The 57,671-nt window shown below is 45.5% G+C and carries 49 protein-coding genes, 6 tRNA genes and 3 rRNA genes (1 of these 58 cut by a window edge); 26 read left to right on the top strand and 32 right to left on the bottom strand.

The features are described 5' to 3' along the window. Nucleotides 1-73: 73 nt before the first annotated feature. The 6 genes from QUF61_RS04340 to QUF61_RS04365 form a co-directional block, all read right to left on the bottom strand. Nucleotides 74-1,093 carry a hypothetical protein gene (locus QUF61_RS04340; protein WP_289680668.1) on the bottom strand — a complete coding sequence of 340 codons (1,020 nt, stop codon included), beginning with the start codon at nt 1,091-1,093 and terminating at the stop codon, nt 74-76. Between the two features lie 161 nt (nt 1,094-1,254). Next, the gene (locus tag QUF61_RS04345) at nt 1,255-1,542 is read right to left on the bottom strand and encodes a helix-turn-helix domain-containing protein (RefSeq protein ID WP_103919132.1); all 288 of its coding nucleotides are present in this window, start codon (nt 1,540-1,542) and stop codon (nt 1,255-1,257) included. After that, nucleotides 1,523-1,876: a type II toxin-antitoxin system RelE/ParE family toxin gene (locus QUF61_RS04350; RefSeq protein ID WP_289680670.1), complete on the bottom strand. Its 354-nt coding sequence runs from the start codon at nt 1,874-1,876 to the stop codon at nt 1,523-1,525. Before QUF61_RS04350 ends, QUF61_RS04345 begins: the two co-directional genes overlap by 20 nt. A 287-nt stretch (nt 1,877-2,163) precedes the next feature. Further along, nucleotides 2,164-3,423, bottom strand: coding sequence for a class I SAM-dependent methyltransferase (locus QUF61_RS04355; protein ID WP_289680672.1), 1,260 nt, complete (start codon nt 3,421-3,423; stop codon nt 2,164-2,166). Continuing rightward, on the bottom strand, nt 3,423-4,208 hold the full coding sequence (locus QUF61_RS04360; RefSeq protein WP_289680674.1) for a hypothetical protein: 786 nt from the start codon (nt 4,206-4,208) through the stop codon (nt 3,423-3,425). The genes QUF61_RS04355 and QUF61_RS04360 overlap by 1 nt, the downstream gene beginning before the upstream one ends. A 322-nt stretch (nt 4,209-4,530) precedes the next feature. Next, a tRNA-Ile gene (locus QUF61_RS04365) sits at nt 4,531-4,607 on the bottom strand. Between the two features lie 42 nt (nt 4,608-4,649). Between QUF61_RS04365 and purB the strand changes: the two genes are divergently transcribed. The 3 genes from purB to argS all read left to right on the top strand — a co-directional run bounded on the left by purB (nt 4,650) and on the right by argS (nt 8,433). Beyond that, nucleotides 4,650-6,023, top strand: a complete 1,374-nt coding sequence (gene purB, locus QUF61_RS04370) for an adenylosuccinate lyase (RefSeq protein ID WP_103920090.1) — start codon at nt 4,650-4,652, stop codon at nt 6,021-6,023. Between the two features lie 180 nt (nt 6,024-6,203). Continuing rightward, complete coding sequence (locus tag QUF61_RS04375; protein ID WP_289680676.1) at nt 6,204-6,665, top strand: DUF29 domain-containing protein; 462 nt, start codon at nt 6,204-6,206, stop codon at nt 6,663-6,665. 13 nt (nt 6,666-6,678) lie between these two features. Then, on the top strand, nt 6,679-8,433 hold the full coding sequence (gene argS / locus QUF61_RS04380) for an arginine--tRNA ligase (RefSeq protein ID WP_289680677.1): 1,755 nt from the start codon (nt 6,679-6,681) through the stop codon (nt 8,431-8,433). Between the two features lie 49 nt (nt 8,434-8,482). Here the strand turns inward: argS and QUF61_RS04385 are convergent, their stop codons facing one another. From QUF61_RS04385 to QUF61_RS04410, 6 genes are all read right to left on the bottom strand, one after another. Further along, complete coding sequence (locus tag QUF61_RS04385; RefSeq protein WP_289680679.1) at nt 8,483-10,138, bottom strand: hypothetical protein; 1,656 nt, start codon at nt 10,136-10,138, stop codon at nt 8,483-8,485. Between the two features lie 9 nt (nt 10,139-10,147). After that, entirely contained in the window at nt 10,148-11,350 is a 1,203-nt protein-coding gene (locus QUF61_RS04390; protein WP_286019396.1) for a type II secretion system F family protein, read from the bottom strand. Nucleotides 11,351-11,411: 61 nt separating this feature from the next. Beyond that, nucleotides 11,412-12,071, bottom strand: a complete 660-nt coding sequence (gene ftsE, locus QUF61_RS04395; protein WP_103920576.1) for a cell division ATP-binding protein FtsE — start codon at nt 12,069-12,071, stop codon at nt 11,412-11,414. A gap of 10 nt (nt 12,072-12,081) precedes the next feature. Then, entirely contained in the window at nt 12,082-14,142 is a 2,061-nt protein-coding gene (locus QUF61_RS04400; protein WP_289680682.1) for a TonB-dependent receptor plug domain-containing protein, read from the bottom strand. Between the two features lie 27 nt (nt 14,143-14,169). Continuing rightward, nucleotides 14,170-16,656, bottom strand: coding sequence for a PAS domain S-box protein (locus QUF61_RS04405; protein ID WP_289680684.1), 2,487 nt, complete (start codon nt 16,654-16,656; stop codon nt 14,170-14,172). A 21-nt stretch (nt 16,657-16,677) separates the two neighbouring features. Further along, the gene (locus QUF61_RS04410; RefSeq protein WP_103920573.1) at nt 16,678-17,535 is read right to left on the bottom strand and encodes a PhnD/SsuA/transferrin family substrate-binding protein; all 858 of its coding nucleotides are present in this window, start codon (nt 17,533-17,535) and stop codon (nt 16,678-16,680) included. Nucleotides 17,536-17,666: 131 nt separating this feature from the next. Here QUF61_RS04410 and QUF61_RS04415 point away from each other — a divergent pair, with 131 nt between their 5' ends. Continuing rightward, on the top strand, nt 17,667-18,182 hold the full coding sequence (locus QUF61_RS04415) for a chorismate--pyruvate lyase family protein (protein WP_177428485.1): 516 nt from the start codon (nt 17,667-17,669) through the stop codon (nt 18,180-18,182). Between the two features lie 18 nt (nt 18,183-18,200). Here the strand turns inward: QUF61_RS04415 and QUF61_RS04420 are convergent, their stop codons facing one another. Then, on the bottom strand, nt 18,201-20,051 hold the full coding sequence (locus QUF61_RS04420) for a M61 family metallopeptidase (RefSeq protein WP_289680687.1): 1,851 nt from the start codon (nt 20,049-20,051) through the stop codon (nt 18,201-18,203). 249 nt (nt 20,052-20,300) lie between these two features. Here QUF61_RS04420 and rdgB point away from each other — a divergent pair, with 249 nt between their 5' ends. The 4 genes from rdgB to QUF61_RS04440 all read left to right on the top strand — a co-directional run bounded on the left by rdgB (nt 20,301) and on the right by QUF61_RS04440 (nt 23,629). Beyond that, on the top strand, nt 20,301-20,909 hold the full coding sequence (rdgB, locus tag QUF61_RS04425; protein ID WP_289680690.1) for an RdgB/HAM1 family non-canonical purine NTP pyrophosphatase: 609 nt from the start codon (nt 20,301-20,303) through the stop codon (nt 20,907-20,909). Continuing rightward, nucleotides 20,910-22,154 carry a molybdopterin molybdotransferase MoeA gene (gene moeA, locus QUF61_RS04430; RefSeq protein WP_103920571.1) on the top strand — a complete coding sequence of 415 codons (1,245 nt, stop codon included), beginning with the start codon at nt 20,910-20,912 and terminating at the stop codon, nt 22,152-22,154. It abuts the gene before it with no gap. Between the two features lie 80 nt (nt 22,155-22,234). Beyond that, the gene (locus tag QUF61_RS04435) at nt 22,235-22,990 is read left to right on the top strand and encodes a 4'-phosphopantetheinyl transferase family protein (RefSeq protein ID WP_289680693.1); all 756 of its coding nucleotides are present in this window, start codon (nt 22,235-22,237) and stop codon (nt 22,988-22,990) included. 72 nt (nt 22,991-23,062) lie between these two features. Further along, nucleotides 23,063-23,629 (top strand): Uma2 family endonuclease, encoded by a 567-nt coding sequence (locus QUF61_RS04440; RefSeq protein WP_103920569.1) that lies wholly within the window; start codon nt 23,063-23,065, stop codon nt 23,627-23,629. Nucleotides 23,630-23,643: 14 nt separating this feature from the next. On the opposite strand, the gene QUF61_RS04445 is transcribed toward QUF61_RS04440, so the two are convergent. Further along, entirely contained in the window at nt 23,644-25,374 is a 1,731-nt protein-coding gene (locus QUF61_RS04445) for a hypothetical protein (RefSeq protein WP_289680696.1), read from the bottom strand. Nucleotides 25,375-25,544: 170 nt separating this feature from the next. Between QUF61_RS04445 and ygfZ the strand changes: the two genes are divergently transcribed. The 5 genes from ygfZ to QUF61_RS04470 all read left to right on the top strand — a co-directional run bounded on the left by ygfZ (nt 25,545) and on the right by QUF61_RS04470 (nt 31,972). Then, nucleotides 25,545-26,576 carry a CAF17-like 4Fe-4S cluster assembly/insertion protein YgfZ gene (gene ygfZ / locus QUF61_RS04450; RefSeq protein WP_103921273.1) on the top strand — a complete coding sequence of 344 codons (1,032 nt, stop codon included), beginning with the start codon at nt 25,545-25,547 and terminating at the stop codon, nt 26,574-26,576. A 63-nt stretch (nt 26,577-26,639) separates the two neighbouring features. Beyond that, nucleotides 26,640-27,020: a succinate dehydrogenase, cytochrome b556 subunit gene (sdhC, locus tag QUF61_RS04455; protein WP_289680698.1), complete on the top strand. Its 381-nt coding sequence runs from the start codon at nt 26,640-26,642 to the stop codon at nt 27,018-27,020. Between the two features lie 98 nt (nt 27,021-27,118). Continuing rightward, a complete protein-coding gene (rluB, locus tag QUF61_RS04460; protein WP_103921271.1) occupies nt 27,119-27,952 on the top strand; it encodes a 23S rRNA pseudouridine(2605) synthase RluB in 834 nt (277 codons plus the stop codon). A 47-nt stretch (nt 27,953-27,999) separates the two neighbouring features. After that, the gene (locus tag QUF61_RS04465) at nt 28,000-31,461 is read left to right on the top strand and encodes an Hpt domain-containing protein (protein WP_289680700.1); all 3,462 of its coding nucleotides are present in this window, start codon (nt 28,000-28,002) and stop codon (nt 31,459-31,461) included. 58 nt (nt 31,462-31,519) lie between these two features. Beyond that, nucleotides 31,520-31,972 carry a chemotaxis protein CheW gene (locus tag QUF61_RS04470; RefSeq protein WP_103921269.1) on the top strand — a complete coding sequence of 151 codons (453 nt, stop codon included), beginning with the start codon at nt 31,520-31,522 and terminating at the stop codon, nt 31,970-31,972. A 16-nt stretch (nt 31,973-31,988) separates the two neighbouring features. Here QUF61_RS04470 and QUF61_RS04475 read toward each other — a convergent pair whose 3' ends face one another. Next, complete coding sequence (locus QUF61_RS04475; RefSeq protein ID WP_289680701.1) at nt 31,989-33,422, bottom strand: sensor histidine kinase; 1,434 nt, start codon at nt 33,420-33,422, stop codon at nt 31,989-31,991. Nucleotides 33,423-33,433: 11 nt separating this feature from the next. Then, nucleotides 33,434-34,153 (bottom strand): class I SAM-dependent methyltransferase, encoded by a 720-nt coding sequence (locus QUF61_RS04480; RefSeq protein ID WP_286019472.1) that lies wholly within the window; start codon nt 34,151-34,153, stop codon nt 33,434-33,436. 239 nt (nt 34,154-34,392) lie between these two features. Between QUF61_RS04480 and QUF61_RS04485 the strand changes: the two genes are divergently transcribed. Further along, nucleotides 34,393-34,680 carry a hypothetical protein gene (locus QUF61_RS04485; protein WP_289680702.1) on the top strand — a complete coding sequence of 96 codons (288 nt, stop codon included), beginning with the start codon at nt 34,393-34,395 and terminating at the stop codon, nt 34,678-34,680. A 31-nt stretch (nt 34,681-34,711) separates the two neighbouring features. Then, entirely contained in the window at nt 34,712-35,923 is a 1,212-nt protein-coding gene (locus tag QUF61_RS04490) for a type II secretion system F family protein (RefSeq protein WP_103921266.1), read from the top strand. On the opposite strand, the gene QUF61_RS04495 is transcribed toward QUF61_RS04490, so the two are convergent. After that, entirely contained in the window at nt 35,843-37,270 is a 1,428-nt protein-coding gene (locus tag QUF61_RS04495; RefSeq protein WP_289680705.1) for a GGDEF domain-containing protein, read from the bottom strand. The genes QUF61_RS04490 and QUF61_RS04495 overlap by 81 nt on opposite strands. Nucleotides 37,271-37,316: 46 nt before the next feature. Then, nucleotides 37,317-38,282 carry a thiamine-phosphate kinase gene (gene thiL, locus QUF61_RS04500; protein WP_289680706.1) on the bottom strand — a complete coding sequence of 322 codons (966 nt, stop codon included), beginning with the start codon at nt 38,280-38,282 and terminating at the stop codon, nt 37,317-37,319. A gap of 96 nt (nt 38,283-38,378) precedes the next feature. Between thiL and QUF61_RS04505 the strand changes: the two genes are divergently transcribed. From QUF61_RS04505 to QUF61_RS04520, 4 genes are all read left to right on the top strand, one after another. Continuing rightward, nucleotides 38,379-39,008: a MotA/TolQ/ExbB proton channel family protein gene (locus tag QUF61_RS04505; protein WP_103921306.1), complete on the top strand. Its 630-nt coding sequence runs from the start codon at nt 38,379-38,381 to the stop codon at nt 39,006-39,008. Further along, entirely contained in the window at nt 39,005-39,436 is a 432-nt protein-coding gene (locus tag QUF61_RS04510) for an ExbD/TolR family protein (protein WP_103921262.1), read from the top strand. The genes QUF61_RS04505 and QUF61_RS04510 overlap by 4 nt, the downstream gene beginning before the upstream one ends. Nucleotides 39,437-39,669: 233 nt before the next feature. Continuing rightward, nucleotides 39,670-39,762: transfer RNA gene (locus QUF61_RS04515), tRNA-Ser, on the top strand. A gap of 31 nt (nt 39,763-39,793) precedes the next feature. Further along, nucleotides 39,794-39,870 (top strand) — tRNA-Arg (locus tag QUF61_RS04520). A 504-nt stretch (nt 39,871-40,374) separates the two neighbouring features. On the opposite strand, the gene QUF61_RS04525 is transcribed toward QUF61_RS04520, so the two are convergent. Genes QUF61_RS04525 through QUF61_RS04545 form a run of 5 tightly spaced genes read right to left on the bottom strand, consistent with a single transcriptional unit; the run spans nt 40,375 to nt 43,679 of the window. Further along, a complete protein-coding gene (locus QUF61_RS04525) occupies nt 40,375-41,175 on the bottom strand; it encodes an efflux RND transporter periplasmic adaptor subunit (RefSeq protein WP_289680709.1) in 801 nt (266 codons plus the stop codon). Then, nucleotides 41,176-42,489, bottom strand: coding sequence for a TolC family protein (locus tag QUF61_RS04530; RefSeq protein ID WP_289680711.1), 1,314 nt, complete (start codon nt 42,487-42,489; stop codon nt 41,176-41,178). It abuts the gene before it with no gap. Continuing rightward, entirely contained in the window at nt 42,486-43,019 is a 534-nt protein-coding gene (locus QUF61_RS04535) for a thioredoxin family protein (protein ID WP_289680713.1), read from the bottom strand. The genes QUF61_RS04530 and QUF61_RS04535 overlap by 4 nt, the downstream gene beginning before the upstream one ends. Nucleotides 43,020-43,022: 3 nt before the next feature. After that, nucleotides 43,023-43,508 (bottom strand): TlpA family protein disulfide reductase, encoded by a 486-nt coding sequence (locus QUF61_RS04540; protein WP_103918463.1) that lies wholly within the window; start codon nt 43,506-43,508, stop codon nt 43,023-43,025. Then, on the bottom strand, nt 43,509-43,679 hold the full coding sequence (locus QUF61_RS04545) for a rubredoxin (protein ID WP_103921369.1): 171 nt from the start codon (nt 43,677-43,679) through the stop codon (nt 43,509-43,511). A gap of 114 nt (nt 43,680-43,793) precedes the next feature. On the opposite strand from QUF61_RS04545, the gene QUF61_RS04550 reads away from it, so the two are divergent. The 7 genes from QUF61_RS04550 (at nt 43,794) to QUF61_RS04580 (ending at nt 50,197) form a co-directional block, all read left to right on the top strand. Next, nucleotides 43,794-44,966 (top strand): hypothetical protein, encoded by a 1,173-nt coding sequence (locus tag QUF61_RS04550; RefSeq protein ID WP_289680717.1) that lies wholly within the window; start codon nt 43,794-43,796, stop codon nt 44,964-44,966. 10 nt (nt 44,967-44,976) lie between these two features. Continuing rightward, entirely contained in the window at nt 44,977-45,204 is a 228-nt protein-coding gene (locus QUF61_RS04555) for a PDDEXK family nuclease (protein ID WP_289680720.1), read from the top strand. Between the two features lie 86 nt (nt 45,205-45,290). After that, nucleotides 45,291-45,746, top strand: coding sequence for a Uma2 family endonuclease (locus QUF61_RS04560; RefSeq protein ID WP_289680727.1), 456 nt, complete (start codon nt 45,291-45,293; stop codon nt 45,744-45,746). A gap of 112 nt (nt 45,747-45,858) precedes the next feature. Next, the gene (gene purH / locus QUF61_RS04565; protein ID WP_289680721.1) at nt 45,859-47,418 is read left to right on the top strand and encodes a bifunctional phosphoribosylaminoimidazolecarboxamide formyltransferase/IMP cyclohydrolase; all 1,560 of its coding nucleotides are present in this window, start codon (nt 45,859-45,861) and stop codon (nt 47,416-47,418) included. 481 nt (nt 47,419-47,899) lie between these two features. Next, the gene (locus QUF61_RS04570) at nt 47,900-48,856 is read left to right on the top strand and encodes an AAA family ATPase (protein ID WP_103921278.1); all 957 of its coding nucleotides are present in this window, start codon (nt 47,900-47,902) and stop codon (nt 48,854-48,856) included. Nucleotides 48,857-48,867: 11 nt separating this feature from the next. Further along, nucleotides 48,868-49,776, top strand: coding sequence for a DUF58 domain-containing protein (locus QUF61_RS04575; RefSeq protein WP_103921279.1), 909 nt, complete (start codon nt 48,868-48,870; stop codon nt 49,774-49,776). A gap of 1 nt (nt 49,777) precedes the next feature. Further along, complete coding sequence (locus QUF61_RS04580; protein WP_286019473.1) at nt 49,778-50,197, top strand: DUF423 domain-containing protein; 420 nt, start codon at nt 49,778-49,780, stop codon at nt 50,195-50,197. A gap of 173 nt (nt 50,198-50,370) precedes the next feature. On the opposite strand, the gene QUF61_RS04585 is transcribed toward QUF61_RS04580, so the two are convergent. From QUF61_RS04585 to QUF61_RS04625, 9 genes are all read right to left on the bottom strand, one after another. Then, nucleotides 50,371-51,309 carry a ribose-phosphate diphosphokinase gene (locus tag QUF61_RS04585; protein WP_103921280.1) on the bottom strand — a complete coding sequence of 313 codons (939 nt, stop codon included), beginning with the start codon at nt 51,307-51,309 and terminating at the stop codon, nt 50,371-50,373. A 73-nt stretch (nt 51,310-51,382) separates the two neighbouring features. After that, nucleotides 51,383-51,457 (bottom strand) — tRNA-Gln (locus QUF61_RS04590). Between the two features lie 81 nt (nt 51,458-51,538). Continuing rightward, the gene (gene ccmI / locus QUF61_RS04595; protein WP_289680724.1) at nt 51,539-52,810 is read right to left on the bottom strand and encodes a c-type cytochrome biogenesis protein CcmI; all 1,272 of its coding nucleotides are present in this window, start codon (nt 52,808-52,810) and stop codon (nt 51,539-51,541) included. Beyond that, nucleotides 52,807-53,277 carry a cytochrome c-type biogenesis protein gene (locus tag QUF61_RS04600; protein ID WP_103921282.1) on the bottom strand — a complete coding sequence of 157 codons (471 nt, stop codon included), beginning with the start codon at nt 53,275-53,277 and terminating at the stop codon, nt 52,807-52,809. The genes ccmI and QUF61_RS04600 overlap by 4 nt, the downstream gene beginning before the upstream one ends. Nucleotides 53,278-53,438: 161 nt before the next feature. Next, a 5S ribosomal RNA gene (gene rrf, locus QUF61_RS04605) occupies nt 53,439-53,553 on the bottom strand. A gap of 147 nt (nt 53,554-53,700) precedes the next feature. Then, nucleotides 53,701-56,580, bottom strand: a 23S ribosomal RNA gene (locus QUF61_RS04610). Between the two features lie 246 nt (nt 56,581-56,826). Next, nucleotides 56,827-56,902: transfer RNA gene (locus tag QUF61_RS04615), tRNA-Ala, on the bottom strand. 83 nt (nt 56,903-56,985) lie between these two features. Further along, nucleotides 56,986-57,062, bottom strand: a tRNA-Ile gene (locus QUF61_RS04620). Nucleotides 57,063-57,152: 90 nt separating this feature from the next. Beyond that, nucleotides 57,153-57,671, bottom strand: a 16S ribosomal RNA gene (locus tag QUF61_RS04625); it runs 1,022 nt beyond the window's last position. Together the 16S, 23S and 5S rRNA genes with 2 tRNA genes alongside form the textbook arrangement of a ribosomal RNA operon.

Consider the following 57,671-nt stretch of genomic DNA (forward strand, 5'->3'; position numbering starts at 1 on the left):
AATCAGCCACAACTTACCTCTGGCAGGTACTTTTACGCCATAAATATTGTTTAATCCAAAATGGAAATATACGTTATTGATATAACAACCGCACCGCGCTTTGCCCCTTAAACCATTTGCGCCCCTGCCTTTCAGTTTCTTCCAGCAAATGCCGCATGATACCAACAACCTTATAAAAATGATTGCCATAATGCTGTATGCCATCTATCCAGTTGTCTTGCTTGATTTCCAGACGTTGCAAAATAGGCTGAATATGCGCGGGAATAGCACCACGTTTACCCTCACGAATACAACGCCCTGTCCAATCCACCAGTTCAAAGTATTCTTCCTGGCTGATGGGCAGGCAAACATGCGCATTCTGTGTGGCTTGTGGTTTTCCAGTTTTTTTGACCTCGGCAAAAGGTAGCAGCCATTGGGGTTCTGGTTTTGAGGCTGAGTTTTTTTGCGTCTCCACTCTTGCTGCAAAGGAAGTAAATTCAGAATCTTCAGGGGTTTGGGCAATAGCAGCCCGTACTGGATTGAGGTCGACATACGCCATGCAGCTAATTAAAGCGGCATCATCCAGCAAAGCCTGGGATTTGAAACGCCCTTCCCAAAACCGTCCGCTACACTGATCTTCCTTATTCGCCTGCCGTGCAATGGGTTCATTCAAGCAACGCATAAACCAGCTTAAATCTGCCAGACGCTCACGCCATAAAGTTACTTTTTCTTCATCGGCTGCCAGACGTGCAAAATAAGCATCAACCACTTCAACATCAATTTGCTTATCATCAGAGTCTTTCAAAGCCTGCGGTGGAAACAAGGTACACCAACGCTTTACCACCTCCTCAGCATCCCAGGTCAAACTCTGTTCATAATCCACATGCAGCACCAGATGATAATGGTTACTCATAATGGCATAAGCACAAATCTCAACTGAAAACTGCTTGGCAAGCACTTCCAGCCTGTCCAGTATCCATTGCCGTCTATGCTCATAATTGCAGCCGCTTTGTGAATCAAAGCCACACAAAAAGGCACGGCGTACAGCACGACTTGTTAAGTGATAGTGTCCATTACTATATTTGCTGACTTGTTCTTTGCGGGGTGCAGGCATGGTTTTATCCCTCTGTGGATTCAGGCTTTAGGACAGGATAACAGGAATGGTATTTTTTTCAAATTTAAGTGGGTGTCTTCAAATTTTTTCATCTTCAAATTTTTTCAAATTTTTATTTTCCCCATTTTTTCTACCAAATCTGCTACAAATTTGCTACATTTTTATTCCTGCATTGCCTCAATAATCGCCTGTGGATTGTGCTTAACCACCTTGAGCAATACCCGCGCTGGGCCTCTTGGTGCGCGTAAGCCTTGCTCCCAGTGGCGCAACGTACCCAAAGAGATACCAAAAGCAGCGCAAAATTTTTGCTGTGTCATGCCGGTATTTTCTCGAATGGCCTTAACATCTATCGCTTCTGGCTTATGTTCAACAACCTTTGTTGCCTTGCCTTTTGCGTGTTCAATGGCATCCGTGAGGCCCGCTGATATTTCAGTGAATGCTTTGCCCATTTTTATGCCTCCAATAAATCACTAATTCTTTCACTGCTTTCGATAAAATATGCTTTTCTTCAGCAGAGATATTCGCCTTTTCGTTTTTACCGAAAACGGCTAGAAGATAAAGCGGCATCATGTCACTATGAAAATAATAGATAACGCGGACACCGCCACTTTTGCCTTTATCTGCCCTTGCCCATCTTAGTTTTCTGATACCTCCCGTGCCTTGGATCAGGTCGCCAGTGCTTGGATGCTCTGATAAATAAGCAATCAAGTCGTCCTTTTCCTCCCTGGAAAGTAACTTGTTAATTTTCTTCTGAAATGGCTCAGTTTCGGCAACGGTAATCATGTTTTAAGGATATACTCCATTGGAGTATTTTACAAGATATTGGTTAAATCAGGGCAGTGAGAGAGGAGAAATTAAGTCCAAATCTGCTATAAATTTGCTACATTTTTCACAGGTTGGTTGAGAGTTTTTTCATTTTGGTGTTATCAATTTACCAGCTATACATGCTATGAAGTTGTATACAAATGCCACTGCCGATAAAACAAGTAAAAATAGCAAATTTAAGTGGGTGTCTTCAAATTTGTGCCACCCTACCGCGCTGGGGCTAAAAAGGGAAGCGTCCCGGTTTATTACGGTTTATTATAAGTGGGTGTCTTCAAATTTCTTTGCCTTTTCCAAGATGCAGATACACAATACTCATACAGTTCTTTTTTACTATTTCTTTTTCTCACAATTGTGGATGTAATATTTGTATATCCCAACATCTCTAGAGATTTCTCGTATATTTTCTCTGACGCAACATGAATACCATAAAAGGTAGAATTTCCCACTATATAATCCAATCTTGCTCCATTCTCTAAAAGCAGAGGCAAGGAGGAAAAATGAAGATACATATCATAGAAATATTTATGGACATATCTAGCCATTAATTCTGAATTTTTATCGCCAGAATGCAATATTTTTTCACACGATTGCAAAAGAATTTCAGGAAGATCAATATCGGTTGGTGACCAATCTTTTAGACGGCTTGTTGCAATGCCCCATGTTCCTCCAATTGCTTTCCAATCCAGCTCACCTGCTTCACTCGCCTTATCTAGAAACTTCGTCCAGTACATATATGGCCGTAATTCCCTAATATAACTCATTCTATTTGGATATGGTGGTGAGGTTATTACATGTGCATAGCGAATATTATTAATCTGTTCTACATTGCGGGAATCAATTTTATTAACCTTCGCTTTTCCTCTTATAGTTTTTCTAGCACTAGCCAAAATATTTTCAAATATACTATTAAAGATTTCTTGTACTTGATGAACCTCAAATTTGGTAACTCCACCTTTAAATGACATTGAAACATGATTGAATGCAGCAGATGAAGTTTCAATTATAAGCCTACAAAAACTAATCCAAATTAAATTTGAATATGGATTTTCACTAGGCTCACCCACCTCTTCTACAATCTGTGTTCGAAGTGCAGCAACAATAGGCAGAGTATGACCACACCACCATCTTTCTATATTATGAAGATTTGGAGTCCAGTTATCTTTTTCTATTTTAGTTGGAAATTTTTTTAAAATTTGATTAAATATTTCTTCCAAATTATTTAGTTTATTTCCAGAAAAATCAAACAATTTAGTATTGCCAAACCATATTAAGAACGGATTTATGTCACATAAGTGTGCATTCATTCCCATTTCCGCAGCACATAGCCCGGTCGTAGCTGTGCCTGAAAATGGATCTAAAATAAATGCATCTTTAGGCGTTTCGGCAACAATTTCTTGGACTAATTTCACTGAATAGGCTGGCGTCAATCTAAGCCATCCATGACGCCCAAGTTTTGCATTGTATTTGAAAGTATAATCTGAACGTTGACCTGCTAATTTTGTCATTATTGTGGGTTTAATAGCGCTTCTAAAATAGATGTAACCTCAGCTTTAATTGTGCCTGAGTTTCTTTTGAAGAAATCAGCTAAATCATAGCCTAATACTTGCTGGCAAAAAGCAAACAACGAAGCTTCAGAATTATCACTTGGTATTCCTACTAGAATTCCACACCTGCTATTTCTATAGCGCGTTACAATATCCCCGTCGATTTGTGACGAGAATATAGAAAATACCGGCAAGTAGCCTTTTGCCCACGCTACTGATGCATTATCAATATCACCATTTTGACGTTTACTATCTTTACTTTTATATCCCTGTCGAACCTCAAATACAACGCCATTGCTTGGTTTTTGTACATCCAAACCGTTACAGTAGCTATTAACCCAGTCATTCAGCCTAGATTTTAAATCAATATTTTTTATCTCAGAAAATTCGAGGCGGCCATCAAGCGACAATTTTTTATCTTTACCAGCACTCGTTTTAGTCATATAAGACCATTCAGCCAAGGATGGGTTTTCATATCTAGCTGTATCAATGATAATTTGCCTAAACAAGCGTTCGCATCCTACCCCAACTTGACGATAAACGGATGTCATTCCTCCTGCGGCCTTGTGAGCCGCATACATTAGATCCGAATCCAAGCCTATCCAAGCATAAAATGGATCTTCACCATACAGGGTTTTAAATCCGCTTAAATCAACGCCATTTTTATCATTTGTACCCAATTTGGGTTTATATGTTTTACATTTTTTTATTGGGTCCAAGAACAATTTCAAATATTTCTTATCCATTTAAATCCTTAATTGATAGTAGGGCATTTCGAATTTGAGAGCTAACAAGTAACAGTTTCCGTAGAATACCCCAAAAAACCGCATTTACAGCGCAATCAGAGCTAGAACTCGTTTGCGTTAACTGTATACCGGCCATATGGCACGTTATACGGAAAATCAAAGAAATGGTATTAAGGAGAGGGAAAATTTTTTAAAAATTAAAAGCTGTTTTCCTGTAAAATCACCGCCAACGCAGCACAGGATAAACTGGGACTTGCTACAAACGTGCTACATTATTATTATAATTTTGGTAGCAATTAACACGTAAGTCTTTGATTAAAAATGGTGGGCCCGGTAGGACTTGAACCTACGACCAAGGGATTATGAGTCCCCTGCTCTAACCAACTGAGCTACAGGCCCGAATAGAAACCGCTATTATAACCATAAGGAATAAAAATTCAAATGGAGCTTTCATCTTTAACTGCAATTTCTCCTATTGATGGACGTTATGCCGCTAAAACGGCTGAGCTGCGATCCATTTTCAGTGAGTATGGTCTGATTCGCTACCGGGTATTGGTGGAAGTTCGTTGGTTGCAGGCATTGGCGGCACATTCTGAAATTTCTGAAGTACCCGCATTAAGCCAGGAAGCACATGATTTTCTGGAACAATTAAATAATAATTTCAGCGAGACTCAAGCGCAGCGGGTTAAAGAAATTGAGCGCACCACTAATCATGATGTCAAAGCCGTAGAATATTTTCTGAAAGAAGCCATTCAGGGGCAAAGCGAGCTTGAGAGTATTAATGAATTTTTTCATTTTGCCTGCACCTCGGAAGATATTAATAATCTGGCTTATGCGTTGATGCTGCGCGAAGCGCGGGAAAGCAGCGTGTTACCACAGATGGATAAGGTGATTGCGGCGATTGCTGAACTGGCGGCGCGTTATGCTGATATTCCCATGTTGTCACGCACCCACGGTCAGCCCGCTTCCCCAACGACGCTGGGCAAGGAAATGGCAAATGTGGTGGCGCGTTTGCAACGTCAGCGCAAGCAAGTGGAAGCAGTGCCTTTATTGGGTAAAATGAATGGTGCGGTGGGCAATTATAACGCGCATTTTTCGGCTTACCCGGATGTGGATTGGCCGCAGCTTGCCAACCAGTTTGTGGAAAATCTGGGTTTGAGCTGGAACCCTTATACCACACAGATTGAGCCACATGATTATATTGCCGAGTTGTTTGATGGCGTGGCGCGTTTTAATACGATTTTAGTTGATTTCAGCCGTGATGTTTGGGCCTATATTTCTTTGGGTTATTTCAAACAGAAGACCATTGCTGGTGAGGTGGGGTCTTCTACCATGCCGCATAAGGTTAATCCCATTGATTTTGAAAATGCAGAAGGTAACTTGGGCGTTGCCAATGCTTTGTTTGATCATCTGGCGGCGAAATTGCCGATTTCCCGCTGGCAGCGTGATCTCAGTGATTCTACGGTGTTGCGTGTGTTAGGCGTGGGCGTGGCGCATTCGCTGATTGCCTATCAGTCGGCTTTGCGCGGTATCAGTAAACTGGAAGTGAACCAGCCACGCATTGAAGCGGATTTACATAATAGCTGGGAAGTGTTGGCAGAGCCGATTCAAACTGTGATGCGCCGTTATGGCGTGCCTGAGCCTTATGAAAAATTAAAAGCTTTAACCCGTGGGCAAGGTATTGATCGGGAAAAATTACAGGCATTTCTTAGCACTTTGGAAATCCCGGAAGCGGAAAAACAGCGTTTGCTGGATTTAACGCCCTGGACTTATTTGGGGAATGCGGTGGTACAGGTGGAAAATTTACCTGGATAGATAGTAAGGTAACTCGCAGCGAATAACACCCCTCATTTCGCTGGTCTTTTCACCCGTTTTCTGCGTTATAAAAACCGTTACATAGCTCACTATGCGCCGGTTTTCATGCCTTGAAAACGGATAAAAATCCTGCGCGCTACGGGGGGTTATTTCTTGCGAGTTACCTAAGAGGAAATACCCATGACTGATCTCAGCCATTTATACGATCTCAATTATACGGAATGGGCCATGAAGAATGCGGCTTTATTAAAAGCAGGGCGTTTTTCTGAACTAGATGTTCCGCATTTGCTGGAGGAACTGGAAGACATGGGGAAAAGTGATCACCGGGAGCTTTCCAGTCGTTTAAGGGTTTTGCTGGCGCATTTACTAAAGTGGCAATTTCAGTATCAGCAGCTCTCTGAACGCTGGAAAGAATTTGATGGGCGTAGTTGGCGAAGAACGATTATCAACCAACGCACTTCGATTGCAATTTTACTGCGTAAAAAACCCGGTTTGAGTTCTTTTGTTACTGAGGCCCTAGCAGAAGCTTACCCGGAAGCAGTGGAACTGGCTACCAAGGAAACGCAACTGCCCCGTACACATTTTCCAGAAACCTGCCCTTATACGCAGACTGAAATTTTAAATGATGACTATTATCCTTAAAAGGAATTAAAGCTTGAAAGCACATCTGACCCATTTGTTTGAGCAGGCGCTGGAACAACTCAAAAAAGACGGTTTGTTCAGCGCAGACACGGACGTTTTACCTCAGATTAATCATACCCGCGATGCACGGTTTGGTGATTTTGCCTGTAATTTAGCCATGCAACTGGCAAAACCGGCGAAACAAAATCCCAGAGTTTTGGCGGAAAAAATTATTGCCGCATTGCCTGCTTCTGAACACGTTGATAAGGTAGAAATTGCAGGCCCTGGTTTTATTAATATTTTTGTGCATAAAGCCAGCCGTTTTGCGGTGATTAACCAGATTTTAGAACAAAAAGCAGACTTTGGCCGCAGTCAAATCGGACAGGGGCAATCGGTGCAGGTGGAATTTATTTCTGCTAACCCCACCGGGCCTTTGCATGTCGGGCATGGTCGTGGCGCGGCGTATGGTGCGGCTTTAGCCAGTTTGCTGCGCAGCGCGGGATTTCAGGTTTCTTGTGAGTATTATGTCAATGATGCCGGACGGCAGATGGATATTCTCGCTACCAGCGTGTGGTTGCGTTACCTGGATTTTTGCGGAGAAAGCTTTGCTTTTCCAAGCAATGGCTATCAGGGTGATTATGTGCAGGATATTGCAGCAACCTTGCATCGTGAAAATGCAGGGCTTTATCATCATGCGGCGACTGCGGTATTTGCTGATGTACCAGCCGATGCGCCTGATGGTGGCGATAAAGAGTTGCATATTGACGGCTTGATTAAAAACGCCCAGCAACTTTTAGGCGATAAGGGCTACCGTGCGGTGTTTGATCTAGCCTTAAATACGGTGCTGGCGGATATTAAACGCGATACCCAGGCATTTGGTGTGAATTTTGACCAATGGTTTTCAGAACGCAGCTTAACCGAATCCGGCATTGTTGAAAAATCAGTAAACACCTTAAAAGAGAAAGGTTTTACTTATGAGCAAAATGGCGCACTTTGGTTTCGTTCTACAGAATTTGGGGATGAAAAAGATCGGGTGCTGGTGCGTGATGATGGGCGCACGACCTATTTTGCTTCGGATGTGGCCTATCATCTGAATAAGTTAGAGCGCGGTTTTGATAAGCTGATTAATATCTGGGGCGCGGATCATCATGGTTATGTGCCGCGTGTACGCGCTGCAATGACGGCGCTGGGCGCGGAAGCTGACAAGCTTACGGTGTTATTGGTACAGTTTGCCAGCTTGTGGCGGGGCAAGGAAAAGCTGCAAATGTCTACCCGTAGTGGTGAGTTTGTTACTTTGCGGGAGTTGCGTAAAGAAGTCGGTAAGGACGCGGCACGTTTCTTTTATGTATTGCGTAAGAGCGAGCAACACATGGATTTTGATCTGGAATTGGCAAAATCTCGCAGCAATGATAACCCTGTGTATTATATTCAGTACGCACACGCGCGGGTTTCCAGTGTTTTTCGTCAATTGCAGGCGCGTAATTTAGTCTGGCTGCATGATCCCGCTGCCCTGGAGAGCCTGAATAATGAATATGAGCAGGCCTTGCTGACACGCTTGTCAAAATATGGCAATGTCGTGGAAACAGCGGCAAAAGCTTATGAGCCGCATCAGATCGCTTATTATCTGCGTGAACTGGCCAATGAGTTTCATACCTTTTATAACGCCCACCAGTTTATTGTTGAGGATGAGGACGTGCGTAATGCGCGCTTGAGTTTAATTGAAGCGGTACAGCAGGTGTTACGCAATGGTTTGGCTATTCTGGGGGTTTCCGCGCCGGATGAGATGTAAATAAGTTGAGTTCGATAGCAGTTTTTAGCCGCCTTGGCGCTGAAAACTGCTATTCTAAAGAAATAATCAACTCCAGTTCAAATACTGCTTTCCCATAATTTGCAATATTGTTTTTGCCAAAACTTTCCCGTAAGGTTTTGTCTGGATCTCTGATATTCAGTGGCATATTGTGCTCAATTACTTGTACATCACTATTCTCACGCAAACGGGTGATAAAGCTCAGCACTTGCCTATGAGCAAGTCCTCTGTCGCCATTAAAAGGAAAAATCTCACCATTTAATTGCAGGGTTTGTTTTTGTTTGACTTTAATCAAGCCTTTTTTCATTCGATTGGCAAGTAATTTTTTTTCAAAGTTACTGATATTAGAGCCTTTTTTCATTAATGGATTTAAAATATCTTCAACCTTCCATTGAATATTGATAAGTTTTAGTGTTGGGAAATCTTTTAATTGCATGCCTAGCCATTGCAGGCTGGATACTGGTGTAGAGTTTCGCTTTCTCAGTGCTTCTGCCACTTCTACTGCATTTTTGATGTGACGCGGATCATAATGCGTATCTAAAAATACTTTTTGACGATCACGCATGATTTGAAAATCCTGGGTTAACGCCACTGTTTTTTGTTCGGTGATAAGACTTTGCTGTTTGAGTGACCAGGTGTTGTAAATCGAGAATGCAGTGATGACAATAGCAACGAGAAAAATCCCGATACCAGCCAGTTGTAAACCACGGCGCATACGCAGGTGGCGAAAGAAAAAACTATCACCGGCTTGCCCATAATGGCTGACTTGTGGTTGCCAGATGATTTGACAGGCATTGAGTAGACTTAAATGATGGTAAGGCAATAGCTTTTTTAAGCCTTGCGCCCTCATAAAACTCTGAATATCCCAGAGTTGATAATGGATTTTTGTTTGCGTATGTTGATTCAGATAACTTTGCATGGCCTGCAAATGCTTTTGATCGGAAAACAACACCACATTAAGTGTTTGTTCTACCGGTAATAGGCTCTTACCGCGTAGAAAGTTTAATGTTAATTGCACCTGGCTGGCAATATGAGAGGCATACTGCTCATGGATACTGTCTGCATCCGGTGGGATATTGAGCGCGGTTAAGCGACTGCTGACCAGTTCGCCATTTTGAAAAAAACTCTGGCGCAGCGCATCGCCGCTGGTACTGAAAGGCTGTTCAATATGCCCAATAACCAGGCAATAATGGCAGGATTTTATGGATTTGAGCAAAAGCTCACCAAGCAGTGGTGCGGAATAAATACCTTGTATGGCAATTTGCCGTTTTAAGAGACATTTTACCCAAGGGCTGACTTGCTCCGGCTTTTGCAAAGCAGTGAGTAGTATTTGTTCATCAGAGCTATGTTTTAAACGTCCTGTTTTTTTTGCCTGTTTCTGAATTTTGGCAAAAGTATAAGGAAGATTAGGGTATTTCCGACGCAAACGGTTTTGCAGCAAGGTTTTCTGGTGATGACTACGTACTTTGGGAACACTGCCCAGGTCATATTCTTCCTGACTGACATCAACCAATAAGGATACAGGTGTCAACAATGGCTGGATGGGGCTGCCCAGCAGCCATTTTTTTAGTCGATCCGGGCCTTCTTCCGTTGCGGAAAAACGCTGTAGCTCAATGAGTTCGGTTTTTGTTACCTGATAAACCATCATTTGATGATCAGTCAGATAAAACACGATGCCCGTTTTCATGCCCATTCCTTACATGCTATTGGCGTTGCCAATTGCCACATCATAAATTGGCCCTAATACCGCCATGATCAATAAACCCATAATCAGACCCAGGGTTAAAATCATCATCGGTTCAATCATGGCTTGTAGCTTGCCAATGGATTCTCGAATTTCCCGATCATAAAAATAGCTGACATTTAATAAGGCTTCATCCAGTTTTCCAGTGGCTTCCCCCATTTGTATCATGCGTAAAACCAAAGGGGGAAATAATTTACTCTGGGTAAAACTGTCACTGATACTGGAGCCATCAACAATTTGTTGGCGCACTTCTTCCAGTGCGGTTTCAATAGCTAAATTACCGGCTGTTTTCTGTAAAATAATCAGACTTTCAATGACCGTGATACCTGAGCTGTACATTAAAGCAAAAAAGCTGGCAAAACGTGCAAGAATAATTTTTTGTAAAATAGGGCCGATAACCCAGACTCTTAACTTTTGTCGATCAATTAAAAAACGTCCACGCAGACTGAAATGCCCTATCAGCCAGATTGAAACCAATAATACAAAAGGGAAGAGTAGTATTAATAACCACCACTCAACAAAAAAGTCAGACAATGAGACTAAAATCTGAGTTTCCAATGGCAGTTCTCCCACCATATTGAGCATAAATTCTTTGGTTTGCGGCACTAAAAACAACATCATAAACATGACCATGCCGATAATGGTTGCGGCTGCAAAAGAAGGATACATCAGCAGCTTTTTGGTTTGCTCAACAATCTCGTCCTGCCATTTTAGTGATTCTGTCAGGTGTTGAAATACCCGGCTTAATTCACCACTTTCCTCACCAACGTGTACCAGACTGATAAATACGGTATTAAAAACAGCAGGGAAACGCTTCATTGACCAGGATAATTGCTTTCCTGCTTCAACATCTTCGATCAGTGATGCAATAATATCTCGAAAACCACTTTCCGGCAGGGAATTACGTAAGTCTTTTAAGCCCTGTAATAAAGGCACCCCGGCATTCAGCAATTGTTCCATATAAATGCAAAAAGTGATGAGCTCTTTACGGTTGATACGTTTGCCGCTGCCTTTACGCCTGCGACGCTCACTGAAGCTGATCATATCCAGCTCCATGCGCTCCAGACGGGCTTCCAGGTCTTCAGGGTTATCCGCTTCCAATTCACCGGAAACCATGCGCCCGACTTCGTTCATAGCTTTATACTTAAAATACATGGTCATTTAACCTGAGTTTGGTATTGCTATATCAAGTGCAATCGTTTCACCATCCGCATTATCACTGGTCTGCAATGAGCTTGCCTGATTCCAGCACCAAGACCCGGCGTTGCAGGCTTTTAATTAAACCCAGTGCATGTGAGGCTATCAGTACAGTGACGCCAACCTGGTTAAAATCTAAAAACAACTGCATAATTTCTCTGGATAAATCAGGATCGAGATTGCCTGTTGGCTCATCTGCCAATAATAGCGGCGGTTTATTAACCACTGCACGGGCAATGCCAACCCGCTGTTGTTGTCCACCGGATAAGGTGATCGGGTAACTGCGCTCTTTTTCCAATAAGCCAACCTTGTCCAGGGCAGCGCGTACCCGGCGACGGATGTCCTGATGGCGGTATCCGGCGATGACCAGTGGCAGGGCCACATTATCAAAAATAGTGCGATCAAATAATAAGCGGTGTTCCTGGAAAATAACCCCGATACCGCGCCGCACATAGGGGATGCCGGAATTGGGTAAACGCCCCAGATGTTGTCCATTGACCACAATCTGACCCTGACTGGCACGTTCAATCAAGGCGATAAGACGCAATAAGGTGGTTTTTCCGGCACCAGAATGCCCGGTTAAAAAGGCCATTTCTCCGCGTTTGATCTGAAAACTGACCTGATTCAGCGCTTCATAACCACCGGGGTAGCGTTTACTGACTTGGTTAAATTGAATCATGAAAAATAGGTTAAAAGTTAAATTCCAGTCCAAATAAGTAAGTACGCCCACGATTAGGCACACCGGATAAGGTAGGTAACTTGGTGGAACTTAAATACTGCTTATTAAACAGATTTTCCGTCTGCGCAACCAGGGTTACATTTTTATCAAACTGGTAACGTATTTTTGCGTGCGCCAACCAGTAATCTGACAATTCAATGATTTCTGTCAAGGTACGTTGTTCTACTGTGGCACGATAATAAGCACTGAGATTAAAGTTCCAGTCTCGCCAGTGATAATTGGCAATCGCAGAAAATGTCTGGCGGGGAAAGCGTGTCGGATTTTGTTCCATTTTTGTCAAATAGGTGTAAGTTGCCCGTAATGACCAACCATTATTCCACTGCGCTGCCATGCTGAATTCCAGACCCGTGTTAATCAATGTATCCTGAAGATTGATAAAACGCCGATCACCTAAATTATTAATCAAACGCGTATCAATTAACTGAGAATAACGGCTGTAAAAGTAATTCACTGAGGTTTGCAGGTTTTTATTATCAAACAACCAGGCCAGCTCAGTGGTTCTGACTTGTTCTGCTTCCAGTTTTGGGTTGCCTGCGTTAAATGCCGCGATCTGGCGTATGGAAGGCGCGCGAAAGGCCTCACCATACATCAGTTTGAGATAATGCTTCGGCCTGGCTTGATAAATCAATGCCAAACGTGGATTTAAGGTGCCGCCAAAATCAGAATAATAATCATAACGCACCCCTAAAGTTGTATTCAATCGTGTATTAATGCGGTATTTATCTTGTAGATAAAGCCCCAAAATCTGACGATTTGGTTTAGTTCTTGTTAAGGGTGTAAGGTTATCCTGAGCTTCATAATAAGTAACTGCTTGTCTGTTATTGCCGCGTAGTGCAGCCAAGGCTTCAGCATCGTTGTAATTACTCCAGTGCGCATCGCTTAAAGCTGAAGGCTTGCGCCATTCCAGACCCGCAAATAAAGTATGTTGTTGATACTGGTAATGCCCGTCTAACTGTATAGACCATTCGGCTTCTTTAAGCTCAATGCTGTTGAGATAAGAAACTGGTGACGGGGCTGTAGTATTCAGTGTTGCCATCGTTGCTGCATCGGCAATAACTTGATGCGCAAGCAAGGCCATACGGCTATAGCTGAAACGTGCAGTTAATTTCCCTTGTTTAGCCTTCCACAAGGCATATTGTGCATAAAATGCCGTTTGTTCACTGATGTTGCGGTTATCTTCGCCTGCATGATTGGAACTATAGAAACCACGAGTATCTCTGCGCATATGCCGCAACCCCAGTTGCAACTGCTGATGACAGAGTTTCAGGTTAAAGTCTCCGCCTTGATAGGGATCTTTAATTGTTTCCGGCGCAGCAGTTAAAGCATTTGCATAGCTTTGACCGCTGCTTTCAAAATAGCGGGCAAATACAGAAATATGACCATCTTGCCAACGCTGGCTAAGACTGCTGTGAATTTCCCGTCCACCCTCATTACCAGCGCCAACAAACAGGCGCTGATCGTTGTCGTTGGTAATAATATTGACTACCCCGGAAAAAGCACTGGTACCATATAGGGCTGAACCTGGGCCACGAATAATTTCAATTTGCTTGATATTAGAGAGGGGTAAAAAATGCAGAAAACTTAATGCACCGCCGCTTTTTTCATTATTCAGGCGTTGACCATCGATCATGAACAGTACATTGTAAGAGGCCTGTGGCGTGGTGCGTCCTCGCGCTGCCACCATATACCCCTGACCAAAAATGATTTCCCGGGAAGCGATAAAACCCGGCACAAAATTCAGCAGTTCTTCAACAGAATGTACGCCGATATTCAAGAGTTCCCGGTGGGTAAAAACGGTCACGCTGGAAGGGGCTTCCAAGACGCTCTCAGGTATTTTGGAGGCAATATCGATCTTGATATCAAATAAATCCTGTAAAGATAAATTTACCAGCTTATTGGCGCTGCTTTCATCTTTCAAGGCGCTACTGCAAACTGCCTGCGCTGATTGTACAACTGCAAACAATAATAATAAAATGCCTCCCCATGTAGGCAATAGTACTAAACTAAACATGTATTTAATTATCTCCATGATAGTTGCTTACGCTGGAAATTCTACAATAAAGTTGGCACCCTGCCCGGCAACACTTTCACAACGTACCTTGCCATGCATGGCTTCCACCATTTTTTTAACAATAAATAAACCAAGTCCCGTCGAATGTTCATTACCCGTAGGTTTGGCACTAAGGCGTACAAATTTACCAAACATTTTGTTGAGATCTTCTGCGCTAAAACCGGGTCCCTGGTCTTGAATCTCACAGCATACAAAACCATTCTTGCGGCTTAAACGCAGTGTTGTTACAGTGTCTTGTGGAGAATATTTAATGGCATTGGAAACCAGATTATCCATAACCTGCTGAAAAATCTCACCATCTAACTTAACCAGGCAATCACCCACTTGATTATCATAGCGTAATTGAATATTTTTTTGTGCAGCCCGCTGCTGATAGTCGTCTACCACTGCTTCAACTAATTCTTGTATATGATACAGCGCAGGTTCAATATTAAGCTTGCCGGATTCAATGATATTGACATCCAGTAAATTCGTAATCAGCATGAACATACGTTGAGCAGCCATACGAATTTTTCCGGCATCCTGAATAACTTCATCAGCATCCATATCTTTATAGTCTTCCTGAATTTCTTCAGCCAGACCTTTAATTGCTGACAAAGGGTTTTTTAAATCATGCGCGGCAATACCCAAAAATTCATTTTTTTCCTGATTCAAACGCAGTAATTCAAAGTTTTTTTCCTGCAACTCCATTTCCGCTTCTTTACGTTCTGTAATATCTTCTTTAACTTCCAGATATTGACTGGGTTTGCCTTCCTCATTAATGAGTGTTGAGATTGTGGCAGACTCCCAATACAAGCTGCCGTCTTTACGCTTGTTAAGAAATTCACCATTCCAGATTTCACCCCGTTTGAGTGTTTCCCAGAGATTGGCATAAAATTCAGTTGGCTGTAGACCAGACTTAAGTAATCCAGAATTTGCGCCAATGGCTTCTTCTGCGCTATAACCGCTGGTGCGTGTAAATGCAGGATTAACAAATTCGATATAGCCATCCAGATTTGTAATTGTAATCGTATTATGGCTTTGCTCAACCACTCGCGATAATTTGCGCAAGGTGCGTTCTGCGGCTTTACGTTCAGTGAGATCAGAAACAATACAGATTAAACCAATACAGTTGCCTTCATCATCTAACAAGGACGATAACCAGTGATTACCCCAGAATACGCTGCCATCTTTGCGAATAAAGCGCTTGTCCATATTCCATTGTTTATTCTGACCACTGCGAATACTTTCCAAGGCCTCTTTAGAAATTTCTATATAATCAGGGTGATTAATATCCAGACAGCGCTTAGGCTTCATTTCTTCCCATGAATAACCAAATAGCTCTAAAAACAAGGGGTTGGCCTGGATATAATAACCCTGATAATCAAGCAGACTGATACCGATAGGGGCATTATTAAAAATACCGGAAAACATAATCTGGCTTTCTCTTAAGGCGTGGCGGGATTTTTCATTACGCCACATAAACCAGACCATCAGACCCAAGATCATCGTTACTGCAAGCAGTTGTAAATGCAGTTCCTGTATAAAGGTTTTCAGTAATGGTGCAGGCCCATAAGAAATCAAATAGGCCGCTTGCTGACCACTGATATTTTTAATTGGAATTAAGGTGGCGGCATACTCTTTACCCTGGTATTTCACATCAGCGCCAAATGCTTTTTGCATCTGCATCTGCTCAGCAACTTCCGGGCGTTTGGCTAATTGTTCATTAAGCGTCTGTACCAGCAGGTCTAACGGTGTTGGCCTGCCTAAATCACTAATACCTAAATCTTCATAATAATAATCAGGATGTAATCGGCTGGGGGCATAAATACTTTGCTCAGATTTAAATGCCAGTGATAAGACTGAATCTTTTTGCAGCAATAGTGAAAATTTAGATTCCGGCACCACTTTCGAAAGTTCATCTTCAATTGCCAGAAAAGATAAACTGGTTTCGACGCTACCTAAGTGCGTATTATCATCAAATACCGGAAATACATAACGAAAGCCGGAATAAATTCGACCGCCTTCAAAGCCAAACACCGGACGGTGCTCCTGATTAACAATGCGCAAGGAGGGGCGCACATCAAACAAATTATCACCAAACAATTCAGGGCGATGAAAACGCAGATAACTGTCGCCATTAGCCAGATGGAAATGGAGTTGCTTGAGATTACGCGCGCGCAGACGTTTGTAAGTGGGATATAAACGCCGATATAAGCGTCCCCGAAAGCGTTTGCGTTTAGCATCTTTGCTTTTTGCACCCAGGCGAAACAAGGCAATCACATCGGGTTGATTGATGGTTTCGTTATACAGGGTCTCAGTGGTCAGGCGGAAACTGTTGACAACTGTGGTATAAGCGGTTTGCAGCATGGTGACATGCTGTTGCAGATACTGCTGCTGATTGGTGTGTGTGACCTTGTATAAAAAACCAACAGCCAGGCTTTCCAGTAATAAAAATATTAACAACCAGCGCATAATTTGATAACCAGACGGTAGTTAATCGTTGCCTTGCATGGGCAAGGTAATACCCGTTAGTTTCTGCCGAACTGAGGCAAAGTCTTCATCTTTAGCAGGCACTGCACCAAAACGGACATTCTTCCCCCATACCTGGGTAAGTTGTAAATGTACCGGATTTTCCAGCGGTTTCAGTTTCAGCATTGCCTGTGTAATACCTTTTAATAGGGCTTCTGATAATGTGGCGGTATTACCTGTCAGTACAAAACCCGGTAAGGGATCACTTTTAGTGATTTCTTCCAGACCCAAGTGAGCAAATTTATTGCCAATAGAGGTTTTTAAGCCGCCTAAGTCAAATTCACCACGGGTAATGCCCAGCGCAACCTCAGAATGACTCCCCGTATAACGATAGCGATTTTTTTCAATATCCGCACCCTGCTGTTTTAATAAATGGGAAACGGACAGGTAACCGCAAGTTGAATAAGGCTGGGTCAGCGCGATACGTTTGCCGCTAATCTCAGCGCTGTTACTATCTTCCAAACGTACCAGCGAACAGCTATAAGTATCTTTACCTTTTGCATTTAAAAAACGCACCAGTGGTTTGGCTTTTTGGTACTCCTGAGTCAGGATGACATAAGGCAAGGGGCCAAGAAATGCCATATCAATTTCACTGCTCTGAAATTTTTCCAGAATTTTAGTGTAATTTTCCTGATAAACAATCTGAATTTTAACATTTAATTCTTTTTCCAGATAGTCCAGCATGGGCTTGAACTGCTTGATGACCACTTTGGTATTTTCCATCGGCAAGGGTGCAAAGCGAATAACATCCTGCGCCAGCGCAGATGATGTATAAGCGCATAACAAAAGTATTGATGAGAATAAAGATAAACGTTGGAACATGGTGGGTTTCCCTTTGGTTATCAAATAGAAGCTTATCCGAGTTATTATCCCAGAAAATCAGCAATATTTGTTACAAACAGGTAAAATTCCTGGTTTATTGTTACAGGCACTTATTGGAGACTTCTGATTTCATGGCACAGAATCAACTTAATCTGACGGAATTAAGTGCTTTTCAGCGGGTAATACTCACGACAGATGGTACCTTAACCGATATTCTTGAAGCTTATTTATTAGATCATATTCGGGTGATTAAATTATCTGAAAAGGCGCTCACAACTCGTGCGCCTATATCAGCACTGGAGATTGAGGCTGCTACGGAAATCGTTGAAAGAAAAATACTGCTACAGGGACAAGCGCGTCATAATTGGCTTTATGCAGAATCAATTATTGTACCCGCGCGTCTGGGAGAACAATTTCGCCGGCAGTTACTTGAGTCCAATATTCCTATTGGTAAATTGTGGGTGGCGCATAAGCTGGAAACTTTCAAAGAAAGCATTGTTTCTGCCCGTGAACCTGCGGGGAAGCTGGCTGGCTATTTCAACATCAGACCTGAAGATCCCGTGCTTTACCGGACTTATCGGGTATTTTCCCAGCAACAGTTGATCATGATGATTACCGAAAAATTTCCAGAAAGTTTTTTTGTTTAGGAACGGGAATTAAATAACTTATGCAGTAATTAACTTTTCCCGCCATGTATTCAAACGCGATAAACAGGCCGCAGTTGCTGCTGTTTCTAGTGTTAACAGACAAATATCCGCAGACGGGGCCTGTAAAGTAAGCTGTACATGCAGCAACTCATTACGGCGAAAAAAATGTACCGATAACACATCACCAGGCTGATAAGATTTCAGGCGTTTATCCAGATTGAGCGCATTTACTTTCCACGCATCCAGCGCAATAATGTGATCACCTGCTGCCAATCCTGCTTGCTGTGCAGCCTCACCGGTGAATACAGTGGCAATTACAACTTGTTTTTTATTCGGTTTGAGACGTATCCCCAGGCTGGCATAAGGCGATGCTTGTTTAGATACAGTGTCCTCTGTTAATAATCCACCCTTATCGTTCAGTGAATGTGCGGGACGGAACTGACATTGAATAGCTAAATCAGCAAATAAGTCAGCAAGTGGTAATTCTTTTTTTCCATATAAATAGGTTTGAAAAAAATCTTCCAGTTTTATGCCGCTCAGCGTTGCTGCCAACTTTTCAAAACCCTCTTCAGGAACACCTTCCCCGGTTTTGCCATAGCTTTTCCAGCTTGCCTGCATAAGCGTATCAAGACTGACTTTTCCCTGCGTATCCCGGCGTAAACGCATATCCAGTGCAAATGCCAGTAAGGCACCTTTCAGATAATAAGAAATCGTCGCATTGGGTGTGTTTTCGGATTTTAAATATAATTTGGTCCAGGCTTCAAAGCTGGAATCTGCCAGAGATTGATGAGTACGCCCCGGCATTTGATAATGTCGGGTAATGGTCTGTGCCAGCAAGCCAAGATAATCTTTAAGTGAAATTAAACCGGTGCGCAACAAGTTGAGATCATCATAATATGCGGTAATACCCTCAAACACCCAAAGCTGGCGGGTATAAACCTCTTTAGATAAATCAGGCTGGATAAATGCCGTGGGTTTGATACGTTTCACATGCCATAAATGAAAATATTCATGACTGCATAAACCCAGAAAGCGTTGATAATCTTTATCCGGGGCAGCGTGATCATCCGGCATTAAGTCGCCATGTTTGCAAATCAGCGCGCAACTGTTACGATGCTCCAGGCCGCCATAAGCATCATCAACCGCCAATACCAGAAATACATAACGCTCCATTTCCGGCAGTTCACCAAATAAAGCCACATGGCCTTCGCAAACGGTTTGTATATCCCGTTGCAAACGTTGTAAATTGGCCCGCTGGCGACCACTGATAACCAGATCATGTGGCACCCCGGCAACTTCAAAACTGACCAGGGTAAAAGCACTCATTTCTACCGGATGATCAATCAGCTCCGCGTAGTTATCCGCCCGATAATCACCAAAGCCATACAATGGCGCGCTGTTATTGGTTTGGCTGTGGCGTGACAAACTGGTTGCAACCCGCCAGTTCCCACATTCAGGATCATCTGGTGCAACCAGCGTCACTGCACAGGCTTCATCTGCCTGCCCTGCGACCTGCATAAAAACGCAACTGGCGTTAAAAAAAGCCCGTTGCTTATCCAGCCAGGCTCCGCGCACACATAGTTCATGCGCATAAACCGTGTAATAAACCTTTAATACACCCTCACAAGGGGCGCAAAACCAGGTGTTTTTATCGGTACGGCTGACCGCAACCGGGCAACCTTCTGATTCTGCGCTGAACTCAATCACATGCTGGGCAAAGTTGCGAATCATATAACTGCCGGGCAACCAGGCAGGTAAGGAGAATTTTTGTCCTGTTGCGGCAGGTCTTAAAACGGTACAGGTAATATGAAATAAATGCGCGTTTAAGGATTGGGCTTCAATACGATAATGAATTTTTTCAATATTCATGAGCATTTCGGAAATTTTGAACATTCTGTATTAATAAAAAGCAGTACATCATACCCCTTCATAGCAACAAAAACACCTTTGCCAAATATAAGAAATAACAGTATCCCCTATTATCCAAGCATTATTTCAATAATTAACTGCACAAACCTGTTTGTATTTATATTTCCTGCGTCGATTAAGCTTCACTTCATTGCGTTAAGAATACATTATATACTGTCCACTTGATATGACGCTAACCAAGGAAAAACCATGAGTCAAATTGTACTGGCCAGTAACAATGCCGGGAAAGTTCAGGAATTTAATGAATTACTGGCTGATCTCAACATGGAAATTATCCCGCAGGGAAAGTGGGACTTTCCAGAAGCTGAAGAAACCGGCTTAAGTTTTGTTGAAAATGCCATACTCAAAGCGCGCCATGCCTGTGAGCATACGGGGCTGCCTGCGCTGGCAGATGATTCCGGTATTGAAGTCGATGCCTTAGACGGTGCACCCGGTATTTATTCTGCCCGTTTTGCAGGTCAGGGCGCAAGTGACGCAGATAATTATGACTTATTACTGAATAAGCTGAAAGATACGCCATCAGCAGAGCGTAGCGCACGTTTTCAATGCTTGTTAGTGTATATGCGTCATGCCAAGGATCCAACGCCCTTAATTTGTCAGGGAGCCTGGGAAGGACAGATTCTCAGCACGCCGCAAGGTGATAATGGTTTTGGTTATGATCCGGTTTTTTATGTGCCGGATTTGGACTGCTCTGCCGCACAGCTCAGCAGTGAACAAAAAAATCAACGCAGTCATCGCGGACAGGCGTTGCGCGCATTACATGCACAATTACAAACCCGCTTGCAGGAGGCTGGATAAATGAGCAATGATTGCTGTGGTGGCAGCCATAAAAAAATGTTGTTACTGGAACAAGCACGTCAGCGTATTCACGATAGTATTCAGCCCGTAAGCGGTGTTGAGCAACTGCCGGTGCGTGATGCCCTGCACCGTGTGCTGGCGGCTGATGTACATTCCAACCTGAATGTCCCCGCTTATGATAATTCAGCTATGGATGGTTATGCCATACAAGGTAGCGATATTCCTGCCAATGGCACAATTCGGCTGGAAATGATTGCTACCTCCTGGGCAGGTAAACCCTGGTCTGGCACCATGCAGGCAGGCCAAACAGTGCGCATCATGACCGGTGGTAAAATTCCACAGGGCGCAGATACCGTGATCATGCAGGAAGATGTGGAAACCGATGAACAATTTATACAAATTGGGCATCAGCATAAACCTGGACAGCACCTGCGCAAAGCCGGGGAAGATATTGCAAAGGATGCAGTGGTATTGCCAGCAGGACGGCGCTTGTTACCCGCTGATTTAGGTTTACTGGCTTCTGTAGGAGCCACGCAAATATCCGTGCGGCGCAAGCTGCGCGTAGCTTTTTTCTCTACCGGTGATGAATTGTGTTCTATTGGTGAGCATCTGGATGATGGTCAGATTTACGACAGCAACCGCTACACCTTGTACGGTATGTTAAAACGCCTGGATGTGGAAATGATCGACATGGGCGTGATTCGCGATCAACGCGATCTGATTCGCCAGGCATTTCAGGAAGCCTCCAGCATTGCCGATGTGTTGATTACCAGTGGCGGCGTATCGGTGGGTGAGGCGGATTTTGTCAAAGACACCCTGGAAGAGATGGGGCAGGTGGATTTCTGGAAAGTGGCGATTAAACCGGGCAAACCACTGGCCTTTGGTAAGGTGCAGCAGGCCTTGTTTTTTGGCTTGCCGGGTAATCCGGTTTCAGCCATGGCAACCTTCTATCTGTTTGTGCAACCTGCGCTGAAATGGGCGATGGGACAAACCGAAGTGTTTGTCCCCCGGCTTAAGGTCAAGGCTGCGGAAAAATTCAAAAAACATCCTGGACGTCTGGATTTTCAACGCGGTATTTTGCGCATGGAAGATGGCGAAGCCAAAGTCTACAGTACCGGGGGACAGGGTTCCGGTATTCTGACTTCCATGAGCCGCGCCAATTGTTTTATTGTACTGCCGCTGGAAAGCACGGGTGTTGAAGCCGGGGAATGGGTTGAAGTGGAGCCATTTGAAGGTTTGTTATAAGCCCTTGGGAGCGCCGACATTCTGTCGGCTTTCTGGAAGGCGGCACTCCCGGCAAATTAACCTTTAAACTCATGTAGCAAATGATAAAACACTTATCTGATAATAACTTACACATCTGGCAACTCAACACCCTTGAAGCACCGGCTTATCACGATTTGCTTACAAATTTGTCACATGATGAACAGCAACGCGCCAAGCGCTTTATCAAACCCAGCGATCAACAGCGTTTTGCCGCAGCGCGTTGTTTTCTACGATACGTTTTAGCCCGATATACGGATTGTTCTGCAACTGAACTGGATTTTGGCTATGCAGAATATGGTAAACCGGGTTTAAAGCACTTTCCCCATATTCAGTTTAACTTATCACACAGCCATGAACAGGTAATTCTGGCGATCACGCTGGAGCAGCAAGTGGGTATTGATATTGAATACCAGCAACAGCGTATCAATGTACTGGAACTGGCCCAGCGCTTTTTTTCTGCCCAGGAATTTGCTTATATACAAGGTTTGTCAGGCACTCAGCAGACTGCCGCTTTTTATCAGTTGTGGACGGCCAGGGAAGCCTATCTGAAAGCAACGGGAGAAGGCATTCGCGCTTTAGAACACGTTACAATCAACTATCCTGAGATGTCTTTATCGGATGCGCGTTGGCATCTGGATAGTTTACAAAACTGGCATTTAATTCCTATTCCTGTCGCTAATCAATATTTTTCAACACTGGCAGTAAGCAGCAAGCAACAACCTGAAATTCATTATTATGCAGACCCGGTTTTTGCTCCAGCCCTGGCTGGTGTGGGTCACACCTTTAGTACTGTAATACCGGACGTAGCGCAGTAGAAGCTGGGGAAATCTCATCTTATAGCATCGTGCTATACTTCAGAATATCATTCCAGTTTTGAGAAACCAAACATGAACGCGCAACCTAAACTACAACCCCAGGAATATCTGGTCTGGGAACGCCAACAAGAAACCCGCCACGAATATGTCAATGGTGAAATTTACGCCATGACTGGCGCAAGTCGTAAACATAACCTGATTTGTCTCAATACAGCATCCAGTTTTCACACACAACTGCGTGGACGCCCGTGCGAAGTTTATAACAACGACATGCGCGTTAAAGTTGATGAAACCGGCATGTATACCTATCCCGATATTGTCGCAGTGTGCAATGACCCGGCATTCGAGGATGCAAAAGTGGATACCTTGTTGAACCCCACTTTGATTATCGAAGTATTGTCTGATTCCACTGAAGATTACGACCGTGGCGGCAAATTCTTACATTACCGTAGTCTGCCCTCGTTACAGGATTATTTGCTCATCGCCCAGCACGAATGTCGCGTGGAACACTATACCCGCCAGGCCGAAGACCGCTGGCTGTTGACCGAATATAAACATTTGCAGGACAAGATAAGTCTGGCATCAGTGACTTGTGAACTGGTATTACAAGATGTGTATGAGCGGGTATTGGCAGCATAAGCTCATTAAAACTGCTAAGCCGCGCAAGCTGCATGTTGTTGACCCAAGTACAAGTGCCATAAAACAAAAGCATCAAGCACCCCTGCATAATGGGCCGTTTGCGTATGACCACTTTGCCGCAGCAGGTTTTGCGCACCACTTTGGCTTTCTGCTTCAGACAAGCCGGTATGCAGTAAAGCTGTTTGTAAGCGCAGATAAGCCATATTTTGAGTTGGGGTTTCGGTATTGCTTTGAGGGCTGCTATGCCAACTGGACCAGCCACTGGGTGGCAGATTACACCACAATGAAGCGTGCTCAGGTGAAACCGGCATTTTTGCCAGGGTTGGGTTTAAACGTTGCAAGGCATAACGATAAAAACGCCCCCCCAGTCTTTTGGATAAGGGTAAACCCGCCAGTGTCGTTAACACCATCTCATCCAGAAATGGATGCGCGCGCCCATAATCCCGCGCCAGCAATTGCTGTCCGGCAACATTGAAGCGTCGAATACGCTCTCCCAGATACACTGCATCAATAAACTGGCTGGCACTGAGTGCTTGCGCCTGATAGACCTCTAAGCGTAATTGCAGACGCTGGCGGAAGCGTTCTTCCAGTGCCGGTACTGCACGTAGAAAAGGATCCAGGGTCGCATTAAAAGTTTCCATTGCATAACGCTGCGCCGCACGCAAACGGTTGTTACGAAATCCACTCAGCGTGCCCAGTCCTGGTAAACTGGCACCGGGCATACCCCGTTCATAATACATGCCACAAAAAATTTCTGCGCCGATACTGTTAACCAGTGTCGCACCACGGGTGCGCGCAACCAATTCCGCGCTGATTAAGGCATGATGATGATTCAGCGGCACTTCACCACCACCGAGCTGTGCAGTTGATATTTGCGCACTTGCAAATTGATGCTCATCCAGATAACCCGTATATAATTCCGTGCCCATCCAATCAGCAATTTCATTGACTTGGGGCAGCCAGGGGGTCGTTTTGGTGCCATAGCTTAACAGGCGTGGGCGATGACCATTGGCATAAGCGGCTGCCAGCAACAGGCGTGATTCCAGATCGCCGCCGATAGGAATCAAGGCATCAGGATCACGTTTGAATTCAAGGTCAACTGCCGCCACCAAAGCATCCAGAGCTTCCTGCTCGCTGTAATTTTCTTGTGGCAGATAAAACGGTGCCGCGTGAGCAATTTGATAATTACCACTGGCATCAATTTGATACACTGTGGCAGCGTGTAAATGTTGACAGGCTGCTAGTGTGCTACGCTCACCCAACAACTGTCCATACGCCAATAATTCCAACAGGGCATCGTCATCAGCATGTGCCTGTTCGCCTAATAATTGGGAAAGTGCCAGCGCGTCCGTTGCGATATAGGTATGAAAAGCACGTTGTGCAATCAGAATAGGGAATAATCCCAGGGTATCTACTGCCAGGGTCAAATGATGCGTAGGCCGGTGATAATGAATCCAACTACGCCCGAATACGGCGCGGGCGCAACCACTGAGATTGGCTTTAACCAACGCTTCCGGCGATAAATGGCGGGCAGGGTCGCCCCAATGTAATACCACATCATCAGCAGATTCCCAGCTTTCCGCTTCGGGTACTAATAAACGACGTAACTGATGGGCAAACCCTTGATGATTCGACAGTTGGCGATCAGCCTGTGCTTGATTTTTTTCCAACGCAGTGGTGTATTGCGTCAGATGATAACTTCCGCTGGCACTACGGTGATGAAAAGCAGCTTGTATGACAGCCATGATGTCCTCAATAATAACCTGGGCGCTGGTTTATAATTCAGTCAAAACGACTGGTTTCCAGCTTGGAATAATTTGCAAAATCTGTCAGTGCTTATGGAAAAGCAAAATCTGATAGCTTCAAAAATAGAAAAAGCAAAAACCATTCCCAATTAAACAACAAGGAAAACACAATGAGCACAGACAGCTATCAACCCTATTATCAACAGCAGTTATCAGAGGCACACTTTGAGCAAAATACAGAAGGCTTCCAACGTTTATTGAACTTTGGCAATGTCACGCAGGAACATCAGCAGGCATTGCAAGGCACGGTTATCTGTGCATTAAGCGATTATGCCTTAATTGAAGTGGGTGGCAGTGAGGCCGTTCAGTTTTTGCAAGGCCAGCTCACCAATGATGTCAAGCAGGTGAGCAGTGCGCAGGCACAGTTAACCGCCTGGTGTACGCCCAAAGGGCGAGTGATTGCCACATTTTATTTATTGCAGCGCGGTGCAAATTATTACCTGTTGCTGGCTGCTGACCGCTTGGCCTGGGTGTTTAAACGTCTGCAAATGTATGTATTACGCGCTGACGTGCAATTGCGCACGGCAACTGAATTGCAGGTTTGTGGTTTTTCCACAACTCAAGCAGAGCAAATCCCGACTTGTTTTACCCTGCCTGAAGTCAACCAGGTGGAACATGATAATGGTTTGAGTGTATTGACGATTCCCGCAGCAACAGGTACGCGCTGTTTCCTGATTGCAGAAAATCTGCAATCCACCTGGGATGCCTGCCTGGAACAAGGCGCAACACCCGCAGGTCGTAGCGCCTGGAACTTACTGGATATTCAGGCGGGTTTGCCCTGGATAGAAACTGCAACTGCGCAAGCTTTTATTCCACAAATGATCAATTTCCCGGAATTAGGTGGGGTAAACTTCAAAAAAGGCTGTTATACCGGACAGGAAGTGGTTGCCAGAACCCATTACCTGGGAAAAATAAAACGCAGTATGCGGCGCGCGCGTTTAACTGGCAATAGTGATTGCCAACTGACCGGTACTGCACTGGCAGTGGCTGACGATAAGCAGAGCGTAGGCCAGATTGTGCAAGCTGCGGTTCACCCTGATGGTGGCTGTATTTGTCTGGCGGTGGTTAAAACAGATGTCGTCACACCGGAAACCGTGTTTTTACAGCAACAGCCCGAGATTTATTTGGAGTGGCTTGAATAATATAACGCCTTATGCCGTGCCAATGATGCTTGCAAAAAATTGATACAATCAGGAGATCATAAGATGAGCCAGCTTAGACCGATGCGCCCACTGTCCCCCCATTTGCAGATTTATCATTTACCATTAACGGCCAAGTTTTCTATTATACACCGCGCCAGCGGCATCATACTGAGCCTGGGTTTACCCCTGTGGCTGTATGCATTGTATTGCCTGACGCAAGGAGAAGCTGTCTGGCACAATTTGCAGGTTTATTTATTATCAGGTTTTGGCGTGTCTGCCTTGATGGTTTATGTCTTTTGTTTGTTTTACCATTTATGTAATGGTATACGCCATTTATTCTGGGATATGAATCTGGGTTTGGACTTAAAAACAGCAAAATATAGCAACTGGGCCGTGTTACTTGGCAGTTTAGGCTTGACGCTGGTGGTTTTTTTAGGCGCATAATTATCTTCGCGCCTGCGCGCCTTTAGGTTAAAATGCTTGATTAATATTTAACCTGAATCAAGCTCATGCTGAACTCAGGTTCTTTAAAGGTATATGCAATGCGTACTGAGAAAATACAAAAGGTTTTGGCTCGAATGGGCCTGGGATCACGCCGTGAAATGGAACGTGCAATCGCTGATGGACGGGTTAAAGTTGATCGGCAAATGGCAAAACTGGGGGATCGCATCACTGCGGGCGTGATAATAGAATTGGATGGGCGCAGGCACCGGGTACCGGAATTTGATGCCGCTACCCCGCGAGTGCTGCTGTATCACAAGCCGGCAGGGGAAATTTGCAGCCGCTCTGATCCAGAGGGCCGCCCGACAATTTTTGATGCCCTGCCCCCCATACGGGAAGGGCGCTGGATTGCTGTGGGACGTTTGGATTTAAACACCTCAGGCTTATTATTGTTCACCAATGATGGCGAACTGGCGAACCGCTTAATGCATCCTTCCCGGGAAATTGAACGTATTTATGCCGTGCGCGTATTAGGGGAAGTTAAACCCGAGCAACTAAAACAAATGAAAGATGGCGTCATCCTGGAAGATGGCAAAGCTTCATTTACCTATATTCGCGATGTCGGCGGCGAAGGTGCTAATCATTGGTATGAAGTCAGTTTGCGTGAAGGTCGTAACCGCGAAGTGCGGCGTTTATGGGAATCTCAGGAAATTCAGGTCAGCCGTTTGATCCGCACCACTTTTGCGGGCATTGGCTTGCCACGTAGTTTGCGTACAGGACACAGTCTGGCCCTGGAAGATACCGAAATGCGCCAGCTTTATAAATTGGTGGCATTAGAACCCCCCAAACGCGCCAAATCAAAACGTAACCCACGTAAAGTTAAACCATTTCGCTCGCGTAAAGCCGTAAAATTGCATAAGCCACGCAAGCGCTGATAGGTTATACTTTGCTTTAATTTGATAAAACAAATGGAAACAACGTCATGCCGCTGCCCTTAATCGAACTGCCTGACAAAGCACCCATGGATGAAATTGATGAAGATATCCTGGAAATCTTTATTGAAGAAGCCGAAGAAGTGCTGGAAGAAATTCATGCCAATTATAATGTCTGGAAAAACAGCCCTGCTGATACAGATTCTCTGCAAACCTTGCGTCGGGCTTTTCATACCTTAAAAGGCAGTGGACGCTTGGTAGGCGCGTTTGCGATTGGCGAATTAGGCTGGGCATTTGAAAACATGCTCAATAAGCTGATCGATGGCAGCATTGAGCGCAATGCGCATATGATGGCGGTATTGGATCAAGTTGAAAGCGCAATTCCCCGCATGGTGGAACTGTTCAAAAACGATGATAAGAGCCTACCCTATGATTTACACTTATTGATTTCCCAGGCCGACCATCTGGTTGAGAGCAAAGGCGCGGAACTGGGTGAATTTGAGCCGGAAAGCGCTGGTGCAGAAACACTTGAGGAAGTCGAAACGGTTGCTGCTGAAATCATGCCTGATACTGCGGCAGAAACGACACCAGTGATTGCAAGCAGTGAAGCTAAAGTGCTGGAAGAGGTCGTGGATATCGAACAGCAGGAAGCGGAAGAAAACAGTATTTTATTGCAGATTTTTACTGACGAAGCCACCGAACATCTTAACCAACTTAAAGCGTTTATTATTCATTGTCACCAGGGGAAAGGCTGCCAGATTAATGATGATATTATTCTGGTATTGCACACCATCAATGGTAGCGCGCGCAGTGTTGGTTTTATGGATATGGCGGCGTTGGCTGCGCAAATGGAAGCTTATGCGCGCACCAACATGGAACATCATGGACATTTAGATAAGGAAATGGTTGCGCTGCTGATAGACAGTGGCAAGATGCTGGAAAATGCCCTGCATAATCATGGCAAAGCGGCAGATGTGGAACAGCATGCACAATTACTGACAGCCTGGAGTGAACAACTCGAAAATATTTCCGCTCAATTTGCACAATCTGCACAATTGGCAACTACTGAAATGGCGGCAACATCAGTAGAAGATAAACAACTTATCGAAACGGCTTCACCAGTGGCTGCCGAGCGCAGTGAAGAACTTGATGAGTTCATGGAAATTTTTCTGGAAGAAGCCGAAGAAATCCTGGAAACCTGTCAATCATTATTAGTACGCTGGCAGGCTGCGCCAGACAGTTTGCCCCTGATTAAAGAGTTGCAACGTGAGCTGCATACGCTTAAAGGCGGCTCGCGCATGGTGGGCATTGTCGCAATGGGCGATTTAAGCCATAAACTGGAATCGGTATTGACCCAGATTGCCGAAGGGCGCGCGCAATCAAGTACTATTTTACAAAGCATGGTGCAGGAAAGTGTGGACGAACTGGCCAATATGCTGGAGCGGAAACAAAATAACGAAGTGCTGCAACCAGCAACAAACCTGATTGAGCAAATCAATGCCGCCGTGGGTGGCGAAGATGCCCCCATCAGTAGAACACCACGCATGCCAAGCGATACTGCCAAAGCTGCAAAAACGACAAAACCACAACCCAACAAAGCGGAATCTGGGCAAGAACCTGGTTTAATTAAAACCGAGAAAACCACAGAAGATATACCTGTTGAAGCCGAAGAGCGCGTACGGGTGCGTGCCAGCCTGATTGATAAACTGACCAATCTGGCGGGAGAAATGGCGATTTCGCGCGCGCATATGGAGCAGCAGCAAGGCGCAGTTAAGCTTAATACCGGTGAAATGGAAGAGACCGTCATGCGCTTGCGCGATCAATTACGACGCCTGGAAATTGAAACCGAAGCACAGATTATTTCCCACTTTGGCGATGTTGTCGTCAGTAAAGATACGGAAGAATTTGATCCGCTGGAGATGGATCGCTTTTCTGTGTTGCAACAGTTATCACGCAGTTTAATGGAAACCGTGAATGACTTACAGAGTATTCAGGAAAATCTGACCAATATGGGGCGGCACAACGATTCATTATTGTTGCAACAGGGTCGGATTGGCGCAGAAATGCAAGATAGTATTATGCGCACCCGCATGGTGCCATTTTCTCAGGTTTCCCCCCGCTTGCAACGTATCGCCCGCCTGACTTCGCGGGAATTGCATAAGCAAGTGGAATTTCACATTAACAACGACAATATTGAGTTTGAGCGCACCATACTCAATCGTATTGTTGCGCCACTTGAGCATATGTTGCGTAATGCCATTGGTCACGGTATTGAAGATGCAGACAAGCGCCGCAAAACAAACAAAAACGCTGTCGCCCAGGTCGGTATTGAGCTGGAGCAGGAAGGCGCTGAATTGATTTTGACTTTATATGATGATGGTGGCGGCATTAATCTGGATGCAATTCGGCGTAAAGCTGAAGAACGGGGTATGCTGCAAGCGGGTGAAGAAATTGCTGATGAAGAGCTGATGCAATTTATTTTGCAGCCCGCATTCAGTACCGCAAAAAGCATTACCCAGGTCTCCGGGCGCGGTGTGGGCATGGATATCGCTAACAGTGAAATCAAACAATTAGGCGGCACCCTGATTATTCACTCCAAACGGGGGCAAGGTTCACGTTTTGAAGTACGCCTGCCCATGTCACTGACCATCAGTCAGGCTTTACTGGTTCACCTTGGAGAAGAAACCCTGGCAGTACCTTTGCACAATATTGATGCCATTATGCGGGTACAACGTCAGGAAGTGCATGTCAGCAACAATGAAGAACGTTATTACACTTACATGGGGCATGATTACCGCATTGCTTATCTGGCGGATTTACTGAAATTCCCACGCGCTTCTACGGATGCCAATCTGCTGCCCATGTTGCTGGTGCGCTCTGCCAACCAAAGAATTGCTTTATTAGTGGATGCCATTGAAGGCAACCGCGAAGTAGTGGTGAAATCGGTGGGTGCTCAACTCAGCGGTATACGCTGGATTGCTGGCGCAACTATTTTGGGTGATGGGCGCGTAGTGATTATTCTGGATGTACTGACCCTGCTGCGCTCCAATATCATTGCCGAAGCCACCGAGATACAGGAAGAAAAAACAGCAACCCAGAAATTGCCGAAAAAAACCATCATGGTGGTAGATGACTCTATTACCGTGCGTAAAGTGACCGCACGTTTATTAAAACGGCAAGGCATGGAAGTGATTACCGCAAAAGATGGTTTGGATGCGATTGCACAATTACAGGATGTGACGCCTGATTTAATGCTACTGGATGTGGAGATGCCACGCATGGATGGTTTTGAACTGGCAACTCAAATGCGTAATGCAGAAAACCTCAAACACATCCCGATTATTATGATCACTTCGCGTACCGGACAAAAACACCGCGAGCGTGCAGCCAAAATCGGTATTAACAAACATCTGGGCAAACCCTTTAATGAACCGGAATTGCTGGATAATATCAGGGCTTTGCTCGATGAGCAAAAACAAGTGGAAATGGAAATGATCGCTTCCCAAAACTGAGTAATATTAGTGAGAAAATAGCCTGAATCCAAGATCAGGCTTTCCAGGTAAAATAAACATGATAGAAAAAAATAATATACGCAGTGTTTTAATCCCTTTTAGTAATAGCCACTTACTATTGCCCGCCGCAATGGTCGCAGAAATCATTCCATACCAGCAACTGCTTTCACCAGAAGGTGCACCAGCTTGGTTTTTGGGATTACTACCTTGGCGAGAACGGAAAATTCCATTGATTCTACTGGAAGCAATGGCAAAATTACCTGTCGCTCCAGATGATGAATCACACATTCCCCGTATTGTTGTGTGTTACAGCTTAAACAAGGACTATCCTTTTTATGCCATCAAGACCTGTTCTACCCCTCGCTCTTTGCGTATCAGCGGCGAAATGCTCACTCAAGCCAAACAAGTGACCGATCACTGCGGCATTGCTGCCAGTGTTCAATTAGAGCAAGAATCAGTTTGGATGCCCAGTCAAGAAACCATACAGCAATATTTACGGCAGGTTGTTTAACCCGGATATTTCATGATTATGAAGCACAGCTTTTAAAAACCGGGAAAGACAATAATACGGTTAAACCGGTTTCTGGGTTTTGCTCTGCATCCGTTAAGTGGTTGGGCATAAATTGTATTTGTCCCTGATGACGCTGCACCACAGCAGCCACCAGGCTCAAGCCCAAACCATTACCCGGTGTGCTGCGACTGTGTTCCAGACGAAAAAAACGTTGTAACACCTGTTCATACTGTGCTTCGGGAATGCCGCAACCGCTGTCACTGATTTCCAGATGCAGTTGTGCGCTTTGTAAAAATAAGGCAACCCGAATCAATCCCGATGCGGGTGTGTATTTAATTGCATTATCCAACACATTAAGCAAGGCTTGAAACAACAAATCCCGATCCCCGGAGAGATACAAGTCAGCTTGAATCTGAGTTTGCAGGATTTGTTGTTTTTCCTCTGCCATAACCGCATAAAATTCCACCGCGTCATTGACCAGTGCAGAAAAATCTACTTTCTGCACCAGGTTTTCCTGGCTGGATTCAATGCGGGTAATGCGCAACAGGGCATTAAAGGTGTTTAATAATTGATCGGCTTCAGCAATCGCTACATCCAGGCCATTGTGGCTATCGGGGTTTTGCTGCATCTGCTCCAGGCGATTACGCAAGCGCGTCAGCGGGGTGCGTAAATCATGGGCAATATTGTCGGAAATATGGCGAATTCCTGCCATTAAAGATTCAATCTGATCCAGCATGGCGTTAAGGTGTCCGGCAAGCTGGTCAAAATCATCGCCACTGCCGGTTAAGGGAATGCGCTGGCTCATTTTACCGGCCATAATTTCACGGCTGGTCTGGTTAATCTGCTCAATGCGTCGCAATACACCGTTACTCAGCAACAAACCACCAATTAAAGCCAACCAGATGGTGAGCAGCAAGCCCCAGCCAAGCGCCAGCCAGATTTGATGGCGGGTTTTTTCCAGTGATTGCATATCGCGCCCGACTAATAAATGTAAACTGCCCAGCAAAACAAACACCCGCGCCCGCGCCTGATATTGTTGTTTGCCTTTTGCTGTTTTGACACTTAAAGAGAAATTAACCCAGGGCTGGGTTTCATCTCTGGCTTCCTGCGGCCACTGTGATAAGTTACCCCGCAAAGGCCGATAATAGGCATCAGCCAGCAAATAATAAGCACGACCATCGGTATTTTTTTTGATACGCTCCCGTAATACCGACAATAAACCACTAAAACCATCACGCCGATACTGTTCCGCCAGGCCTTGCACTTCCGCTTCAATAGTTTCATCAATCTGCTGTGCCAGATAACCAGTAGTGGCCCAGTATAAAAACACGATTAACAAAATTGCCGAGCTGCCAAACAGGGCGATATACATCATGCCCAGGCGAAAAGTTGAACTGCGCAGCAGCCGGGAAAAATGGGGGTGAAAAACGGATAAGCCAGAAAATCGCATTTAGTAAAGGCTTATAACGGTGGGTGAAGATGATGCAAACGGGTACGGAAGCTTTCCACCCGCGCTGGCGGGAAATTCTGCCAGACAATTTTTGAAGTTACCCGCACAAAATGACGATTCTGATCGGGTAAGGTCTTACTGCGCAAGTCATAAGTAAACTGTACCATGACGCCTTTATCGTGTAACACCTCATTCACCTGTGCCAGAATACCCGGCACGATCTCAGGTGGCAGCGAGCGCAACGGCAAGCTGGAAACGACTGCACTGACAGGCTGATGCTCTGGCCCCAGTAATGTTTTTAAGTGGGTTGCATCACCTTCAATCACGGTTAATTGCGGGAAGCGGCGGCGTAAATGTGAAGCCAGCGCAGGCAAAAGCTCAACCACGATTAATTTCTCAGGTGGCAGGCCATAATCAAGTAAGGCTGCGGTAATATTCCCCGTACCTGCGCCCAACTCAACAATAAAACCATTGCTGTCTTTAGGCACCTGCGCTGCCATCATGCGCCCTAATTTCGGTGAACTAGGACAGGCTGCGCCAATTTCCCGTGGATTGTTCAGCATTTCCCTGGCAAATACCTGAAATCCCGTTGTTGCTGGCTTTTTGCCTTGCTGTTGGTTTTTTTTTGTGTGTCGGGTTTCGCTGGCAGCAGATAAGGTATTATTGCGCGCAACCATTCTGGAAACCGATTGCCGCACTTTTGCCCATGATTTTTTAATTGTATGATTCATCTAAATTTTGAGTGTTTTCAAGTGATGGATTTTTGCAGATTCAGCAATGCAAAAGCCTAAATTAAAAAGGCTATTGTAACGCGAAAATCCTTTCTACTAAATATTAGTTAATGTTTAGTAGAAAGGGGTTTTCGCGTGCTTGTGATAAAATTAAAGGCTAGATTAGCAAAAGGCTAGATTAGCAATGGATTATGGACAACATTGACTCTAACCCCAAAGGGGTCTTATCAAATTGAGTTATGAAACCTGACACTCGCACCACCATGTACGACATTATCTCCCAGGTTCGGGGCGCTTTCCCCTTTGGCGCACCGGAAACACAGTTATGCGCGGATGTGTGCAGTGGTTGTTCCAAAAAGTTATTGGAATTTCTGGAAACTGAAATTGAGGATTGGGAAGCGCGTCTGGATGCCGGTGATATTCCCAACTTTGGCGATATTTCGCGTATGGTTAAAATCAGCCGGAAAGTACAACGGGTTTTGATTAATAATAATTTAATTCCTCCCGAACAAACAAATACGCAATAGTTTTACCAACAGCTTCTAAACAGGTTTGCTTATGACACAATACCACTATCAGGTACTGGATAAAGAACAACGCCAAATGAGTGGCGCACTGGAGGCGAACAATGAACGCGAAGCCATGCGTAAATTGCAGCGTCAAGGACTGCGCATACTTAAAATTGAAAACCGCAAACATCCACGTTCACAAACAGGCAGCCAAAGACCCCCCAAGCAACGCGATATTCTTATCGTGTTACATGAGCTGACCACGCTGTTGGAATCCGGGGTTGCACTGATTGAAGCTGTCGAGTCGCTGGCACAATCTAATCATCACCCCATACTGGTGACGGCATTTGATGATATTGCCAGCCGTTTACGTCACGGCAGTAATTTTGCCGAAGCCATTGGGGCCAATAGCAAGGTGTTGAAATTACCCTGGTATGTACCGCAACTGCTGGAGGCGGGGGAATTGACAGGCAAGGTGGCACAGGCATTACGCGACGGTTTGACGCAAATGGAATATGAGACCAAAATCCAGAATGATATGCGTAATGCCATGATCTACCCAGCGATCTTGGTTTTCTCCGGCATTGCTGCCGTGTTGATGATTTTTATTATGGTGGTGCCACGGTTTGCTGGCATACTTAAAAACCGTGCCGCAGAAGATCTGCCTTTCCTGGCAAAAGCGGTGATTAATACCGGTATGTTTCTGAATGCGCACATGTTGTGGATTGCGCTGGGCATTGGTGCTTTTGTGATTTTATTGTTGTCCTTATGGAAAAATAAAACCTGGCGCAATCGCATTCAGGAAAGCTTTACCCGCCTGCCGTTGTTCGGAGAATGGCTGCTGGAGTCTGAAACTGCACGTTGGGCGGCAATGATGGGTACTTTGCTGGAGAACCGGGTCGCCTTATTACATGCACTTGATTTAGCACGGCGTGGCATTCAACTGCCGCAACTTAAAGCCCGGTTGGAGCAAGTGAGTCAGGCAGTACGTGCCGGTACGCCACTTTCCCGTGCCTTGCAGGATCAAGATGCGATGACCGCTACCGGACAAAATCTCATCCGTGCCGGCGAGCGTGCCGGGGAATTGCCGCGTATGTTGAAGTCGTTAGCGCGTTTGCTTGAAGAAAGCGGTCAACAACGCATGAAGCGTCTGTTACTGATGATTGAACCCATTGCCATTTTAGTCATTGGCAGCGTCATCGGGGTGATTATTACCGGCGTTATCCTGGCTATTACCAGCGTCAACCAGATCAGTATCTGAAATAAAGTGACTTCTGCTATTGTCATAGACAGCGACCTGGTTACGCCCTTTGTTTTTGGCTTGATACAGCGCTGTATCCGCCTGCTCAATCAAGCTAATCATTTCGTTATTTTTGTGGTATTCAGCAACACCGATGCTGATGGTCAGTTGTCCAATACCTTCAAAATGGTTCCCGGCAACACTTTCCCTGAGGCGTTCAGCGGTATAGGCGGCACGTTCTAAACCAGTAAGCGGTAACATCAGAATAAATTCCTCCCCCCCCCAACGACCCAGCAAATCTGTGGTGCGAAGGCCTTGTTTAAGCAGTTCCACCACTTCCTTCAACACCCGATCCCCCACCGGATGACCATAATTATCATTCACCTGTTTAAAGTGATCGAGATCGATCAGTATCAGCGACAGGCGCTCCTTGCCATAGCGATTAACCCGATAAAGCTCCTGACGTATGCGTTTTTCAAATTTCTGGCGATTGGCAATGCCTGTGAGTGGATCAGTGGTTGCCAGGTGTTCCAGTTTAACAGTCTGGCGTTCCAGCAGCATGACGACTTCTTGTAATTCAGCCGCATGATTACGCAGCATTTCAGCCCAGCGACTGTAAGCCAGATTAACCAGTTCACGCTGCCGCACCACGCCCAGCAATTGATTACCTTCCGTGACAACAATGCGTTTGAAGTGATTTTTATTAATAAACTCCAGTGCCTCCCGTATCGTTGCAGTATGCGGCACAGTCTGTAATGGTTGCGTCATCACCTCAGATACTGACATCTCCTGGGGTAATTGTTTAGCAATAATACGCACGGCATCTTTAGTGGTGATAATACCTACCGGTAAATCAGTTGCAACCACGATGATACAATCATCAATGAGTTCCAATTGGCAAAGCACTGAACTGATTGGAGTTTGGGCTGAGGTTGTGTGAATTTCCCGCAGCCGGAATAGATCGTAAAGTTCCTGGCGTTCAATAATAATTTCCGGATCAATACTGGAAATCAGGTCGGAATAAGAAACAATACCCATTAATTCATTATTATCTGTCACCACACCTAAATAATCATCATCGTCACAAAGTTGACCAAACACTTCTAAAATATTCGTGGTGAGTGGAAAACAGGGTAATGCTCTACAGGGATATTCGGTTAGTGGCTGTGCCAGGTCAAGACCGTGTGTATTTAAATAAATCAGGTCATTGGCAGTAAACAAGCTAAATGTTTTGTTATTACTGTCCACTACCACAATATCCCGCAGACCCTTTTCTACCATGCGTTGCATTGCTTCAGCAATAGAGGCACTGCCAACAATGCTAACCGGATGTTGAACCGCGATCTCGCCTATGGATGGGAAAACCAAAACAATGCCCCCTGATTAAAAAGTAAAAACAAAGCTTTTGAGTATACTAGAAAAAGTGCTGATAACCTTTATTTTCAAGACCATCCTGCCATAGCTGCTGATTTTCATCCAGGCAGCGTAAGCCCGGTTCAACTGTAATCTGCCCGATACAGCAATAGCTTTGTCCTGCTAAGGCAGACTCCAGTTGTTTTATCCGCTCTGGCGGTACAGTAAAACAAAGCTCGTACTCATCCCCCGCCGTCAAAGCCAATTCCCATGCCTGTTGCGGTGATAAATGCGGCAATAACAACGGAGACAGGGGTAAATCTGCCAACTGTAATTGCGCACCAAGCTGACTGCGCTCCAGAATATGGCCTAAATCCGCCCATAAACCATCAGAAATATCAATTGCGCTACTGGCAATGCCGCGTAAGCACTTGCCAATTGCCAAACGCGGGACGGGGCGGTTTAAGGCCAATAATGCCTGCTTTTGTTCAGATGCAGATAAATGCACCTCACCGTTTAGACTCTTTAAGGCCAGACCCGCCGCACCTAATTCTCCCGTCACATAAATAAAATCACCAGGCTGCGCAGTATGCCGTTGCAGCGCCTGACCACTGGGTACAAATCCCATAATCTGCACAGAAACACTTAATGCCCCACGCGTGGTATCGCCACCGATTAAAGCGACTTGATGCTGTTTTGCCAATGCTCCCAAGCCCTGGCTAAAAGCTGCCAACCAGCCTTCATCAACACCGGGCAGCGTTAATGCCAAAGTCATCCATGCCGGTATTGCACCCATTGCCGCCAGATCACTGAGATTCACAGCCAATGCCTTATAACCCACATCTTCCGCGCAGGTTTGCAGCGGAAAATGCACCCCTGCAATCAAGGTATCCACTGCAATCACTAACGCCTGTCCCTGCGGCGGCAGACATAAAGCGGCATCATCGCCAATACCCAGTAATACATCATCGCGCTGTGGCGTGAGTTGGTCGAAATACTGGGTGATAAGATCAAATTCTCCGGGCATATTTAAAACCTGTTAAACTAAACTGTTTTGTCATTAGATTTATCTTAACAGGAAATTATACAGGTGTTTGAGTTCATCAAAGCAGGCGGTTTTTTAATGTACCCCATTCTTCTCTGCTCCCTGGTTGCAATGGGCATTATCGGTGAGCGTTTCTGGACACTGCAACGCAAACGCATTGTCCCGCAAGGTCTGGTTGCCAGGGTCTGGAGTTGGGTAAAAGAAGACAAACTGGATCGCCATCGGGTTGAAGCCTTGCGTAATGGCTCCCCGCTGGGCAAAATCCTGGCAGCCGGTTTAATCAACCGGCACTGCTCACGCGATGTGATGAAAGAAAGTATTGAAGAAGTGGGTGGACAGGTCGTGCATGCTTTGGGGCGTCACCTCAATATGCTGGGCATTATTGCCTCTATCGCACCACTGTTGGGTTTATTAGGCACGGTTGTCGGCATGATCGAAGTATTTGCCACCATCACCAGTGAAGGCGTGGGTAATGCCAGCGCTTTGGCTGGCGGAATTTCCAAAGCCTTGTTTACCACCGCAGCCGGTTTAAGCGTCGCCATTCCCTCTTTATTTTTTTATCGTTATTTACGCGGTAAAGTTGCGGGACTGGTGGTGGATATGGAACAGGAAACCGTGCGTATGCTGGATGTTTTACATGGCGCGCGTGAGGCAAACGAAAAAAACGACGGCAGCGAAAATCTCGCAAGCAACGGAGCGGTTTCATGAACCTGCGCCACCACCTGCCCGAAGACAGCGAGTCACTGATCGATCTTGCGCCTTTGATCGACGTGGTGTTTATTTTGCTGATCTTTTTTATGGTTTCCACCACCTTTGTGCAAGAATCCGAACTGGAAGTAAATTTACCCGAAGCCAGCAAAGCACCCAGCGCCGCGCCACCGCAAACCATCACAGTGCAGGTGGACAGCCAGGGACATTTTGCCGTCGGTGGCAAAACCCTGTTTAATGATCGTTTAGACACCTTAAGACGCGCACTGGAGCGAGAAATAAAAAAATATGACAATGACAAGCCCAGCTTGTTAATCAATGCCGATGGCGGCGCACCTCATCGCGCAGTGGTTATGGTGATGGATGCTGCGCAACAGGCAGGTATTCGTCAGGTGGGTATTGCCACACGCAGTCCTGAGCAAGACTGAGTTAAAGCTACACCGCAAAGATACACTGCGGAAAAGCTGGACTTGGTCAGCCTCCCAGGAATTAAGCATTTAATAACACCTGAAACTTCTATCATATAAGGCCACATAAGGACTGTTTAGTCATATCTTAAATTTTTTCAAAAACTACTTGCTCAATTAAAAAAAGATTGTATAATAGCCGCCTCTTGTGGACATCCTTTAACAATAAGGTGATTGTTTAAAGGTATTCTCAAGGAGAGATGGCCGAGTGGCTGAAGGCGCTCCCCTGCTAAGGGAGTATAGGGTTTATAGCTCTATCGAGGGTTCGAATCCCTCTCTCTCCGCCATGATTATTGTTCACAGGGATGTAAAAAATACGCGCCTGTAGCTCAGTTGGATAGAGTACCTGGCTACGAACCAGGCGGTCGGAGGTTCGAATCCTTCCAGGCGCGCCATTTTTTCAAGGACTTATAACTTTAAGTCTTTTTATTTGCAAAATTTTTGCAAAACCCTCAAAGTTCTACCTCCATCCAATTTATCTTGTGTCCCTGCAAGTAATGTTTTGTCATTTTTTCACTGGTATACCCCAGTAAAGATTGAACAACAGTTTTAGATTTTCCCGATTGCTCATAAATTGAAGCACCTAAACTACAGATTTCATAAAATCCTGGTAATGTAGACTTATAGTTCCACACCTACAAATCGTGAATCATGTCGTATTTTTTAGCTCTGTTTAAATGCTCCATCGGGTATATACATTTATTTTCTTTAGCACTGCGCCGCCAGTTGAGTTGTTGCAGGTGCGTTGCTGTTGTTTCTATCGTCTATGAGCAGCAGTTTTTCCAGACCATAAAAAATACAGCGGCTTAACACTTATCGTCTGCTGCCAGTGGTTTTTCTGGGTGACAGGCGCGATAGGCGGCTTCAACGATGGTGGCAAGTGGCTGGCTCATATATTTTTAATTCATTGAATCAATAGCTGGCAAAATCAACTCGACCTGGGTGCCTGGAAGCAAGCGTTGTTGAGGGGTGAAATGCATGTTTATCTGCGGTGTATTATTTTGTGGATTCAGCCCTGATTGCACAACTTCTGCCTGATACGAGGATTTGTCTGCAAGCTGTAACTGTAGTGCTGTGATGCCTTGCAGTTTTTGCCATTGTGCCAGTGTTAAAGCTGCGGTTGCCGACATGAACTTATCATCGATCAGGGTTAATAAGGCTTGGCTCTGACATTGATTATTGACCGCCTGCCCTGCCTGGATATGGATTTGCGCCACGCGACCGGCAAACGGTGCGTTTAGTACCCGCTCATCCAGTGCCACCTTAGCCTGACTGATACGGGCTTTACTGTCTTCCAGTGTGGCTAAGGTTTTTGCCAGCAGATTCTGGCTGACTTGCCATTCATGGGTGGAAATCAGCGTCTGCTCGTATAAAGCCTGAGTGCGCTCGGCTTCGCGTTTGGCTTCTGCATAAGCAGATTTGGTGTGCTTAAACAGGATCAGCGCAGCGGATAAACGGGCTTTTTCTGCGCGTTGATCCAGGCTCAACAGGATTTGTCCGGCTTTGACGCGATCCCCGACTTTCACTTTGAGCGCAGCAAGTTTGCCGCTGGCAGGCAGGCTCAAGTCCACCTGTTTACCCCAGGACAGTGTAGCGGTGATCGTTTTTTGCTCTGTTGCAGGTGCAATGAGGGACTCTGCATAAGCAAAATCCAGCATTGCGCAACAAATCAGTAAAACTTTCCAGCATAATTTCAACATTTATGGGTTCTCTTGTATTGCACTTTCATCAGGTGTTTGTTTTTTTTCACCTGGTGTTTTCCCCAGCAGGGCATCCAGTTTGGCCCATTGCAGGGCAATGTCATATTCGGTGCGCTTGGCAAATAATTCGGCTTCAGTTTGTTTGACCAGGGAGTTACCCAGATCGGAATTAACTTCCATATCATATAAGGTACGCGCTTCATCCAATGCCATTTCCCGCCATAATAAACGCGCTTCCACCGACGTCCGTTGTCCATTGAGATTTTGTAGCTGTAACCAGGTATTTAACACCGCCTCACGTACTGCCAGCATTTGCGTCTGGAGTTTGCTTTCCTGCTGATAGCGTTCCGCTTGCGCTTTGGCAATGTTGGCATTCACCCGGTTGCCAGGATAGATAGGTACTTCCAGTTCAAAACCGATACGAAACGGGTCGCGAGAACCCAGCTTCCGTCCCCAGTAATTGGCCTCCATCCGCCCCAGTAATAAAGGATTTTTTTCTGCACGCTCTGCATCTACGCGATATTGCGCGGCAATAATCTGCTCGCGTAACATGTTCAGTTCAGGATTTGCGTCCAATGCCTGTTGAGTCAGCATCTCGATATCGGGTAAGATTTGTTGATTTTGTTTTAAGTCAGGTTCTGTCAGTTCCGAGGGCACTTGCTCTGGAACACCCAGTGATTGCGCAAGGCGAACCCGGGTAAGGCGCTGTTGCCTTTCATGACGACCACGTTTTTGCAGCACTTCCTGATAAGCCGCCTGTGCCTGTGCCAGTTGTAAATCTGAGCGTTGCCCCTGTTGATGGCGATCTTTAGCGCGATCAAAATGAATAAAGGCAACCGCCATTGCTTCATTGCTGACCCGGTATTGCAAGTCAGCCAGCAAGACATTAAAAAAATTTTCCATGACTTGCAGGCGTTGCTGTTGCTGCACGGCGATTAATTGTAACTGCGCTGCCGCCAGTGTTTTTTCTGTGGCCTGACTGGCTGCCTGGGTACGACCAAAGTCCAGTAGTGGTTTATCCACGAATAAACGCATGGTAAAGTCATCATGACTTTGATCAGCAGATAAGCCTGGTGGATCGACCCAACGCAGGCGGCTGCTCAGATAAATATCCAGATCATCACTCGCCTGGGCCAACTCATGCTCCGCTTTGGCGTATTGCTGATTGGATTTTTGCTGTTTAATCAGCGCATTGTCGTAATCATTAATGAACGCCAGCGCAGCATCCAGCGTCAGTGGCTCTGGCAGGTTTGGTGGCGGTAGGGCGGCACTGGCTACAGGCAGCAGCCAGAGACCTAATAAGATGGCTTTCATTTTTTGGCACGTTGCGCACGGCGGTATTGACTGAAACGTTGTTTATTTTTATACGCACCTGTGGCGATATATTGTCCCATCCAGATAAATTCCTGGGCATCTTTGGTCGGGCCGGTATGACGATACAACTGCTTGCCTTCCAGATCATAAAAAATAATAACCGGCGTTGCCCGTACTTTATTTTTTTGGGAGAAGGCTTTGGCTGTGGTCTCTTTAGCTGTAAAATCAACCAGTTCGGTATCGCCTTCAATATCAATAGGCAGGATTAAAAAGCGGGGTTTGAAATAGTCCTGCACATCCTTGCGAGTAAAAAAGGTCTCCCGCATCCGCGCACAAAATGGACATTCATCCATTTCAAAAAACAGTATCAAACCTTGTTTTCCTGCTTCTCGGGCATTGCCTAGCTCTTCGGGAAGATTCCCCCAGCTCTGGTCGAAAAACTGACTATAGGCATCTTCTTTGGCGATGACATCAACGGGTGTGATAAAAATAAACACACTTAATAAAAAGGTGGAAAGGGACGTTTTCATAGGCTATTTCTGTGTTAAAAAATCCAGTTGTTGTAAGCTGATTTCCCCGGAATGTCGCGCCACTATCTCACCTTTGGGATCGATAATATAGGTGGTGGGCAATCCCTGAAATGGAAAATCCTGGCGTAGTTTACGGTAAGTTTGCTTAGATTGCTGCCCTTTGCTGTTGGGAATAATCGGATAATCAATCTCATGGTTTTGTACAAAGTTACTCAGCGCGGTATTTTTAATGCGATCTTCGTTAACGCCTAAAACCACGGCATGCTCACTCATGGCATGAAAATCATTTAGGGTGGGCAGTTCCCGCAGACAAGGTGGACACCAGGTTGCCCAATAGTTTAACACCACCCATTTACCCTGGTAATCAGACAGTTTATGCTGCGTACCCAGTAAATCCTCAAACATTATTTCTTCTACCTGTGCGGCCTGAGAACAGCCACTCAGCCATAACAGGGTGCAACAAAGACCCAGTAAACGTACAGTTTTCATTTAGATTGACACCATTTCAAAATCTTCTTTACCCACGCCGCATTCCGGGCATTTCCAGTCTTCCGGCACATCTTCCCAAAGTGTGCCAGGAGCAATATTATCTTCCGGCCAGCCTTGTGCTTCGTCATAAACCACACCACAAATCACACACATATAGGTTTTAAATTCCATTATAACAGTTCCTTATTTTGATGACTTTCTGCTATCCTTCTGTTTCTCGTCCAGTTTAACATATAGTCAACTTGCCTACCTTTTCAAGGGGCTGAGCCAGGAGCTTATCATTTCATGAGCGCAGATTTTAGAGCCTATAGGATATTAACGCTTATCTGTCTGCTGTGTGCTTTTTCCGCTGAGGTCTTGGCGGAAACAACGCATTTTAATGTAACGGCACAAGCTTTTAAAAACCGTCGCGGCGACTTATCAATTCCAGGAGCGGAAGCTTTGGAATTAAATATCAAGGGGGAAATGGATGCGCGCCATGATACCTTGCGGGTTTACAATATGCGTCAGGGTAAAACGCATAAAGAATTACTCAGAATTAAAGGGCAGCGTGATAAAAAGACCGGAAAATATCGGCTGAATCATCTGCTGCCACTGCAAAAAATACTGCCTACCAGCCAGATCCGCGTTACATTTAACTCTAATAATAAAACCACACAGCATCACTTAAAGGTTTCGATTGAGCGTTTAACGCCCATAAAACGCCTGGCACAGATTCAAAATGAAGTTACTAAGGCGCTGACCGACATTACTCATCAGGGCGCGAGAAAGAGTTATGCTGAAATTCAAAAAAATATTATTATATTTCAGCATTTATCTGAAAAATTACAAGCCAGCCGAAAACTTGATCGCCAGACCCGTAATGAAGTGAGTCAGGCATTGCAAAACCTGGCAAGCAGTTATTTGCGTATCGTCCAACACCGAAATGTGGTACAACCTGCCAATCAGAAACTTGCCGGTGATTTACAAAAACTGCAAAGCCGCACGATTGCTCAGGAAAACCAAATTTATCAGCGTATTGAAGCGGTGGAAAAAGAATTGCTGATTTTACAAAAAAAATTACAGGCTAAAGATGGCAGCAAATCTGATGCAGGCGGCAGCAAAGCGGTATTAGAGGATCTCAGCATCACCCGCGATCAGATTGCGATTAAAGCCAAGCAAAGCCTGGTAAAATCACTGGAAGCACAAACCGCAGTCTGGCAGCAACTCTATCAACATCAGCTTGCGCTGGAAGCACCGCTACAATCTTATTTACAGCATCTGGATTTGTTTTTTGATGCACTGGAAATGAATGCTGAGATTTATCGTGAAATTGCCAATACCATTCAATACGATCCTGCCATTGCCGGGGAAAGTCTCAGTGGTTTATCCAGTCTCAGTCATGTGATTAATCAATTAGAAGCCGATTGGAATACCATTGAGGCGCTTAGAGAGCAAATCAAACGGGTTGGATTCTAAACGGAGGCAGATGATGGCAGAAGCCGCACTAAAACAGGAAGGTCTTACTCCTGAAGACTATTTAAAGGGTGAGCAATACAGCCAGGAACGCCATGAATATATTGATGGTGAAGTACATGCAATGGCAGGGGAAAGCAAGGCGCATAATACAATTACACTGAGGAGCGAGAATTTTATAACTTCAGCAACTTGGCTGGTCTTTTTCTCCATTTTCTGCGTTCCGAAAACAGTTACATAGCTTGCTATGCGCCTGTTTTCACGCCTTGAAAATAAATAAAAATCCTGCGCCCAGTTTCTGTATTTATTTTATCCTCACTCCTGAACATTGCAGCTTTTTTACGCAACTACCTTCGAGGCTCATCTTGTCGCATCTACATGGAAAATGTAAAAACCCAAATCCAGATAGCGCAGAATCTGCGTTATTATTATCCTGATATACAAATCACTTGCCGTGCGGCGGCAAATAATGCGTCAGACGAAACCGAAAATGCCTATTACAAAGACAGGCCCAAATTGATTATTGAGGTGCTATCACCCAGTACAGAACGCCGCGACCGCGCTGAGAAGTTTTATCACTATCAGCAGTTAGACAGTCTGGAAGCCTATGTATTAGTCGCGCAGGATACCCGCCGTATTGAAATTTATCGCCGTAATAACAACTGGGCCTGGGAGTTGTATACGGAAGAAACTACGCAGGTACATTTGCAATCAGTGGAACTTGAATTGCCACTGGATGTGATTTACGAAGATGTAGTTTTTACTGAACATGTCATGCTTTAAAACTGACTCTGGCAAAATTCCATGCAGCAGTTTATGATTCATATTTTCTCATTTCCACTGCACCAGTGTGTGTGCTTCAACGTGGGAATGCCAATTTTTTAAGGGGAAGTCCATGTCGAGTATTTCACGCGCATTAATCAGCGTTTCAGATAAAACCGGGATTGTTGAATTTGCCAGGGCGCTGCAAGCGCAGGGTATCGAAATCCTATCCACTGGTGGTACTGCGCGTTTATTAAGCGAGAATACCATTCCAGTGATTGAAGTTTCAGATTACACCGGGTTTCCTGAAATGATGGAAGGACGGGTTAAAACCCTGCATCCTAAGGTGCATGGTGGCATCTTAGCGCGTCGCGGCGTGGATGAAGCGGTGATGGCGGAACATAATATTCCTCCCATTGATTTAATTGTCGTTAATCTCTACCCATTTGAAGAAACCATTGCCAAACCTGATTGTGACTTAGCCACCGCAATTGAAAATATTGACATTGGCGGCCCCACCATGTTGCGTGCTGCGGCTAAAAATCATGCGGCAGTGACTGTGGTGGTGGACAGCGCGGATTATGAACGGGTATTGGATGCTATTGGCAGCGATCAGGGTGTCAACGAACAAACACGTTTTGAGTTGGCGTTGAAAGTTTTTGAACACACTGCACGTTATGATGGTGCAATTGCCAATTATCTGGGTAAACAACTGGCAAGCAGCGAAGACGGTTTTGCACCGACCATTAATATGCAATTTCGCAAACTGCAAACCATGCGTTATGGTGAGAATCCACACCAGAATGCTGCGTTTTATACCGAACATAAGCCAGCAGAAGCCTGTGTTGCCAATGCACAATTACTGCAAGGTAAAGCACTTTCCTATAATAATGTGGCAGATACGGATGCCGCCCTGGAATGCGTGAAAAGTTTTGACGGAGAACCCGCTTGCGTTATTGTCAAACACGCTAACCCCTGTGGCGTTGCTTTGGGTGAAACCCCGCTGGAAGCCTATGACCGCGCCTTTAAGACCGATCCGACCTCAGCCTTTGGCGGCATTATTGCTTTTAACCGCCCACTGGATGCGGATACCGCAAAAGCCATTATTGAGCGTCAGTTTGTTGAAGTCATTATTGCCCCAGGGATAGAGGACGCTGCAAAACCGGTCTTAGCCAGCAAACCTAATGTACGTGTTTTAGTCTGCGCGCAATGGGGTGTTTCACTGCCGGGACTGGATTTCAAACGGGTCAATGGCGGTTTGCTGGTACAGGACAGAGACCTGGCCAGGGTTAGACAAAATGATCTAAAAGTAGTCACCAAACGTGTACCCAGCGAAGCAGAAATGCGCGATTTATTATTTGCCTGGAAAGTTGCAAAATTTGTCAAATCCAATGCCATTGTTTACTGTAAAGACAAAATGACCATTGGTGTGGGTGCAGGCCAGATGAGCCGGGTTTACAGCGCTAAAATCGCAGGCATTAAAGCCGCTGATGAAAACCTGGAAGTCAAAGGCTCCGTGATGGCCTCCGATGCCTTCTTCCCTTTCCGCGATGGCCTTGACGCTGCCGCTGAAGCAGGTATTACTGCGGTTATTGAACCCGGTGGCTCTATGCGTGATGATGAAGTCATTGCCGCTGCTGATGAACATAATATCGCAATGGTCTTTACCGGCATTCGTCATTTCCGGCATTAATGCTATAAAAAGTAGTTTTTTTCTGACGGCATAGCGGCTATGCCGCTATAACCGCGCCTTGCGCGGTTTGTCGTCTGGAAGATAACGCTCTCAATTTATTTAATTATTCGCTGTCAGCTTGTACCTGTTCACTTCCCCTGGGAACGCTGGCATTCAGCCGCCCGTGCCGACTGCAAGTCGGCGCTCCCAAACCCGTCTATGCTATTGATATAATCGTGCGTACTATCTATGGATACAGACACTAATAGAAAGACCGAATAAGATAACGGCAAAAATTGCACTGTGTTTTATGCCAAAATGTGTAAAATAAAAACTTCAGCGGCTTATCGAAGGCACTTCTGCATCTGAAACCAACGTATTTTTACAAGCCTTTATCTCAACCCCTGCTTCATATATACTCTTTTGAGCTTATAATTTTTCTGTTTATAAACCCATTGCAAACTTATAAACAGCCATTAAAAACAACCAACAGGAATGGGACATGGATGCCACACATCTTGAGCCAGTGCGCAAACATATAGAATCACGAGTTATCGGTCAGAAAGCACTGATTAACAGTTTAATGATTGGTTTACTCAGTGATGGGCATTTGTTGGTTGAAGGAATGCCCGGTCTGGCTAAAACCACCGCTGTCAAAGCCTTGGCTGAATCCATTGAAGGCGATTTTCACCGGGTACAATTTACACCAGACTTGTTACCCTCAGACTTAATCGGTACCGATGTTTATCGTCAGGCCGAAGGGGATTTTGAATTTCGTGCCGGGCCGATATTTCACAATATTCTGCTGGCTGATGAAGTCAACCGCGCACCTGCCAAGGTGCAATCGGCTTTGCTGGAAGCCATGGCGGAACATCAGGTCACGGTAGGCCAGAAAACTTATCCCCTGCCTGCCTTGTTTATGGTACTGGCAACCCAGAACCCGGTCGATCAGGAAGGTACTTATCAATTACCGGAAGCCCAGCTTGACCGCTTTTTAATGCATGTCTGGGTGGATCATCCAAACCATGAGGAAGAGTTGCAAATTATGGCTCTGGATGCCCAGCAACAAAAAGAGCCGCCACGCCCTCCCGCCACCCCCATGTCACAACAGGATTTATTTGAAGCGCGCAAACAAGCGGGCGAAGTCTATATTGATCCCAAATTAAACCGTTATATTGTTGACTTGGTGCTGGCAACCCGTGATCCAGGCAATTATGACAAAGACTTAAAACGCTGGAGTCGTTTTGGAGCCTCTCCCCGCGCCAGTATCGCTTTATCCCGTTGCGCAAAAGTACAGGCATGGCTTGATGGCGACAAATTTGTCACCCCCGACCACATTCAGCGCGTCGCCCCCAATATCATGCGCCACCGCATTATGCTGACCTTTGAAGCCGAAGCCGATGGCATTACCAGCGGTCATTTTATTGAGCGTTTATTACAGGTTGTGGCAATACCTTAGGGGGTTCTTAAATGTTACACCCTGACTTAAATGATCTGCTGGAACTGCGCCATCAGGCGCACTCTCTGGGACTGGCCTCCCACCATCCAGTGAATTCCGTATTATGCGGTTTGTATTCTTCGGTATTCCGGGGGCAGGGCATGGACTTTGAAGAAGTCCGTGAATACCAGCAAGGCGATGAAATCCGCAACATGGACTGGCGCGTGACCGCGCGCACCAATACCCCACACCTCAAAGTATTTCGCGAAGAGCGCCAGCGCAGCGTACTGTTATGCGTAGATATCAGCGCACGTATGCAATTTGGTACCCGTGGCACATTTAAATCCATACAAGCCGCGAAAGCAGCTGCGCTGTTAGGCTGGGCCGCCTCCACTTCCCAGGATCGCGTTGGCGGGGTTTTATATGGTGCAGGCAGTCTGCGTTATTTTCGCCCCAGCCGTGAACACCGCACAGTCTGGCGCATTTTACAAGCCTTAACCCAGGCCAAGGCCAGCGAACGCTCAGAAGATGGTTTAGGACGCGCAATGGATAAGCTCGCCCATGCCGGTCATGGCGGTTCAGTGATTTTGCTGATTGGGGATTTTAATCGTGAAACCACATCACTGGAACAGCGTTTTGCTTATCTGCGCCAACACCATGACCTCGTTGTATTACCCATTGATGACCCGGCAGATCGGGAGATTCCGGCTATGGGACGGGTTTTATTTAAAAACCGTGATGGCGTGCGCCTGGAACTGGATACGGATAGTGAAAGCGGACAGGCGGCTTATCGTGAACAATGGGACAGTCAGCGTAACCACCTGCAAGTCATGTGTCGGCGCTTTGGCATTGATTTGATTCCGCTGTCCACCCAGGAAGATGTGCATTTGACGCTGGTTAAGGGGCTGCGGCGGCGAATGCAACGGATGTTGGTGCGTTAATATGATGAATAAACAATTGGAACAACAAAATATCGTGAAAAAACTATGGATTATTTTGGGCGCATTCAATGCTTTGCTGGCAATATTATTGGGTACTTTTGGCGCACATGGACTTAAACAAAGCATCAGCCCGGAAATGCTGACAGTCTATCAAACCGCTGTGCAATACCAGATGAGCCATGCCCTGGCTTTATTAATGATAGGTGCGGTTGCACATTTTTGGTCAACATCCAGCTGGTTAAAAGCCGCAGGCTGGTTATTAACAACGGGCATTGTATTATTTTCAGGCAGTTTATATCTGCTCAGCATCACCGGGATTAAAAACTTTGGCTGGATTACACCTGTAGGCGGCATTTGTTTTATTTTGGGCTGGATGGCTTTGATACTGGCAACGTGGAAGGCTGATGGACTATCAAATTGAGTTTTATTTTAGCTAAACCCTGTCTACTTTGAAAAAGTCATACCTGCCGGCGCAGGGATGACGTATATGGGAATGAAAAAAACTACAGTTTTCAATTTAGGCGGTTTAACTGTTAACTTTAGTGTTACGTATAGACGCTTTGTAACACTAAAAAACAATTAAGAAATAACGACCTAATCCATAAATAAAGAACTGACTGATTCTTCATTACTAACCCGGCGAATGGTTTCTGCCAGCATTTCCGCAATACAGAGTTGGCGGATGCGATCACAATTCTGCGCTTCAGGTTTTAATGGAATGGTATTGGTCACGACCAACTCATCAAGTTGTGAATTGTTGATATTTTCAACCGCCTTACCAGAAAGTACCGCATGGGTGCAATAGGCTTTAACCATGGTTGCGCCATGTTCTTTCAAAGCATCAGCAGCCTGACACAGGGTGCCAGCCGTATCCACCAAATCGTCAATAATAATACAACTGCGCCCCTTAACATCACCAATAATATTCATAACTTTGGCTACGTTTGGGCGTGGACGGCGTTTATCAATAATGGCCAGATCGGCATCATCTAACTGCTTAGCTAATGCGCGTGCACGCACGACACCACCGACATCGGGGGAAACTACCAGCAAGTTAGGATATTTGTTTTTCCAGATGTCACCTAATAAAATAGGTGAAGCGTAAACATTATCAACCGGTAAATCAAAATAGCCTTGAATCTGATCGGCATGTAAATCGATAGTTAATACTCGATCTGTGCCCACGCTGGCGATCATGTTGGCGACCACTTTTGCAGTGATTGGCACCCGCGCTGAGCGTGGTCTGCGATCCTGACGTGAATATCCCAGATAAGGAATCACCGTAGTAACACGCGCAGCAGAAGCACGACGCACAGCATCCACCATCACCAATAATTCCATTAAATGGGTATTGGTAGGGGCGCAGGTCGGCTGGATGATAAAAACATCCTTACCACGCACATTCTCAAGCAATTCCACCATAATTTCGCCATCACTGAACTTACCGACAGTGGAGCGACCCAATGGCATATTGAGATGTTTGGCAACTGTTTTTGCCAAGGCTGGATTTGAATTACCAGAAAACACGATCATTTTATCTTCGTGCTCATGGTGATTATGACTGACTCTGATTTGACTAAACAATGGAGTAGGTCTAAAAAGTAGGTGGCTGGGGTGGTAGGATTCGAACCTACGGTGCACAGGATCAAAACCTGCTGCCTTACCGCTTGGCTACACCCCAAGAAAGCGCAGCATTCTAGCACAGAGTGTTTCATTATGACAAGTCAAAATTCACATCTGTGCTAAATCTTTTTCAAAAAGTTTAGGGTATCTGCTGGGCTATTTGAATCTGAACGGTTTCTTTATGCTCAGAGGGATTTAATGCGGCACTTTCTCCCAATAAATCACCCGACTGCGATATCGCATTGCCTGATTTAGATATTCTGGCACCAACGACAACTTGCGTAAAACCAGATAACTTCATCGTAGGCATCATGGCCATGCTATCATCCAAGGCCACTGTAACCGGTAAGTCTTTCACCTGCTTTTTAACTGCGGCTAATGGCATTTTAGGGCCTTGAGCAGCACGCGCATAAATAAACACGGTATCTTCCGGAGTGGTTTGAGCTAATAAGGCCGGAGCCAGTCCTGCCTGCACCTGTAATTGTACAGCTAATGTTGTTGCAGCCGGTTTTTCTTCAGTAGCCTGGGCAGGTGCGCTTGCAACCTGTTCTGTCGCCACAACAGGTGCCATGCCCACTTTAGTGCGCACCTCAGATAGCTGGGTTGCTACATTTTGATAAGCATCAGAATCTATGGGCAGCTTGCTTAATAAATGCTCCCAGCTACGCATAGTTGCCGAATAATCCTCTGCTTCAATCGCCGCCCAACCCGATAACCAGAGTGCTTTATGGTGCCCTGCATCCAGTTTTAAAGCTTTATCCAGCCATTGCTTCGGCACTCCAGATAGCTTGTCCCCTTGGGTTAAAGCCAGGATTTCTGCATACTCCACCAAAATATCAGCATTTTGCTCCTGACTCAGCTCCACAGCTTTTGCCAATGCCTTTTCAGCATCATCAAAACGCTCTAATGCGCGATATGTACGCCCCAGCATTTCCCAACCTTTCAGATCATCAGGTTGCTGTTGCATACGTTCTTCAAGTTTTACCAACATTTCTTCCAAAGAAGGCACTTGTTGTTGCGCACTTGCTGGATTGCCTGTGTTGTGGGCCAAGTTTTCCGAGCCATTTTGTTTGGGAAAATGTCCATACTGTGAATAAATACCCAATGCCAATAATGGCAAAAATACAGCCACCACAATAGCGGCCCAATGCCCTCGCGCTTGCGTATTAACAGGAGCCGTATCCTCACTCATATCCTCTAATAAGTTTTTCTCTAACTCTTGCTTAGCCAGCACTAATTGTTCTGGATTGAGATCACTATTTTCTAATTCGACCAAACGCTCATTATAAATCGATAGGTTAGCTTCATTGCGATCAACGGTATGTAAGGTTAAATTTTTCTTCAGTAAAGACGGCAATACAAATGCTAAAGAAACAGCAATAAGTGCAGCAACAATCAGCCAAAAAGTCATACGTCGTCCTTATGTAATAATGTGTTGAGTTTTTCCCGGTCCGTCTGACTGAGTTCAAGATCCGGCTTGCGTTTCGCCTGGTTACGAATGAAATACAGCATAATTAAAAATGCAATCAAAAGTAAAAACCCAGGGCCTAGCCATAATAACCAGGTTGACGGCTTAACCGGAGGCCGGTAAAGTACAAATTCACCATAACGCTCAACCAGAAATGTAGTGATTTCCTGGTTGCTCTGACCCTGGTTAACCATGCCCCGGACTTCATTACGTAAATCCTGAGCCAATGAGGCATCAGAATCTGCCAATGACTGATTTTGGCACACAACACAACGCAACTCTTCAGTCAAAGCTCTAAAGCGCTCTTCTTCCGCTGCATCAGCAAAAGTTTCTACGTTCTTATCAATAGCCATGACCGACCAAGGCATTACAAATAATGATAGGAATAAATAAAACCGGGCTAAATTCATGATCGCCTCATAACATTAGTGAAATACAAGCATTATATACATCATCATCATAGTATATGCGTTTTATTACACAGTTTTAAAGATTGAAAAAGCCACCAAAAAAAGGCAAAAAAAAGCCCCTTCAAGTTCTACCTTGAAGAGGCTTTTTCCTCTGAATTAATCCCTGGCAATGACCTACTTTCACATGGGAGCCCCCACACTATCATCGGCGCTAAGCGGTTTCACTTCCGAGTTCGAGATGGGATCGGGTGGTTCACGCTCGCTATAGTCACCAGGAAAACTGGTTTGCTTTTTGTATGTTTTTTGCATATAGAGACATTGCAGTGCAACGTCTCTACAGCTTTTCATACAAAAAACTTAAAACTGAAAAATATATTTTTGGATATTTGCTTCACTACTCTACCCAAATCATTTGGGTGTTATATGATCAAGCCTCTCGGTTAATTAGTACAGGTTAGCTACACGCATTACTGCGCTTCCACACCCTGCCTATCTACGTCGTAGTCTTCAACGAACCTTACGAGACCTTAAAGGTCTGGGAAATCTTATCTTAGGGCCTGCTTCCCGCTTAGATGCTTTCAGCGGTTATCAGTTCCGTACATAGCTACCCGGCAATGCCACTGGCGTGACAACCGGTACACCAGAGGTACGTCCACTCCGGTCCTCTCGTACTAGGAGCAGCTCCCTTCAAATTTCCAACGCCCACGGCAGATAGGGACCGAACTGTCTCACGACGTTCTAAACCCAGCTCGCGTACCACTTTAAATGGCGAACAGCCATACCCTTGGGACCTACTTCAGCCCCAGGATGTGATGAGCCGACATCGAGGTGCCAAACTCCCCCGTCGATGTGAACTCTTGGGAGGAATCAGCCTGTTATCCCCGGAGTACCTTTTATCCGTTGAGCGATGGCCCTTCCATTCAGAACCACCGGATCACTATGACCTACTTTCGTATCTGCTCGACTTGTCTGTCTCACAGTTAAGCATCCTTGTGCCATTACACTAACCGAACGATTTCCGACCGTCCTTAGGATACCTTCGTGCTCCTCCGTTACTCTTTGGGAGGAGACCGCCCCAGTCAAACTACCCACCATACACTGTCCCTATCCCCGATTAGGGGACCAGGTTAGAACCTCAAACATGTCAGGGTGGTATTTCAAGGTCAGCTCCACCATAACTAGCGTCATGGTTTCATAGCCTCCCACCTATCCTACACAAACAGGCTCAAAGTCCAGTGCAAAGCTGTAGTAAAGGTTCACGGGGTCTTTCCGTCTAGCCGCGGGTACACTGCATCTTAACAGCGATTTCAATTTCACTGAGTCTCTGGTGGAGACAGTGTGGCCATCGTTACGCCATTCGTGCAGGTCGGAACTTACCCGACAAGGAATTTCGCTACCTTAGGACCGTTATAGTTACGGCCGCCGTTTACCGGGGCTTCGATCAAATGCTTCTCCGAAGATAACATCATCAATTAACCTTCCGGCACCGGGCAGGCGTCACACCCTATACGTCATCTTTCGATTTAGCAGAGTGCTGTGTTTTTAGTAAACAGTCGCAGCCACCTAGTCACTGCAACCCCTTTCTGCTCCACAAGTAAATTGCTTCACATAATCGGGGCACACCTTCTCCCGAAGTTACGGTGCTATTTTGCCTAGTTCCTTCACCAGAGTTCTCTCAAGCGCCTTAGGATTCTCTCCCTACCCACCTGTGTCGGTTTGGGGTACGATCACTTAATACCTATGCTTAGAGGCTTTTCCTGGAAGCATGGCATCAATCACTTCGCTCCATAAAGGTGCTCGTCATCAGCTCTCAGCATTGATAACCCGGATTTGCCTAAGTTATCTGCCTACTACCTTGAACCAACTATTCCAACAGTTGGATGATTTAGCCTTCTCCGTCCCCTCATCGCAGTATTAAGTGGTACTGGAATATTAACCAGTTTCCCATCGACTACGCATTTCTGCCTCGCCTTAGGGGTCGACTCACCCTGCGCCGATTAACGTTGCGCAGGAAACCTTGGGTTTTCGGCGTGTGGGTTTTTCACCCACATTGTCGTTACTCATGTCAGCATTCGCACTTCTGATACCTCCAGCAAGCTTTTCAACTCACCTTCGCAGGCGTACAGAACGCTCCTCTACCATGCCTTGCGGCATCCGCAGCTTCGGTATACAGCTTAGCCCCGTTATATCTTCCGCGCAGACCGACTCGACCAGTGAGCTATTACGCTTTCTTTAAAGGGTGGCTGCTTCTAAGCCAACCTCCTGGCTGTCTGGGCCTTTCCACATCGTTTCCCACTGAGCTGTAATTTTGGGACCTTAGCTGGCGGTCTGGGTTGTTTCCCTCTCCACGACGGACGTTAGCACCCGCCGTGTGTCTCCCGTGATTGCACTTCCTGGTATTCGGAGTTTGCATGGGGTTGGTAAGTCGAGATGACCCCCTAGCCCAAACAGTGCTCTACCCCCAGGAGTGAGACACGAGGCGCTACCTCAATAGCTTTCGAGGAGAACCAGCTATCTCCGAGCTTGATTAGCCTTTCACTCCTAGCCACAGGTCATCCCCTCATTTTTCAACATAAGTGGGTTCGGTCCTCCAGTCAGTGTTACCTGACCTTCAACCTGCCCATGGCTAGATCGCTCGGTTTCGGGTCTATTCCCAGCAACTTGACGCCCTATTAAGACTCGGTTTCCCTACGCCTCCCCTATTCGGTTAAGCTTGCTACTGAGATATAAGTCGCTGACCCATTATACAAAAGGTACGCAGTCACACCATAAAGGTGCTCCCACTGCTTGTACGCATACGGTTTCAGGTTCTATTTCACTCCCCTATCAGGGGTTCTTTTCGCCTTTCCCTCACGGTACTGGTTCACTATCGGTCGACAACGAGTATTTAGCCTTGGAGGATGGTCCCCCCATGTTCAGACAGAGTTTCTCGTGCTCCGCCCTACTCGATTTCACTTAAATTGCCTTTTCGTATACGAGACTATCACTCTCTGTGGTGTGACTTTCCAGACACTTCTACTAAGACTATATAAGCTTAAGGGCTGTTCCCATTTCGCTCGCCGCTACTTTGGGAATCTCGGTTGATTTCTTTTCCTCTGGTTACTTAGATGTTTCAGTTCTCCAGGTTCGCTCTAATACCCTATGTATTCAGATATTAGTGACCATTGCTGGCCGGGTTCCCCCATTCGGAAATCCTCGGGTCAAAGCCTGTTTGCTGGCTCGCCGGGGCTTATCGCAAGCTACTACGTCCTTCATCGCCTGTTGTCGCCAAGGCATCCACCGTATGCGCTTATTCACTTGATCATATAACCCCAAATAATCTGAACTCGCTTGGATTTGGCTTTTTATCTTTTAATATTGCATTGTGATAAACCGCTTTTATCTTTGCTTGCTTGATTTTTTAGAGGTTACGTTTTACGCTGTAAAGCGTACAAATATACCCTATATTTTTCAGTTTGTTAAAGAGCTTGAAGTTTCAGACAGTAAATAATTATTTTGTAATTATTTAGTGTGTGATACTTCTAAAAAAACGTTCTGCTTCAGTTTATGTGGTGGAGCCAGGCGGGATCGAACCGCCGACCTCCTGCGTGCAAGGCAGGCGCTCTCCCAGCTGAGCTATGGCCCCTTTTTTAATTATTAATTGTGAATCATAAGCTGTGAATTATTCAGTTAATTCGTCATTTATCATTCTTAATTTATAATTAAGATTGGTGGGTCTGGGTGGATTTGAACCACCGACCTCACCCTTATCAGGGGTGCGCTCTAACCAACTGAGCTACAGACCCTTCTCTAGGAGAGGGTTTGGTCTTGTGAACGTTTCTTTATCTTAGAATTTAAGTAATTTGTGTGAGCACTTGTATTTGGCTAATTTCGTTAAAGGAGGTGATCCAGCCGCAGGTTCCCCTACGGCTACCTTGTTACGACTTCACCCCAGTCATGAATCACAAAGTGGTAAGCGCCCTCCCGAAGGTTAAGCTACCTACTTCTTTTGCAAGCCACTCCCATGGTGTGACGGGCGGTGTGTACAAGGCCCGGGAACGTATTCACCGCAACATTCTGATTTGCGATTACTAGCGATTCCAACTTCATGGAGTCGAGTTGCAGACTCCAATCCGGACTACGAGCAGTTTTATGGGATTAGCTTGACTTCGCAGTCTTGCCACCCTTTGTACTGCCCATTGTAGCACGTGTGTAGCCCTGGTCATAAGGGCCATGATGACTTGACGTCATCCCCACCTTCCTCCGGTTTATCACCGGCAGTCTCCCTGGAGTTCCCACCATTATGTGCTGGCAACCAAGGATAGGGGTTGCGCTCGTTGCGGGACTTAACCCAACATCTCACGACACGAGCTGACGACAGCCATGCAGCACCTGTCTCTCAGTTCCCGAAGGCA

Origin of the sequence: Candidatus Venteria ishoeyi (genome assembly GCF_030378065.1) — a bacterium.
Lineage (GTDB): Bacteria > Pseudomonadota > Gammaproteobacteria > Beggiatoales > Beggiatoaceae > Venteria > Venteria ishoeyi.

Excerpts from the sequence above, each read along its gene's own strand:
- QUF61_RS04340 (WP_289680668.1), bottom strand. The coding sequence starts at position 1,093 with ATGCCTGCACCCCGCAAAGAACAAGTCAGCAAATATAGTAATGGACAC.
- QUF61_RS04345 (WP_103919132.1), bottom strand. The coding sequence starts at position 1,542 with ATGGGCAAAGCATTCACTGAAATATCAGCGGGCCTCACGGATGCCATT.
- QUF61_RS04350 (WP_289680670.1), bottom strand. The coding sequence starts at position 1,876 with ATGATTACCGTTGCCGAAACTGAGCCATTTCAGAAGAAAATTAACAAG.
- QUF61_RS04355 (WP_289680672.1), bottom strand. The coding sequence starts at position 3,423 with ATGACAAAATTAGCAGGTCAACGTTCAGATTATACTTTCAAATACAAT.
- QUF61_RS04360 (WP_289680674.1), bottom strand. The coding sequence starts at position 4,208 with ATGGATAAGAAATATTTGAAATTGTTCTTGGACCCAATAAAAAAATGT.
- purB (WP_103920090.1), top strand. The coding sequence starts at position 4,650 with ATGGAGCTTTCATCTTTAACTGCAATTTCTCCTATTGATGGACGTTAT.
- QUF61_RS04375 (WP_289680676.1), top strand. The coding sequence starts at position 6,204 with ATGACTGATCTCAGCCATTTATACGATCTCAATTATACGGAATGGGCC.
- QUF61_RS04385 (WP_289680679.1), bottom strand. The coding sequence starts at position 10,138 with ATGAAAACGGGCATCGTGTTTTATCTGACTGATCATCAAATGATGGTT.
- QUF61_RS04390 (WP_286019396.1), bottom strand. The coding sequence starts at position 11,350 with ATGTATTTTAAGTATAAAGCTATGAACGAAGTCGGGCGCATGGTTTCC.
- ftsE (WP_103920576.1), bottom strand. The coding sequence starts at position 12,071 with ATGATTCAATTTAACCAAGTCAGTAAACGCTACCCCGGTGGTTATGAA.
- QUF61_RS04400 (WP_289680682.1), bottom strand. The coding sequence starts at position 14,142 with ATGTTTAGTTTAGTACTATTGCCTACATGGGGAGGCATTTTATTATTA.
- QUF61_RS04405 (WP_289680684.1), bottom strand. The coding sequence starts at position 16,656 with ATGCGCTGGTTGTTAATATTTTTATTACTGGAAAGCCTGGCTGTTGGT.
- QUF61_RS04410 (WP_103920573.1), bottom strand. The coding sequence starts at position 17,535 with ATGTTCCAACGTTTATCTTTATTCTCATCAATACTTTTGTTATGCGCT.
- QUF61_RS04415 (WP_177428485.1), top strand. The coding sequence starts at position 17,667 with ATGGCACAGAATCAACTTAATCTGACGGAATTAAGTGCTTTTCAGCGG.
- QUF61_RS04420 (WP_289680687.1), bottom strand. The coding sequence starts at position 20,051 with ATGAATATTGAAAAAATTCATTATCGTATTGAAGCCCAATCCTTAAAC.
- rdgB (WP_289680690.1), top strand. The coding sequence starts at position 20,301 with ATGAGTCAAATTGTACTGGCCAGTAACAATGCCGGGAAAGTTCAGGAA.
- moeA (WP_103920571.1), top strand. The coding sequence starts at position 20,910 with ATGAGCAATGATTGCTGTGGTGGCAGCCATAAAAAAATGTTGTTACTG.
- QUF61_RS04435 (WP_289680693.1), top strand. The coding sequence starts at position 22,235 with ATGATAAAACACTTATCTGATAATAACTTACACATCTGGCAACTCAAC.
- QUF61_RS04440 (WP_103920569.1), top strand. The coding sequence starts at position 23,063 with ATGAACGCGCAACCTAAACTACAACCCCAGGAATATCTGGTCTGGGAA.
- QUF61_RS04445 (WP_289680696.1), bottom strand. The coding sequence starts at position 25,374 with ATGGCTGTCATACAAGCTGCTTTTCATCACCGTAGTGCCAGCGGAAGT.
- ygfZ (WP_103921273.1), top strand. The coding sequence starts at position 25,545 with ATGAGCACAGACAGCTATCAACCCTATTATCAACAGCAGTTATCAGAG.
- sdhC (WP_289680698.1), top strand. The coding sequence starts at position 26,640 with ATGAGCCAGCTTAGACCGATGCGCCCACTGTCCCCCCATTTGCAGATT.
- rluB (WP_103921271.1), top strand. The coding sequence starts at position 27,119 with ATGCGTACTGAGAAAATACAAAAGGTTTTGGCTCGAATGGGCCTGGGA.
- QUF61_RS04465 (WP_289680700.1), top strand. The coding sequence starts at position 28,000 with ATGCCGCTGCCCTTAATCGAACTGCCTGACAAAGCACCCATGGATGAA.
- QUF61_RS04470 (WP_103921269.1), top strand. The coding sequence starts at position 31,520 with ATGATAGAAAAAAATAATATACGCAGTGTTTTAATCCCTTTTAGTAAT.
- QUF61_RS04475 (WP_289680701.1), bottom strand. The coding sequence starts at position 33,422 with ATGCGATTTTCTGGCTTATCCGTTTTTCACCCCCATTTTTCCCGGCTG.
- QUF61_RS04480 (WP_286019472.1), bottom strand. The coding sequence starts at position 34,153 with ATGAATCATACAATTAAAAAATCATGGGCAAAAGTGCGGCAATCGGTT.
- QUF61_RS04485 (WP_289680702.1), top strand. The coding sequence starts at position 34,393 with ATGAAACCTGACACTCGCACCACCATGTACGACATTATCTCCCAGGTT.
- QUF61_RS04490 (WP_103921266.1), top strand. The coding sequence starts at position 34,712 with ATGACACAATACCACTATCAGGTACTGGATAAAGAACAACGCCAAATG.
- thiL (WP_289680706.1), bottom strand. The coding sequence starts at position 38,282 with ATGCCCGGAGAATTTGATCTTATCACCCAGTATTTCGACCAACTCACG.
- QUF61_RS04505 (WP_103921306.1), top strand. The coding sequence starts at position 38,379 with ATGTACCCCATTCTTCTCTGCTCCCTGGTTGCAATGGGCATTATCGGT.
- QUF61_RS04510 (WP_103921262.1), top strand. The coding sequence starts at position 39,005 with ATGAACCTGCGCCACCACCTGCCCGAAGACAGCGAGTCACTGATCGAT.
- QUF61_RS04525 (WP_289680709.1), bottom strand. The coding sequence starts at position 41,175 with ATGTTGAAATTATGCTGGAAAGTTTTACTGATTTGTTGCGCAATGCTG.
- QUF61_RS04530 (WP_289680711.1), bottom strand. The coding sequence starts at position 42,489 with ATGAAAGCCATCTTATTAGGTCTCTGGCTGCTGCCTGTAGCCAGTGCC.
- QUF61_RS04535 (WP_289680713.1), bottom strand. The coding sequence starts at position 43,019 with ATGAAAACGTCCCTTTCCACCTTTTTATTAAGTGTGTTTATTTTTATC.
- QUF61_RS04540 (WP_103918463.1), bottom strand. The coding sequence starts at position 43,508 with ATGAAAACTGTACGTTTACTGGGTCTTTGTTGCACCCTGTTATGGCTG.
- QUF61_RS04545 (WP_103921369.1), bottom strand. The coding sequence starts at position 43,679 with ATGGAATTTAAAACCTATATGTGTGTGATTTGTGGTGTGGTTTATGAC.
- QUF61_RS04550 (WP_289680717.1), top strand. The coding sequence starts at position 43,794 with ATGAGCGCAGATTTTAGAGCCTATAGGATATTAACGCTTATCTGTCTG.
- QUF61_RS04555 (WP_289680720.1), top strand. The coding sequence starts at position 44,977 with ATGATGGCAGAAGCCGCACTAAAACAGGAAGGTCTTACTCCTGAAGAC.
- purH (WP_289680721.1), top strand. The coding sequence starts at position 45,859 with ATGTCGAGTATTTCACGCGCATTAATCAGCGTTTCAGATAAAACCGGG.
- QUF61_RS04570 (WP_103921278.1), top strand. The coding sequence starts at position 47,900 with ATGGATGCCACACATCTTGAGCCAGTGCGCAAACATATAGAATCACGA.
- QUF61_RS04575 (WP_103921279.1), top strand. The coding sequence starts at position 48,868 with ATGTTACACCCTGACTTAAATGATCTGCTGGAACTGCGCCATCAGGCG.
- QUF61_RS04580 (WP_286019473.1), top strand. The coding sequence starts at position 49,778 with ATGATGAATAAACAATTGGAACAACAAAATATCGTGAAAAAACTATGG.
- QUF61_RS04585 (WP_103921280.1), bottom strand. The coding sequence starts at position 51,309 with ATGATCGTGTTTTCTGGTAATTCAAATCCAGCCTTGGCAAAAACAGTT.
- ccmI (WP_289680724.1), bottom strand. The coding sequence starts at position 52,810 with ATGACTTTTTGGCTGATTGTTGCTGCACTTATTGCTGTTTCTTTAGCA.
- QUF61_RS04600 (WP_103921282.1), bottom strand. The coding sequence starts at position 53,277 with ATGAATTTAGCCCGGTTTTATTTATTCCTATCATTATTTGTAATGCCT.